The organism is Rhodanobacter sp. FW510-R10, assembly GCF_058781105.1.
This window is the reverse complement of the sequence record NZ_JBYSWL010000001.1, coordinates 1,322,059-1,379,581: the sequence shown is the minus strand read 5'-3', so window position 1 is coordinate 1,379,581 and position 57,523 is coordinate 1,322,059. Positions and strand designations below refer to the sequence as shown.

Sequence of the window (57,523 nt, the reverse complement as noted above, 5' to 3'; positions counted from 1 at the left end):
TCCAGCTGCTTTGCATTTCTGTTGCTGGCGACAAAGGCACTGGATTCCCGCTTTCGCGGGAATGACGACGAAGTAGCGTGACGGATACGCTCCGAAAGCGCTCCGGACAGCAGTGCCCTCTCGTGGCTTGTTCGCGCTGGCAGGCGTGCGCCGTTTGCCGACACACACCCGTCACCGGCTATCGCGGCAGGGCCACCTCGGGTTGGCCGGCGGCCTTGCGCTTGGCATTGAAAGCCGCAAGCGTGGTGGTCTTCAAGGTGTTCCACTTGGGCAACACTTCCTGCAATTGCGCCTTGGCGTGCTCGCAAGCGGCGACCTGGGTCTCGGTCGGCGCCGTGTCCGCCTCCTGGAGCGCCATCATGGCCTCATTCAGCGAATTGGTGACGCCGGTCAGGGTCGGCGGCCCCGGCGGCGCGCCGAAGTAGCGCGCCATCATCGCTGCCATGCCGGTCAGCGGTGGTGGCGCCAGCGCCGTCACTTGCGCTTTCAGTGCGTCCACGTCCTTGCCCTGCAGCTTGTCCAGCGCGGTCACCAGCGCCCGCGCCTGCACGAACTCCGTATGCGCGGACTGCGTGGCCGCGTACATCTGCCGGGTCAGGGCCGCCAGCGCGGCCAACGTCGTCGGCGCAGTCTGCACCCGCGGATCCATGCGCAGGTCCAAGGGCTGCGTATAGCTCTTGCCGCCCACGGTCAGCCGCACCGTGTACTGCCCTGGCGCCGCCCACGGCGCATTGGCCTTGGGATAGGTGCGATGCGGTACCGCGCGGTTCTCGTCGTCGCTGGCGCGCTCGTCCAGGATCGGGTCGTAGCGCAGATCCCAGCTCATGCGGTGCATCCCTGCCTGCGTTGAAATCACGGTCGGCGGTGCGGCCCAGTACAGCGGAACCCCACAGTCCGGCGCCGAAGGCGTTGCCTGGCACACCTTGTTGAATGCCATCGGGTCGAGCGCCGGTTCCGGATGGCGCACCGGATCGGTGCTGGCATACGAGCGGATCACCTTGCCTGCACCGTCCAGGATGTCGAGCTTCACCGGGCCGGCCACATCGGCGGGCAGGAAGTAATCAATGATGCCACCGGGAGGCGGATTGTCCCCGTGCGGCACTTCCGGCGGCCAGGGCGTGGGATCGTTCATCGCAAAGCGCACGCGCACGGCCGTCACCGGCTTGTAAAGGTACGCGGCGTTGGCCGCACGCGCCGCTTCCATCTGCGCGTGCTGGCGCAGTGGGGTGACGTCATCCAGGATGTAGAAGCCGCGCCCATGGGTGGCCGCCACGAGGTCCGAACACAGGCAGGAGTCATCATCCTTGACCTGCAGGTCGCGCACCGAGATTGCCGGCATGTCGAGCTTCAGCGACTGCCACTTGTCGCCATCGTCGAAGGAAACCCAGACCTGGGCGTCGGTGCCGGCATATAGCAGGCCGCGGGTCCGTGGATCTTCGCGAATGGTGTTGGTGACCGCGCCCGGCGCGATGCCATGGTCGATCCCGGTCCAGGTCTTGCCGCCGTCGTGGGTGCGCCACAGGTGCGGATTCATGTCGTCCAGGCGCATCGTGTTGACCGCCGCGTACGCCGTCTGCCTGTCGAAATGCCCGGCATCGATGTTGAACACGCGCGACCAGGCCTTGATCTGCGGCGGAGTCACGTTGCTCCAGTTCTTGCCGCCGTCCATCGTGACCTGGATGTTGCCGTCTTCGGTTCCGGCCCAGATGACGTTGACGTCCAGCGGCGAGGGGGAGATCGCGGTGAGCGCACCCTGGCGGGTGTTTTTCACTTCGCTCGCGTATTTCCCGACGTTGGGCGGCGTGGTCCAGGTCTTGCGTGAAAGATCGGGGCTGATGCGGGTCCAGGTGTGCGCCTGGTCCGTGCTCTTCCACACGGCGTTGGAACCGTAATACAGGATGTTGTGGTCGACTGGCGACCACTCAAGCGGCATGGTGCGCACGTTGCGGTTGAACATCTCGCCGGTCTTCGGATCCTTGGCCTTCGTGTCCGGGCCGACATAGGTGGTCTGGCCGGTCTTGAAGTTGTACAGCGAGATGTTGCTGCGCATGCTGCCAAACACCAGGTCCGGATCCTTCGGATCGGACGAGGCCATGCCGTATTCCTGGATGTTGACCGGACGCCAGTCGCGGAACGTGATCATGCCGTCGTTCGAGCGGCTGTCGACGCACGCCGAGCCGGAATCCTGCTGGCCGCCGCAGACCTTGTACGGGAACGAGTTGTCCGTCGAGGCGTGGTACATCGCCGCCGTCGGCTGCGTATACCAGTTGCTCCACGAGTCGCCGCGGTTGCTCGAGACCACGCCGCCCTGGTCGGCCACCACGACCAGGATGTTCGGGTGTTTTGGGTTGATCCAGATCTTCTGGTAGTCGTCGCCACCCGGCGAGCCGCGCACGCCCGTCCAGGTCACGCCGCCATCCTCGCTGCGCCAGAACACCCGCGATGCCACGTAGATGGTGTTCTCGTCCTTGGGATCGATGGCCAGCGTCGGCAGGTCGCCGCCGCCGATGCGCTCCAGCGGACGGCTGTCGGTCTGCTTGGGCCGCGCTGCCGCCGGCACGCTGGGATCATCGATGGCCAGGTGCCAGGTTGCCCCACCGTCGTTGGAACGGAACAGGTCGACCTCGCCGGTCGTGCTCTTCGGCTTGGCCGCCGTCGCGTGCGCCACCATGGCGTACAGCAGGTTGGAATTGCCCGGCGCCATGGCGAGGTTCGCCTGGATCAGCGACGGCAGCCCGTTGGTCAGGTGCTTCCAGGTGGTGCCGCCATCGGTGGACTTGAAGATGCCGTTGCCGGCGCCACCGAATTCGGTCGACTCGCTGTAGCCCTGTTGCTGCTGCCACAGCGCCGCATAGACGATGTTCGGATTGCGCGGGTCGATGATGACGTCGTTGCCACTGGTGTACTCGTCTTTGTACAGCACCTTCTGGAACGTCTTGCCGCCGTCCGTGGAACGGAAGATGCCGCGCTCCGCGTTCGGCCCGTAGGGGTGGCCAAGCGCCGCAACGAATAGGCGCCCGGGGTTGCCCGGATCCACCGCGACCGCGGCAATCATCTGGCTGTCGCGCAAGCCCAGGTGGGTCCAGGTCTTGCCGGCGTCGGTCGACTTGTACATGCCATCGCCCGTGGCCAGGTCCGGGCGGATGATGCCCGCGCCGGTACCGACGTAGATGATGTTCGGGTCGGATGGCGCCACCGCGATCGCACCGATCGAGCCGGTGTCCTGGCCATCGAACAGCGGTTGCCAGTTGGAACCGTAATCCGTCGAGCGCCACACGCCGCCGTTGTCGAAGCCAATGTAGGCAACATTGGGCTGGTCGGCCACGCCGGAGACGGCGCGCGCGCGGCCGCCGCGGGTGGGACCAATCATGCGCCAGTGCATGGCCGCGTAGAAATTGCCGGCGTCGGTCGACGCCACCGGGTCAAAGCCGGGCGGCGGGGTGGACGTTTGCGCCACGGCCGCCGTGGCCGCGTAGCCCATGACGGCCAAGCCGATCAACGCGGAACGGAACATCGTTGTTGACTTCAAGGCGGTGCCCCCGGAGATGCCCATGGTTGGTCGCGGAAGGTAACACGCGCGGCAAACACGCATCCAGGTGCCAAATGGACTAGAAAAAAGTGGGCTGGAAACGGCGCTGCAGTCGAATCGCCCATACGTGCCCGGTGCGCGGTCCCTCGCGTGGGCGCGGCCGGGTCGACGGCACTCCATGGCGGATACGGACACCGTCCCGCTCCCGCGCACACACTTCCAGCGGTGCACCGGCATGCGGCACTCGGTCCCAGCCAACGGAGCCCACGCTGGAAATAAGCTAAAATTGCGCGCTTGTCCGGCTGGTTCAGGTACAACGCCATGGGTAGGGGGCCGACCGTCGAAGGTCGCAAGAATGCCGAAGACGCGAAACGCGCCAAGGTCTTCACCAAGCTGATCCGCGACATCACCATAGCCACGCGTGCCGGCGTGGCCGATCCGGCGGTCAACGCCAAGTTGCGCACGGCCGTGGACAAGGCCTTGGCCGCGAACATGACGCGCGAGACGATCGACCGCGCGATCAAGCGCGGCTCCGGCGCCGATGGCGGCGCGGATATGCAGGAGCTGCGCTACGAGGGCTACGGCCCCGCCGGCGTGGCGCTGCTTATTGACTGCGTCACCGACAACCCCTTGCGTACGGTGGCCGATGTACGCCACGCCCTGACCCGGCATGGTGGCAATCTCGGTACCAGCGGTTCGGTGGCGTACCAGTTCCAGCGACGCGGCGAGCTGGGCATCACGACCGATGGCGACCCTGCGCGCGAGGAGCAAGTACTGGAAGCGGCGCTGGAGGCCGGCGCCGAAGACGTGGTCAACGCCGACGGGGAAAGCTGCGTGGTGTGCGGCGCGGACGACCTGGAACAAGTGCAGGCCGCGCTGGAAGCCGCCGGCCTGACCCTGGAGCGCGCGCAGGTGGTCATGCACCCGGCCAACCGCGTCGAGATCCCGGCCGAGGCGCAAGAGACACTGCTGGAGTTGATCGACGCGCTGGAGGCGCTCGATGACGTCCACGAGATTTACCACAATGCCGTGCTGCCGCGTGCCTGACACCGCCGCCAGCATGGCTTGCGGCAGGCAAGCGTCGGAGAATCCGTCCCGCCTCCTGCTGACGCGCACGGACGCGGCGTGGACGCAGCCACTTCCGGCAGGCTCCCTTTGACTGCGATGGCATCGCCCGCTGCCGGGCCAGGCGTGATCCGTATCCTTGGCATCGACCCCGGCAGCCAACGCACCGGCGTCGGTATCATCGACATGGCGCCGAACGGACAGCTCATCCACGTCTGCCACAGCGCGCTGGCGGTGGCCGGCGAGGCCAGCTTCGCGCTGCGCCTGAAGCGCATCTTCGACGAGTTGGGCGCCCTACTGGAGCAGCACCACCCCAACGAATGCGGCATCGAGCAGGTTTTCATGGCACGCAACCCCGACTCCGCGCTCAAGCTTGGCCAGGCACGGGGCGCGGCAATCTGCGCAGCCGTCAGCCATGGTCTCGAAGTGCACGAGTACGCCGCCACCGAGGTGAAGCGGGCCGTGGTGGGCAGCGGACGTGGGGACAAGACCCAGGTGCAGCACATGGTCGGCATCCTGCTCGGCCTGAAGGGTCCGCTGCAGCCGGATGCCGCCGACGCGCTGGCTATCGCCATTGCCCATGCGCATACGCGCGCTGGCCTGGCGCGGGCCGGCATTCCACGCACGGCGTGGCGGCGGCGGCGCTGATGGCCGCAAAGGAACCAAGGCCATGATTGGACGCCTGCGCGGTACGCTCGTGAGCAAGGCCCCGCCCTGGCTGTTGATCGAGGTCGGCGGCGTCGGCTACGAGGTGGAGGCACCAATGTCGACGATCTACGACCTGCCGCCCGTCGGCAACGAAGTCACCTTGCTTACCCACTATGCGGTCAAGGAAGACAGCGCCGCGCTGTACGCGTTTGCACACGAGCGCGAGCGTGCCCTGTTCCGCCAGCTGCAGAAGGTCAGCGGCATCGGCGCGAAGACGGCGCTGGTGGTGCTCTCCAGCGTGTCCACCGAACACTTTGCCCGCCTCGTACACGCCGCCGACCTCGCCGCGCTGACCAAGATTCCCGGCATTGGCAAGAAGACCGCCGAGCGCATCGTGGTGGAACTGCGTGACCGGCTGGCGGCTGGTGCCGGTGCCGTGGACGCTACCGGCGCGCGCGGCAACGTCCCGCTGGATGCGACCGGCGAAGCCACGGTCGCCTTGGCCCAGCTCGGCTACAAGCCGGCCGAGGTCTCCCGCCTGGTGCAAAAGGTCGCGGCCCAGGGCGACAGCGCCGAAGACATCATCCGCAAGGCCTTGCGCGCGGCGCTCGGCAGCTAGGACCCGGTACTGATGGCAGCGTCCACGACAGAACAGGCCACCCTGACGCACGACCCCGCCGCCGATGGCGATCGCGGCACGCGCTCCAAACTGCTGCTCGGCGCCATTGGCGTGGTGTTTGGCGACATCGGCACCAGCCCGCTATACACCATGCACGAGACCTTCCTGCCGGTGCACGGGCTGCGTCCGCATGCGAGCACGGTCCTGGGCGTGCTCTCGCTGGTGACCTGGTCGCTGATCATGGTGGTGGCGGTCAAGTACGTCAGCCTGGTCATGCGCGCCGACAACAAGGGCGAAGGCGGGATCATGGCGTTGATGACCCTGGCGCAGCGGGCCAGCGGCAAATCGCCGGGCGTGCGCCGCCTCATCATGCTGATGGGCCTGCTCGGTGCCGCGCTGTTCTTCGGCGACGGCGTGATCACGCCCTCGATTTCCGTGCTCTCGGCGATCGAGGGCCTGAACGTGGCCGCGCCCACGCTCTCGCACTGGGTGGTGCCGATCACGGTGCTGGTGCTGCTGGGCCTGTTCTGGCTGCAGCGGCGCGGCAGCGCCCGGGTCGGATCCATTTTTGGCCCGGTCATGGTGGTGTGGTTCCTGGCGCTGGCGGTCATCGGGGCCTGGAACATCTACCAGGCGCCGGGTGTGCTGTTCGCGCTCAACCCGTGGTACGCGGTGCAGTTTTTCATGAACCACGGCAGCGTCTCGTTCCTCGCGCTGGGTTCAGTGGTGCTGTGCGTCACCGGCGCGGAGGCGCTGTATGCGGACATGGGCCACTTCGGTCGCGTCCCCATCCGCACCGCGTGGTTCGCGTTCGTGCTGCCAGCCCTGCTGCTCAACTATTACGGGCAAGGCGGCCTGCTGCTGCAGAACCCGCGGGCCATCGGCAACCCGTTCTACCACGCCGTGCCGGATTGGGCCTTGTACCCGATGATCGGCCTCGCCACCCTGGCCACGGTGATCGCCTCCCAGGCGGTGATCTCCGGCGCGTTCACCGTCACCCGCCAGGCGATCCAACTCGGCTTCCTGCCACGCATGCAGGTGGTGCACACCTCGCGCGAAGCCATCGGACAAATCTTCCTGCCCTGGGTCAATCGGGCACTGATGGTGCTGGTGATCGCCACCGTGATCGGCTTCGGCTCGTCAAACGCGCTGGCCGGTGCCTACGGCATCGCGGTGACGGGCACCATGGCGATCGACACCTTGCTGGTGATGACCGTGGCGTGGCGCATGTGGCATTGGAGCCGCATGCTGGTGACCGCCCTGGGCCTGGTGCTGCTGGTCATCGACTTGAGCTACTTCGGCGCCAACACACTGAAGATTCCCGATGGCGGCTGGTTCCCGCTCGTGCTTGGCCTGATGGTATTCGTGATGATGACCACCTGGCGTCGCGGCCGCGACCTGGTGGTGCGCGAGATCAAGCAAAGCGGCCTGGCGCTGGCGCCGTTCATCGAGAACATGACCGAGCATCCGCCGCTGCGGGTCCCGGGCACCGCGGTATTCCTCACCGCCAATCTCAATGCCGTGCCGCATGCCTTGCTGCACAACCTCAAGCACAACAAGGTGCTGCACGCGCGCAACGTGCTGCTCACGGTCACCATCCTGGAGACCCCGGTGGCGGAGCGGGAGGAACGCATCCAGCTCACCCAACTGTCGCCGACGACCAAGGATTTCTACGCCCTGGAGCTGCATTTCGGCTTTGCCGAGGATCCGAATATCCCACTGGCCCTGGCCCGCTGTTCCAAGGAAGGCGTGGTGTTCGACATGATGGACACCACGTTCTTCCTCTCGCGTGAGAGCATCGTCGCCGATGCGCGGCGCCCAGGCATGGCGCTGTGGCGCGACAAGTTGTTCGCCTTCATGTCGCGCAACGCGCTGCCGGCCACGGCCTTCTTCCAGATCCCCGGCAACCGGCTGATCGAGCTGGGCGCACCAGTAGAGATCTGAGCCCGTCGCCTGAGCCCTTCGTCATCCATCAAGCTTCACGAGCCGAAGTCAGCTCAGCCATTGGCGGCTTTCGACCCGGGCCTAGCGACCTTCCTCGTGGACCTGGAGGTCCGCGCGCAATGCGTCGACCAGGGCCTGCTGGTCGGCGGGGCGCTCGGCGCTGAACTGCAGGTGCTCACCGCTGATGGGATGGACGAAACCGAGCTTGCGCGCATGCAGGGCCTGGCGGCGAAAACCACGCAGCGCGGCGATGAGGTCGGCCGACGCGCCCTTGGGCAGCTTGAGCCCGCCGCCGTACAGCGGATCACCCAGCAGCGGGTGGTGGATGTGCGCCATGTGCACGCGGATCTGGTGCGTGCGTCCGGTCTCCAGCCGACAGTGGACCAGGCTGTGGCCGCGATAGCGCTCGACGACGCGGTAATGGGTCACCGCCGGCTTGCCCCCGCTGACGGCGTACACGGCCTGGCGCACGCGATCGCCGCGGCTGCGCCCAAGCGGCGCATCCACTGTGCCGCCGGCCACCAGCACGCCGAGCACCACGGCCTCGTATTCGCGTTCCACCGCGTGCCGCGACAGCAACTCGACCAAGGCCGTGTATGCCGGCAGCGATTTGGCGACGACGAGCAGGCCGGAAGTGTCCTTGTCCAGCCGATGCACGATACCGGCACGCGGCAGCTCGGCGAGCTGGGCATCGTGGTGCAGCAAGGCGTTCAGCAAGGTACCCGCCGGATTACCGGCGCCCGGATGCACCACCAGGCCCGCGGGCTTGTTCAGCACCAGCAGGTCGGCATCCTCATGCACGATGTCCAGCGCGATGGCCTCGGCCCGGTCGCCGGTTTCGGCAACCAGCTCGGCATCCAGGCGCAACTGCTCGCCGCCAAGCAGCAACCGCCTGGGCGTGGCCTGCCGGCCATCCAGGGTCAATTCGCCGGATTTGATCCAGCGACTGAGCCGCGAGCGCGAGTAATCCGGGAACAACTCGGCCGCCCCCTGGTCGAAGCGTTGCCCAGCCAGGTCCGGCGGCACCACCGCCGTGCGCTGCAAGGCCGTCATGCCAGTCGCCAGGGAGCGCAGGCAGTTTCCGTTATCATGGCCGTTCCGCTGGTGTCATCCATCGTCCCCATTCGAATCCTTGCATATGCATGTAACAAAGCAGTCGATGTGTCCGTCGCGTGCCGCGAAATACCTGCTCATCGTGGCCCTGGTCGCCCTGGTCGGCGGATGCTCCATCTTCGGCACCAGGCAGCGCGACGACAACCTGCCGGTGGACGCGCTGTACAACAAGGCACATGCCGCGCTGGTGGAGGGCCGTTACAGCACCGCCGCCGCGAGCTATCAGCGCCTGATCGCGCGCTTTCCCTCGGGCCAATACAACGAGCACGCGCAACTCGAACTGGCCTACGCGCAATACAAGGACAACAAGCCCGATGACGCCTTGTCCACCATCAACCGCTTCATCAAGACCTACCCGGCCAACGAGCACGTCGACTACGCCTACTACCTGCGCGGCCTGATCGATTTCGACCGCGACAGCGGCGGCATCCTGACCACCCTGCGCGGTGGTGAAAGCGGGACGGCGCGGCGCGACCCGGCACCGTTCCTGCAATCGTTCGACGACTTTTCCGAACTGTCGCGCCGCTTTCCCAATAGCGCGTACGCGGCCGATGCACGCCAGCGCATGATCTACCTGCGCAACATGCTGGCCCAGTACGAAATCAACATCGCCGAATTCTACCTGCACCAGCGCGCCTACATCGCCGCCGCCAACCGCGCGCAGTACGTGGTCGAACACTACCAGCAGGCGCCGCAAGTGGCCGACGCGCTGGCCCTGCTTACCCGTTGCTACCTTGCGCTCAAGCAGGACAAGCTGGCCGATCAAAGTCGCCAGGTCCTGGCCCTCAACTACCCGAACCACCCGTATCTGAGCGACCCGAAGTGGCCACGCGCGCCATCCACGCTGCGCAAGCTGATTCCGTTCTCCGGCCACCAGTAGGCCGTTTGCACCGGGACGGCGCAGCCGACGGCGCGCGCGGCGCCGCCAGGCTCAACGCCAACCCGAAGTGATTGGATAGCGCCGCTCGCGACCGAAAGCCCGCGAGGTCACCCGCGGGCCAGGCGCGGACTGCCGACGCTTGAACTCGTTTTGCAACACCAGGCGGGTGACCCGGCGCACGGTCTCGGCGGCAAAGCCCGCCGCCACGATTTGCGCCTGTGACTCCTCGCCCTCGATGAAGCGGGCCAGGATCGCATCGAGCTCCGCGTACGGCGGCAACGAATCCTGATCGGTCTGGTTTTCACGCAACTCGGCGGAGGGTGGCCGCTCGATCACGGCCGGTGGGATCGGCGGCAGGTGGGCGGGGCTTTCCGCCGCGTCCCCGCTGCTGATTACCCACGGCAGCCTCCCTGCCGCATTACGCCAGCGCGCCAGGCGGAACACCGCAGTCTTGTAGACGTCCTTGAGCGGCGCATAGGCACCACACATGTCCCCATACAAGGTCGCGTATCCGACCGCCATCTCGCTCTTGTTGCCGGTGGCCAGCAGGAAGCGTCCAAACTTGTTGGACAAGCCCATCAGCAGCACGCCACGTGCCCGCGCCTGCAGGTTTTCCTCGGTGATGTCCGGCTCGCGGCCGGCAAACGCCGGCGCCAGGCCTGCAAGCAGGGCCTGCACGGTCGGCTCGATGTCGATGATCCGGTAATCCACGCCCAGGGCCTCGGCCTGCTCGCGCGCGCCGCGCAGCGACAACTCCGAGGTATAGCGACTGGGCAGCATCACCGCGCTGACCCGTCCGCTGCCCAGGGCATCGACGGCCAGCGCCAGGGTCAGCGCCGAATCGATGCCGCCGGAGAGCCCGAGCAGAACCCCCGCAGCCGCGTTCTTGTCGACGTAGTCGCGCGTACCACGCACCAGCGCGGCGTACAGCGTGGCCTCGGCCGAGGTATCGGCGGCCTGCGGCCAGTGCCTGGCGCGAAAGCGGCGCGTGTCCGGGTCGAACTCAGCCCACAACAACGCGTCCGCAAACGCCGGCGCTCGCGCCACCACGACGCCATCGGCGTCGACCAGCAGCGAGGCGCCGTCGTAGACCACCTCGTCCTGGCCACCCACGAGGTTGACATAGGCGATCGCGCAACCGGTCTCCCGTGCGCGCGCCACCAGCACGGCTTCGCGTTCGGCCTGCTTGACGGTATCCCAGGGCGAGGCGTTGACCACCAGCAACAGCTGCGCACCGGCTGCCGCAGCCTGTCTGGCCGGCTCGACCTGCCATACGTCTTCGCAGATCAGCAGGCCAACGCGCACGCCCTCGACCAGGAACGTGGCACTGCGATCGCCAGGGCGGAAATATCGCTTGTCGTCGAATACGCCGTAGTTGGGCAAGGCCTGCTTGTACGCCGTGGCTTCGACCCGCCCGCCATGGAGCACGCTGGCGGCGTTGTACAACGCCCCGGCGACACGGTGCGGATGGCCGACCACGCTGGTGATCTCCTGCGCGGCGGTTGCCAGCCCGGCCAGTTCCTCGGCACAGGCACTGACGAAACTGGGCCGTAACAGCAGGTCGTCCGGCGGGTAGCCGCTCAAGGCCATCTCGGGGAACGCGACCAGCGCAGCACCGCCGGCGCGCGCCTGGCCGATCAAGGCGCGCATCTTCGCGGCATTGGCCGCAACTGCGCCCACGGCAAAATCGCATTGCGCCAGCGCAAGCCGTAGCGGTGCCATGTGCGGTTCCTCGGGAAGCCTGACGAGGCCTATCGTAGCGACCCAACCGGACCGTGCCATGCACGGCCCGTGAAGGGTCGACGGATCACTTCAGCAGCGTGGCCATGGCCTTGCCCAGGTCGGCCGGCGACTTCACCGTGGTGACGCCAGCCTTCTCCAGCGCCGCGAACTTCGCTGCCGCGGTGCCCTTGCCGCCGGAGATGATCGCGCCGGCATGGCCCATGCGCTTGCCGGCCGGGGCCGAGGCGCCGGCAATGAACGAGACCACGGGCTTGGTCACATGCGCGGCAATGAACTCGGCGGCGTCCTCTTCGGCGCTGCCGCCAATCTCGCCGACCATGATGATGCCTTCGGTCTGCGCGTCGTCCTGGAACAACTCGAGGCAGTCAATGAAGGACAGGCCATTGATCGGATCGCCGCCGATGCCGATCACCGTGCTCTGGCCCAGGCCCTCGTTCGTGGTCTGGAACACCGCCTCGTAAGTCAACGTGCCCGAGCGCGAGACCACGCCAATCTTGCCCGGCTTGTGGATGTGGCCCGGCATGATGCCGATCTTGCACTCGCCCGGAGTGATGACGCCCGGGCAGTTCGGCCCGATCAGCACGGTACCCGGATGCTGCTTCAGCACGTTCTTCACGCGCAACATGTCCAGCACCGGGATGCCTTCGGTGATTGCCACCACCACGCGGATGCCGGCGTCGATCGCCTCGAGGATGGAATCGGCGGCATACGGCGGCGGCACGAAGATCACCGTGGCGTCGGCGCCCGTGGCAGCCACCGCCTCGTTCACCGAGTTGAACACCGGCAAGCCGATGTGCTGCTGGCCGCCCTTGCCGGGGACCACGCCGCCGACCACCTTGGTGCCGTAATCGAGTGCCTGCTGCGCGTGAAAGGTGCCTTGCTGGCCGGTGAAGCCCTGCACGATCACCTTGGTGTTCTTGTTGACCAAAACGCTCATGACAATGTCCTGTGGGTGATCAGTGGGCCGCAGCGGCAACGGCCTTGCGCGCCGCGTCGTTGAGGTCGTCCGCCGGCGTGATTGCAAGGCCGGACCCGGCCAGCAGCTCGCGGCCCTTCTTGACGTTGGTGCCCTGCAGGCGCACCACCACGGGAATCTTCAAGCCCACGTCCTTGACCGCCGCGATGATGCCCTCGGCAATCATGTCGCAACGCACGATGCCGCCGAAGATGTTCACCAGGATTGCCTTCACCTTGTCCGAATGGGTGATGAGCTTGAACGCCTCGGTCACCCGCTCCTTCGTCGCGCCGCCGCCGACGTCGAGAAAGTTGGCCGGCTCGCCGCCGGCCAGCTTGATCACGTCCATGGTGGCCATGGCCAGGCCGGCACCATTGACCATGCAGCCGATCGAGCCGCCCATGGTCACGTAGTTGAGGTTGTATTGCACCGCCGTGGCTTCGGCCTGGTCTTCCTGGGTGAGGTCGCGCATGGCGGCCAGGTCCGGATGCCGGTACTCGGCGTTGTCGTCGGAATTGACCTTGCCGTCCAGCGCCGCCAGGTTGCCATCCTCGAGCACCGCGAGCGGGTTCAGTTCAACCAGGGACAGGTCCTTCTCGTTGAACAGCTTGTACAAGCCAAGCATGATCCTGGTCAGCTGGCCGACCTGCTTCGGGTTCAATTCGAGCGCAAACCCGAGCTGGCGGCACTGGTAGGGCTGCAGCCCCTCGATGAAATCCACCACGATGGTATGGATGTCCTGCGGCGTGTCCCGGGCCACCTGTTCGATATCCACGCCGCCGTGCTTGGAGGCAATGAACGAGACAGCCTTGCGGTCGCGGTCGACCAGGACCGACAGGTACAGTTCGCGGGCAATGTCGGTGGCGTCGGTCACCAGCACCAGGTTGACCGGCAGCTCACGGCCGGCCGACTGGTAGGTCGACATGCGCGTACCGAGCATGCCTTTGGCCGCCGCACGCACCTCGTCGAAGCTCCGGCAGAATTTCACTCCGCCGGACTTGCCGCGACCACCGGCGTGAATCTGTGCCTTCACCATCCACTGCTTGCCGCCCAGGGACTTGGCGACGTCGACGGCGGCGTCCGGGGAATTGGCGATCTTGCCCGGCGGCACGGCAATGCCGTACTGGGCGAACAGCGCCTTGGCCTGATACTCGTGGAAATTCATTCGATACCTCGAGCGAACGGGAAAACAAAAGGCCGCACGCCCGAGGCGCGGGTCGAAGATTGAGCCATGTGGCGAGCGCAGGCAGCCTCGTGGCCGTCCGCAGCGTCCATGATACAACCTGCCATTTTCGCGGAAGCCGCCGGCAATGGAAAGGGCGGCCGGTCCCGCGGGTGGATCGGCGCCACTCGGGAAGGCTGCCGTCAAGAGTCCGACGCCGCGACGCTGGCGTGGCGCCAGTCCCAGCCTATACTTGCGCCAGCCTGTCCTCGAGTATCCGCCTCGTGTCAAGCCCCTCATTCGTCGCCAAAGCTTCAACCGGCCCGGGCACCATCCGCTACGAGCTGACGTTCCTTAATGTGTTCCGGGTGATCCAGGCGGTGGTCTATACCGGCCTGGCGTTCGGCATGACCCAGGTCGACGGCCTGGACCTGGGCAGCCGCGACTTCGCGCGCGACGTGGCAATCAGCTACATGTTGTTTGCCTTGTTGATGCTGCTGTTGAACCGGGCGAGCATGCCGCACGCCAAATCCGCGGTGTCGGCCATGCTGGTGGCGGATGTATTGGCCGCGGTACTGGCCATCGTCACCATGCACGATGCGCGCATCGGCATCGCCATGATGCTCGCGGTCAACTTGAGCGTCGGCGCCCTGATGTTGCCGCTGCGCCTGTCACTGTTCTTTGCGGCGCTGGCCACGCTGGGCATGCTCGGCCATACCTTCTTCGCCTCCATGCTCGGGCGCCTGCCCGGCACCAACGACATGCTCGAGGCGGCACTGTTCGGCCTGGCTTACTTCGCCAGCACGTCGCTGTGCAACACGCTCGGCCGGCAGTTGCGGGCCACCGAGGCGCTGGCCGAACAACGCAGCTCGGACCTGGTCAACCTGTCCCAGGTCAACGAGCTGATCATCCGCCGCATGAAAACCGGGGTGTTGCTGGTGGACGACGCCAACCACATCCACCAGATCAACGAATCGGCGTGGATGCTGCTGGGCAGCCCGAGCGCCGACCAGCGCGACCTGGGCCAGCTGGCGCCCGAGCTGTCGCGGCGGCTGTACCACTGGACCAGCCAGGGCAAGCTGGACGAATCGGCCACCCAGCTCGCCGACGGCATGCCCGAAGTGGTGCCGCGCTTCACCCGCCTGGCGCCGAACGACGACTCGCATGTGCTGATCTTCCTCGATGACACCTCGCTGCTTTCGCGCCGCGCCGAGGAACTCACGCTGACCTCGCTGGGGCGCCTGTCGGCCTCGATTGCCCACGAGATCCGCAACCCGCTGGCTGCCATCCGCTACTCGGCGCAGTTGCTCGCCGAGTCCACCAGCATGGACAGCACCGACCAACGCATGGTGGAGATCATCAACAACCACTGCATCCGCTTGAACGAGATCATCGAGAACATCCTGCAGCTCTCGCGCCGCGAACGCTCGCGGCCGGAAACCCTGGATCTTGGGCGCTGGGCGCAGAACTTCGTCGAGGAATACTGCCAGGGCAACGACATTGGCACCGACTCGCTGCGGGTGGTGTCCAACAGCCCGCTGCCGGTCGCCGCCGTCGCCGATCCGCAACAGTTGCAGCAGGTGGTCTGGAATCTGGTGCAAAACGCGTTGCGCTACGGCCGCCTGCCCGGAGAGCCCGCCCGCGTGCTGGTGGTGACGCGGCAGGGCGAGCACGGCGTGCCCATCCTGGAGGTCATCGACCGCGGACCGGGCATCGCCCCCAAGGTGGCCGCGCAGATCTTCCAGCCGTTCTACACCACGCACGAATACGGCACCGGACTGGGCTTGTATCTGGCGCGGCAAATGAGCGAGGCCAACCAGGCCGCGCTGCAGTACGTGCGTGTCGCCGGCGGTGGCAGCTGCTTCCGCCTGGTGCTGACTCCGCCGGCGCATCGGCTAGTCGGCGGCGACATACCGACGCCGAGCCTGGGGGCGGCGTGGCAGACGCCCGAGCGGCCTTGTCCGAGCGCAGCTATGACCTGTGTTTCACGGACATGCGCCTGCCCGATGGCAACGGCCAGGAAATCATCGAGCTGATTGCCGAGACCCGCCCGGACATGCCGGTGGCGATGATCACCGCTTACGGCAACGTGGATGCCGCGGTCAATGCGCTGAAGGCAGGGGCATTCGATTTCGTCTCCAAGCCGGTGGACATCCAGATGTTGCGCGGCCTCGTGCGCACCGCGCTGCGCCTGGCCGAGGAGCGCCACAACGGCAGCGCCACGGCCAAGCCCGGCGAGGTCAGCAGCCGCCTGGTCGGCGATTCGGCCGCGATGCAGCAGGTACGCGCCACGGTGGGCAAGCTGGCGCGCAACCAGGCGCCGGTCTACATCGCCGGCGAATCCGGCGTCGGCAAGGAGCTGGTGGCGCGGCTGATCCACGAACAAGGGCCGCGCGCCAGCGGCCCGTTCGTTCCGGTCAACTGCGGCGCGATCCCCTCCGAGCTGATGGAGAGCGAGTTCTTCGGCCACCGCAAGGGCAGCTTCACCGGCGCGGCAACGGACAAGGAGGGCCTGTTCCAGGCCGCACAGGGCGGCACGCTGTTCCTCGATGAGGTGGCCGAACTGCCGCTGCACATGCAGGTGAAGCTGCTGCGCGCGATCCAGGAAAAGGCCGTACGTCCCATTGGCGGTCGGGACGAAATCCCGGTGGACGTGCGCATCTTGTCGGCCACGCACAAAAACCTGGCCGAGCTGGTGGAGCTGGGCCAGTTCCGCCAGGACCTGTTCTACCGCATCAACGTCATCGAGCTGCGCGTGCCGCCGTTGCGCGAGCGCCGTGACGATGTCCCGCTGCTGGCCAAATTCATCCTGGAAGGGCTTGCCGCCAAGAGCGGCGGCGGCCCCGGCGTGCTCTCGCTCGGCGCCCAGCAGGCGCTGGCAGGCTACGACTTCCCGGGCAACGTACGCGAGCTGGAAAACATCCTCGAGCGCGCGATGGCCATGTGCGAAGGCACCAACATCGATGCCGAGGACCTGATGCTGCCGCAGCGCAGCGCACATCTGGGCAGCGACGTCGGCGCTGTCCGCCACCCCGATCCGGTCCGCGAAGCGACCAGCGACGGCGGTCTCGATGACTACATCACCAACCTGGAGCGCACCGCGATCGTCAAGGCGCTCGAGGAATCGCGCTACAACAAGACGGCTGCGGCGCGCAAGCTCGGCATCACGTTCCGCGCGCTCCGCTACAAGCTGAAAAAACTCGGCATCGACTGATGCCTGGGGAAACCTGGTCAGACCACCGGATTCCAGCTTGACCAGTGCTCCCTTGTCGCAACCGTGGGGTTGCTTGGCGTGAATGCCGTCATCCCCGCGAAAGCGGGGATCCAGTGGTCTTGGGGTCCGTAGAGGCTAAGGCACTGGATTCCCGCTTTCGCGGGAATGACGCCGGGGTGTTTCGCCGCCACGCGAACCGGGTACCGGCAGCCACGCGCGGGATCAGCCTTTCGGCGCGTCGGGCTCGTCCAGGGCCTTGCGTACCGTCCGCAGCAGAGCGCGGGTGCTGACCGGCTTGTTGAGCACATAGAGCTTGGCCAACGGCGGCAATCCGTGCAGGTCCGGCGGCGCCTCGGGGTGCGCGAGCAGGATCACTGCTCCGGCATAGGCCCGCTCCAGCAGGGAAGCCAGCGTACGCACCCCAGTCAGCAGGTTCATGTCCGCGTCCATGACCACCAGCTCGGGCAAGCCACAGGCCTCGATCCACTGCAAGGCCGCGGTACCGCTCTGGCACGGGCTCGGCTGATAGCCGTAGGCATCGAAGGTATCGGTCAGCAGGCGCAGCGGGCCGGCCGCCTCGACCACCACCAGGACGCGCTCGGCGGCTCCCTCCAGGCTCTCTTGCTGCATGTCCACTTCATCGCCCGCCACCGCATCGACCGGCAGGTACAGGTCGAAGCGGGTACCGCGGCCCGGTGCGCTGTCGACGCGCATCACCCCGCCGTGGTTGCCGACGATGCGCTTGCATGACATCAGGCCCAGGCCCGTGCCGGTCTCCTTGGTGGTGAAGAACGGCTCGAACAGATGCTTGAGCACTTCGGGCGGCATGCCTGGGCCGTCGTCGGTCACGCTGATGCGCAGGTAGTTGCCGGCGCGCGACGGTTCAGGTGGCAGGAAAAAATCCTTGGGCAAGCCAACGCATGAGGTTTCCAGGCGCATGTGGCCCCCGTCGGGCATGGCCTGGATCGCATTGAGGCAGAGGTTCAGCAGGCATTGCTGCAACTCCGTCTGGTTGCCCTCGAAGCTCAGCTCCGGGTCGTCGACCACCAATTCCAGTGCCACCGACCGCGGCACGCTGCCCTGCATCAGCAGGTCCAGGGCATTGACCAGCGCACCCAGCCGCACCTGTTCGGCGCGCCGCGCGCCGCGGGCAAAGGACAGCATCGAGTGCACCATGTCCAGGCCGCGCTTGCCACAATCGCGGACCAGGGTGGCAAGGCGCAAGAGGCGGGGATCGTCGTAGTCGCGCAGGCTGTCCGCGACCAGCAGCAGTGGTTGCAGCAGGTTGCGCAAGTCGTGGCTCAGGCCGCCGGCCAGCATGGCGAGGCTCTCGAAGCGCTGGGAGCGCAGCAGCTCGGCCTCGGTCCGCCGCCGCTGGCGGCGCGCCTCCGCCTCGCGCAGCGCGCGGCGCACGGCGCTGGCCAGGCGCACGGGGTTTTGTTTCAGGATGTAGTCGGTGGCGCCGTCGCGCAGGGCGGCGACGGCTGCCTCTTCACCCAGCGTTGCCGAGACGAAAATGAACGGCAAATCCTCGTCGCGCTCACGCAACAGGGCCAGCGCCCGCTTGCCGGAAAACTTTGGCATGCTCAGGTCGGAAAGTACGATGTCGGGTGCAAACTCATCGAGCGCGGCAATGAATTGGCTTTCGTCGTCGACCAGCCGTGCCTCGTAGCGCAGGCCATCATGCTCGAGCTCGCCCAGGATCAGTTCGGCGTCGGGCGCGCTGTCCTCGACCTGCAGGACGCGTATCGTGTCGAATCGGTTTTCCCCATCTTCCGACATCGCGGTCATCCGTCCCAATCCGTCAGCACCAGTGCTCGCACTGCGCCCAGCCAACACGACTCAATCTGAGTCGACCGGCTGGTTGAACACGGCCCAAAACCGGCCCAGCGCACGTACCGCAGCGAAAAACTGCTCCACATCCACCGGTTTGATGACGTACGCGTTGACACCCAGATCCCAGCCCCGCGCCAGGTCGCTCTCTTCGCGCGACGAAGACAGGATGACCACTGGAATATGGTGCAGGTGCTCATCCTGACGCATGCGCTTCAGCACCTCAAGCCCATCCATGCGCGGCATCTTGATGTCCAGCAGCACCACCACCGGGTCGGCGCGCACGCTTCCGATCCAGGTACCGCTCCCCTGCAGGTAATCCATGCAGTCCACGCCATCCTCGACGTGCACGATCGGGTTGGCCAGATGCGCCTCGGCCAGCGCGTCCATGATCATCTCGGCGTCCTCCCGGCTGTCTTCGACGAGCAGGATGGGGCGGAGGTCACGCTTGTTCATGTCGGGCCTCAGACAGATGCGCCCGCCACATCCGTGGCCGGCAAGGAAAAGTGGAAACGTGCGCCTTGGCCCAACTCGCCCTCGGCCCAGACGCGGCCACCGTGCCGGGCGATGATGCGCCGCACGTTCGCCAAACCGATGCCGTTGCCGGGGAATTCGGTTGCGCGGTGCAGGCGCTGGAACACGCCAAACAACTTGTCCGCGTATTGCATATCGAAACCGGCGCCATTGTCCGAGACGGTGAATTCGTAGCCATTGTCCACACTGTGCTTCACGCTGACGTCAATGTGCGCGACCTCGCGCTTGCCGGTGTACTTCACCGCGTTGCCAATCAGGTTCTGCCACACCGTGCGCAGCATGTTCTCGTCTCCGATCACCATGGGCAGGGGCGCAATGCTCCATACGATGCGCCGATCGGGCACATCGGCACTGGCCAGATCGCGGGCTTCCTCCGCCAACGATTGCATGTCCACGCCCTGCAGGCGCAAGGCACCGCGGCCAAGTCGCGAAAACACCAGCAGGTCGTCGATCAGCCGGGCCATGCGCTGCGCCGCGTCGGAGACGACCTCGATGTAATGGCGCGACTTCTCGTCGGCGCTATCGCCTAGATGCTGCTGCAGCTTCTGTGAAAAGCCCGCGATGTGCCGCAAAGGCGCGCGCAGGTCATGCGACACCGAATAGCTGAACGCCTCCAGCTCGCGATTGACGTCCGACACCTGCGCAACCTTGCCCTCCAGTTGGCGGTTGAGCTCGTTCATCTGCCGCTCCGTCATCGCCCGCGCGGTGATATCGCTGATCGTGAGCACCAGCGACGGCTTCTCCCCGGCCTCCTGCTGCAGGCGCTGGGCATTGAGCATGACCCGCCGGGTCATGCCGTCGGCCGTGGATTGGGTCATCTCGTAGTCCCACAGCTCGCGTCCTTGCAGCAATACCTCGCGCAGCCGCTGTAGCAGCACATCGTTGTCCCATGCCCCGCCGCCCATCGTGGCCAGTTCCTGCCGGTGCCGGTCGGCATCGACGCCATACATTCTGGCAAAGGCTGGATTCACCAGCAGGCTGCGCAATTCCGCATCGAACAGCCCAATCGGTTCGCGGACCGCCTGCAGGATCAGGCGCGAGCGCAGCACGGCGTGGCTCTCGCGACTCTCGGCCCGCCGCCGCCGGCCAATCTGGCGCTCGGTCATGATGATGATCAGGCCAAGCAGCACCAGCTGGGCCAAGGCGGTGAGCGCCGACACCGCGCGCCCAACCACGGTCGAACGTGCTGCTACAAGCTGCCGCCGGGCGAGCAACGCATCCTCATTGCGCACGATGGCACTGATCGTCCCGTCGATCGGAAACAAGTCCTCGGCATCGCGCAGCGAACGGCGCGCACCTGCCGCATCGCCGGCTTCGAGTTTTGCCGCTGCCTGGTTCAGCAAGACCACGCGGCCATTGATGCTCTTTTCCAATGCGCCCACCAGGATCCGCTGGTCGGGATTGTCCCGTGTCATGGCGCCCAGCTGCGCCGTCATCTCGAGGCCTTCGCGCGTGTAGCGCTGAATGCGCTCGCGGGTATACGCATCGCCATCGCCCACCAGCGTGCGATACAGCGCCGACTCGCTGTCATGCACCACATAGGCTGCGCGATAGACCATCGACTTGACCAGCATCGAATGGTTGACCCAGGCGGTGGCACGCCGCGTGTCGTGCGCGTTGAGGGTGATGACCAGATAAGGCAGGCCCACGATGACGACCACCGCAAAGAGCAGCCCTGCGATCCGCCACCGCATCAACCCGGCCCAATTCATGAGTCCTGCACCCGCGGCAACCTCGACTGTGTTCCGTCCGCTGCATTCCATTCTGGCATGATTTCGCGCCCCGCTCGGCATGGCGCCATCTGTCTGCCCGGACGCGAACGGAGAAATGAACGACGCGGCTCGGCAGTCCAGTGGATTGACGAAACTCGGTCAACACCAGGCCGGTAGAGGGCACCTTGACGGCCGCTTCACCCGCGATAGTGCACTGCTGTCCGCCGACGCAACGCCGTTGCACCGTCACCGGCGACTTGGAAGGCCTGGAACGCTCGGAAACCACCCATCCCCGTTGGCACAGGGATATCCCATGAACGCACGCCTTGACCCGCTGTACCAGGCCGCCCTGCTGGTCGTTGACATGATCAGCGACTTTGGCTTCCCCGATGGCGAAAAGCTGGCCATCGAGGCGGAAAAGGCGGTCGGCCCCATGGTTCTGGCGCGGAATCTATTCCGCAGCCGCAGGCTTCCAGTCATCTATGTCAACGACAATTTTGGCCAGTGGAACCTCGGCTTTTCCGAGCTCGTCGACTGGGCGCGGCGAGGCGAGAGCCGTGGCCGCGCGATCGTCGAGCGCCTGTTGCCGGCGGACGACGACTATTTCATTCTCAAACCCAGGCACTCGGCGTTCTACGAGACCGCCCTACCGAGCCTGCTGGACCAGCTCGAGGTGCACCGGCTCGCGATCGTGGGCGTCGCTGGCGACGCCTGCGTGCTGTCGTCGGCGCTCGATGCGTATATCCGGCACTTCCCGGTGTGGGTCCCCGCAAATGCATCCGCCGCCCTCACCTCGCAGCGCAACACCCGCGCCATGGAATTCCTGGCCGAATCGCTGGGCTGCGACATCCATCCGATGGGCTCGCGCGAGGATGGCCGATGAACCGCCGCGCTTGCCTGCGAGCGGAAACCCGTGGACAGCCAGGCCATGAACACCGACTTCCTGCAGTTCAGCATGTCGCCACTGGAAATCATGGTCCGCGGCAGTCTGATGTACTGGTTCCTGTTCGCGATCTTCCGCTTCATCCTGCGGCGCAACGCGGGCACGGCAGGCATCACAGACATCCTCTTCGTCGTGCTGCTTGGGGATGCGGCGCAGAACGCGATGATCGGCGACGGCCAGACGGTCGCCGACGGCGTGACCCTGATCGGCACCCTGGTCGCCTTGAATTACCTGCTGGATTACCTCGGCTGCCGTTCCCCGCGGGTCTCCAAGCTGACCGACGCACCACCGATCCTCATGGTCCGCAACGGCCGCCTGCAGGCCCGCAACATGCGCCGCGAGCACATCACCGAAAAGGAACTGCGGGCAAAACCGCGCAGCTCCGACGTGGAGCGGCTGGACGAGGTCAAGGCGATGTACCTGGAAGGCGACGGCTCCTTCAGTGTGCTGAAGATGAAGATCGGCCACTCCTAAGGGAGCTCTGGACAATTCGCTCTTGATCGTCATTCCCGCTTTCGCGCACTGCTGTCCGGAATGTTTTCGGAACCGCCTTTGCTTCATCTACGGTATCGTGCCAGGACGCCGAAACCCTACCTGGCGTCATTCCCGCTTGCGCGCACTGCTGTCCGGAACGTTTTCGGAACCGCCTTTGCTTCATCTACGGTATTGTGCCAGGACGCCGAAACCCTACCTGGCGTCATTCCCGCGAAAGCGGGAATCCAGTGCTTTGGCCTTTGCAGACACCTAAAAGCACTGGATCCCCGCTTTCGCGGGGATGACGATGGAGGTTCGAGGGTCTGGGTAAGACAACGGGGTGACCACCTTTTTTTGAGTCCAGGGTGCGCGTGACAGCCGTCCAGCCTTGCGTCGCCACGTCTTCGGTGTCGCGGCACGAATTTATTCCGGACAGCAGTGCGCTTGCGCGGGGATGACGGCAATTATTCAGACCTTCCCTAAGGGAGGTGGGCTGGTACCGCCCACCCGTGGAATCCACCCTCGATTGTTGGCGAGACAGGCGACGCGGCGTTCACTGCCTATGCGATTTCATGGCCGCATCGCCACGGGAGTTCCCATGCGACTGTCACAACTGGTCGTGGCCGTGCGCAAGTCCATCGGCGGCGTGGGCAACGACGCGTTGCTGACCCGCGCGGCGGCCATCGCCTTTTATTCCGCCCTGTCCTTTGCACCGCTGATCGTGCTGCTGCTGTGGCTGCTCGCCGCGTTGCGTCCCGAATGGCAACAGCAGCTGATTGAAGGCCTGGCCGGGATTCTTGGCGAAAAAGCCGCTGGCGCCATCGACCTGGTGATGCAGAACGCGAAATCGACGCCGGAGCTGGGCAACCTGGCGGGCATCATCGGCGCGCTGATCACGCTGTTCAGCGTCTCCGTGGTCTTCGCCCAGTTGCAACGGGCGCTCAACGTCATCTGGGACGTGCGGGCAAAACCCGGCAAGGCGGTGACCGCGTGGCTGTGGGCGCGCGCGCGCGCCATCGGCCTGCTGGTGGGCATCCTGTTCCTGCTCATCGTGTCGTTCGTGGTGAGTACGCTGATCCGCATTTTCGTGCCAGTCGACACCGTGGCCTGGAACATCGCCGAGCAGCTCATCTCCCTGCTCGTGTTCATCGTCGCGTTCGGCGCCATGTACCACCTGCTGCCGGACGCGCGCATTGCCTGGTCGGACGCCTGGCACGGCGCAGTGCTGACCACGGTGTTGTTCGTCGCCGGCAAATACGCGCGGCAAGGAAATGGCCAAGGCTGCAGGACGTCACCGGTGGCTTCGTGTACATGCGGCTGCATGGCGACAAGGTGCTCTATGCCAGCGGCTATACGGATGCGGCGCTGGATGATTGGGCCGCCCGCATCCGCGCCTGGATGGGCGGCGGGCAGCCCGGCGATGCCAAGGACCGGGTCAGCGCTGATGCGCCGCCGCCGCGCAAGTCGCGTGACGTGTATTGCTACTTCGACAACGACATCAAGGTGAAGGCGCCATTTGACGCCATGAAGCTGTGCGCCCGGTTTCGGCGCTGAGTGCCCCACTCCGATGTGCGCCACTGACCTGACCCCCGTGTCCTGCGCGGCCTCGGTCACCGCACATGCGGCCACGGCGTGTACGGGCTTTTCACCGTGGCATCAGCATGCTGCCTCCCGTTCACCGCTGCCGCCAGTACGACGCTGCTGTTTGCAAGCTGGCCCCTGTCGCCATTTCAAAAGGATTGGCAATGAGCGATGACGCTACCGAGCCGCTGGCGAAACGTATCGCGGCGATCCTGGAGGACGAACACCCCGACTCCGCCGCCCTGGCCGCGGTGCTGCGCGACGAGGACGTCGGCGACATCGCCGTGGTGATGGACAAGCTCGAGCCGGAGCAATGCAAACTGGTGTTGCGCGCATTGGGCGAGGACCAGGCCGCGGAGCTCTTGACGCAGCTCGAGCCGGAGCTCACCAAGGCGCTCATTGGCTGCTACGACCCGCCACAGTTCGAGCACCTGCTGGAGCGGCTATCGCCGCGCGAGGCGGCCCGCGTGGCGGCGGACGCGCCGCGAGCCTACCTCGATACTGCCGGTGCCAAGGAGCCGACGGTCGCCCGCGACGCGAAAAAGCGTGCCGAATATCCCGAAGGCAGCGCGGGCCGACTGATGACCGACCAGTTCATCCGCCTGCGCCCCGACATGAGCGTCGCCGAAGCATTGGAGGCGCTGCGCCGTACCGACCCCGACGTCGATACGCCAGACAACCTGTACGTGGTCGGCGCCGGCGGGAAATCCGGCCAGACCGGCGAACGCCTCAAGGGTGCGGTCTCCATCCGCTCGCTGGTCATGGCCGACCCTGGACAGCCGGTGCGCGAGGTCATGGCCACGGAAATCGTCTCCGTGGAAGCCAGCGCGAAGGAGGACGCCGCGGCGAACCTGCTCTCGCAATACAAGTTCTCTACGCTGCCGGTCATGGACAAGGAGGGCCTGCTGGTCGGCGTCATTCCCGCCGAAGACCTGATGCGCGTGGTGGTCTCCCGCCTGCGGCGGCGCTATGCGAGGGCCGTCGGTACCGATGCCGAAGCCATGGAAAAGGCCACTCCTTTGCGGGAGGCGAAGCTGCGCGTGCCCTGGCTGCTGGGCACCATGGTGCTGGAGCTTGGCGCCGGGCTGGTGATCGCGCGCTTCAACCAGGTCCTGGAGAAAATCATCCTGCTTGCCTCGTTTATGCCGGTGATTTCGGCGGTCGCCGGCAACGTTGGCCTGCAGGCGGCAGCGATCACCGTGCGCGGCCTGGATACCGGCCAGACCAGCCTGAAACACAGCGGCAAGACGCTGCTCAAGGAAGTCATGGTCACCATGCTCATGGGTGCGGCCTGCGCCCTGGTCCTGGGGACGATCGGCCTGATCTGGTCCAAGCAGCTGATGTTCGCCATCGTGATCGCCGTCGCGCTGGGTTGCTCGATGCTGACCGCCTGCCTGATGGGAACGATCATCCCCATGGTCTCGAAGAAGTTGGGTTTCGATCCGGCGACCACGGCCGGACCGTTCGAGACCGCTTTCCAGGACATCGTCGGTTTCGGCGTATTCCTTGCCCTGGCAACCCTGCTGCTGCAATAAGCCGGTTCGTCTTTGGAACGGGCAGCACCCGGCATTTCACCTCGCGTGCTCGTTCCGCGCCCCACAGTAGGCACCCCGTTGGAGATGCGGGATCGAGCCATGCCAGCGTCCGGTTCGCACAAAGTGGTTTACGCCGCGCTGGGCGGCAACCTGATGATCGCCGTCGCCAAGTTCGTGGCGGCCGGCGTCTCGGGCAGCTCGGCCATGCTCAGCGAAGGCGTGCATTCGCTGGTCGACACGGTGAACGAGCTGCTGCTCCTGTACGGGCTGCGTCGCGCCGGCATGCCACCCGACCGCACCCATCCGTTTGGCCACGGGCGCGAGCTGTACTTCTGGAGTTTCATCGTGGCGTTGCTCGTGCTGGCCATGGGGGCCGGGGTGTCGTTTTACGAAGGCGTGATGCACGTCCGCCACCCCGAAGCGATCGAGCATCCGTTGGTGAATTACCTGGTGTTGCTGGTGTCGTTCGTCTTCGAAGGTGCGTCGTGGAGCGTGGCGCTGCACGAATTTCGCGCACAGAAGGGACCCCTGGGATATTTCGAGGCGTTTCGCTTGAGCAAGGATCCCAGCACCTTCACCGTCCTGCTGGAAGACAGTGCGGCTTTGCTCGGCCTGCTGCTGGCGCTGGCTGGCCTGGTCGGCACGCAACTGCTGGCGCTGCCCATGCTGGACGGCGTGGCATCCATCGGCATCGCGGGCCTCCTGGCCGTGTCCGCCACGCTGCTGGCGCGGGAAACCAAGGGACTGCTGATCGGCGAGACCGCCCATCCGGCAGTGAGCGAGGCGATCCTGGCGATCGCGAGCACTGATGAGGGCGTGCGCTGCGCGAATGGCGTCTTGACCGTGCAGATGGGGCCGAATCAGGTCGTCGCCACGCTGAGCGCCGAATTCGAGGACGCACTGACCACGCCGCAAATCGAGGCTTGCGTCAATCGCATCGAGAAGCAGGCCAAGGTGGCGCATCCTGAAATTGTCTCGCTGTTCGTCAAGCCACAGACGGCCGAAGTCTGGCGCGCAAGGCGCAAGCAGCTTGAGGAGAATGCGCAGGCATTGAGCTCATGAAACCGCTCCAGCGGCGCTCCCCCTCCTGCACTGTGGCGCTGGCCCCCGCCCTTTGCGCGGACCTGTGCAGTGGACACTCGCGTGGCCACAGGCACGGGCGCGGCTGCCCTGGCGTTGCGCGGCCATGGTCCAGTTGAGCCTGTTCGGCAACGGTCCGCAGCGGCTGCTGGACGATGCCAGCGGGCGCATCGTCCTGGTGCCCGACCTGGTGGATGAGGTCACCGCGCGACGTTGGTTCAGCGAGCTGCAAGCTGGCGTGGCCTGGCGCGCCGGGACGCGGCAGATGTACGAGCGCGAGGTCGAAGTCCCGCGTTTGCGCGCGCACTAGCCTGGCGTTTCGCGTGCACGGTGGGGCGTGGACCCATGCCCGGCCTGCGCCAATCGACTCAGGAAAGTAGCCAGCCTCACTCATGCGCGTAGCCTGCCACTCTCGGCTTCACTGCTGCATGACGAAGCGCGGCCTAGGCTGCCCATTCCCACCGCCCAGGCCAGCATCATGGCAAAGTCCACCCGTCCCGCGCTGTCCACGTTCGGGCAGCCGAGCCGAGGTGCGCTGTGAAACTGAAAAGCGGCTATCCGTACTGGGCGGTCAAGAACGGCTTGATGCACGCGTTTCCGCGGCTTGAGCGCGACGCGGCTTGTGAGGTCGCCGTTGTTGGCGGCGGCATCAGCGGCGCGCTCATTGCCAACGAGTTGGCGACCCATGGCCACGACGTGTGCGTGCTCGAGGCGCGCGATATCGGCTGGGGCAGCACAGTCGCCAGCACCGCCCTGTCGCAATACGAAACCGACACGCACATGACAGAGCTGGCGCAGCGCCTGGGTGAGGCAGACGCAGCGCTGCTCTACCACGCCTGCGCCGACGCCATCGGCACGCTGCGCCAGGTGGCGACGGAGGTGGGCGATGTCGGCTTCGCCGACATGCGCAGCTTGTACTGGGCCAGCCGCAGGCGCGACCTGAATCCCTTGCAGCAGGAGATGGCGCTGCGGGCCAAACATGGCCTCGCCGTGTCCTGGGTCGGCTCCGGCGTGTTGCGCGAAGCCTGGGGGCTCATTGCCCCGGGCGCGATCCTGAGCAGCCCGGCCGCGCGGATCGACCCGTACCGATCGACCTTCCCCGGCGCCGCGACATGCGGGTTGGCTTCAAGGCGCGACAGCTGGTGCGCCAGGCCGCGCGCGTGTTGCCGCGCATGGAGCTGACACCCACGTTTGCCTGGGGCGGTACTTTTGCCGAAACGGGTGATGGGCTGCCGTTCTTCGGTCGGCACGCACAGTATGGTGGACGCGTGCACTTCGCCATGGCTTATGGCGGAAACGGCATCACCTACAGCATGCTCGGCGCCCGACTGGTCCGCGCGCTCCTGGAGCGGCGGCGTCATCGATTGCTGCCGCTGTTTTCCTTCGGGCGCCTGGTGGAGCGCGCCAAGGCGGGCTAGGACCGCACTAACTGGAGCCCCAGTTGCTGCGGCGGCCAATGCTTCAAGCGGCCGGGGCTGACGCGTGGCACTCGGCGTGGCCGCAATGACAGGGTTCATCTGCCCCACGGGACGATTCACCTTCCTCGGCGGCGCGGCACTGGTCGCTGCAATACCGGTGGCCGTTGGCTACGGTGCAAGTGCAGCCTTGGTGGTGGCATTGCTCTTGCGCATGATCGATCTGCATGCTTGCCTCCTGACGAAGAAAGCGGTTGCGCGGTTCGCAACGTGCCGGCGCGCCGAATGGACGTGTCGTACTGTGCGACGCCCTGGTCGCTGCCGGCGGCCCTGGCGCGCGCGACGAAAGGGCATTCTGGGCAGCACCCGGTGACCGCGGCGTGATGGCGATGCGTTCCGTTATTGAACGAAACCAAGCCGCGCTCGTCACGCGCGCTGCGCTCTACTGCCACCACAGGACGGCCTTCCAAACCAGGAGCAGACATGCGCAACGACCATGACATCAACGTCCTCAACGGACTCATCGCCACCACGCTGGACAGTGCCGATGGCTATGCCGAGGCGGCCAAGAATGCCAAGAGCGAATCACTGACCAGCCTGTTCCGCAGCCGCGCAAACGAACGCCGCAAGATCGCCACGACGTTGCAGGATTGCGTACGTTCCCTGGGGGGAAAAGCAGAAGACGACGGCACCGTTCTGGCCTCCGCCCACCGCATGTTCGTCAACCTGCGCACCAGCCTCACCAAGGACGACAACAAGGCGGTGCTCAACGAAGTGGAACCCGGCGAGGACCACATCAAGCACAAATTCGAGGACGCGCTGAATGACCGGGATCTTTCACAGCACACGCATGGCGTGGTGAGCGAGGCTTACATCTCGGTTCGCAGCGGCCACGACCAGATGCATAACCTGCAACAGGCGATGGACGCCACCTGAGTCCCAGGTGCTTGCCGCCTGGGACGGGCCGGCCGTGGGTCAGCCGGCCTTCTTTCTGGCGCCTTTGGACGCCGGCTTGCCCGCCTGCGCCTTGCGCGTCGACTTGGACCCCGGCTCGGCCTTCGCGGTGGTTTTGGTCACCCCGGATTTGCCGGCTGCCTTGCCGCCGGTCTTGCCTTCGCTCCCGCGCGCCGGCGTACGCTTGTTGCTGGCCAGGCTCTTTTGCAGCAGCGCCATGAAATCGACGACGTTCGTCGCGGCGTTCTCCGGCACCTCGGTCTCGTCGGCCGCCTCGGGCGACACCGCGCCCTGGGACTTCATGCGTTGCTCGATGACCTTGCGCAGGCGTTCACGAAACTCATCGCGGTAGTCGGCCGGATTCCACTCGTCGCTCATGGACTCGACCAATTGTTCGGCCATCTGGATTTCCTTGCCCGAAATCCGGTATTGCGCCGCGTCCCCCGCGGGAATCCTGTAGTCTTCCACGTCGACCAGTTCTTGTGGATAGCGCATCATCATCAGCAGCAGCGCGTCGCCGCGTGGCATCACCGCAGACAGGTATTCGCGCGTGCGGATCACCACCCGGGCAATGCCGATGCGGCCAGTGCGCTTGAGCGTCTCGCGCAACAGCACATAGCCCTTTTCCGCCTTCTTGCCCGGCACCAGGATATACGGCTTCTCGAAGTACTCCGGGCCGATCGCATCGGCTGCGACGAAGGTTTTCACGTCGACCACCTCATGCCCTTCCGCAGCGGCGGACTTGATGTCCTCCGGCTCCAGCACGACGTAGCTGCCCTTGGCGTATTCGAACGCCTTGACGATTTCCTTCCAGGGGACTTCCTCGCCGGTTTCGGCATTGACCCGCTCATAACGCACCGGCGTGTTGCTGCGGCTGTCCAGCATGCGGAAATGCAGGTCGACGCTGCGTTCGCCCGACATCAGCGAGACCGGCACGTTGAGCAAGCCGAATGAGAGGGTTCCGCTCCAGATGGGACGTGCCATGGCTTGCGTGCTCCGGCCGGTCTGTTGTGCTCAGGATGCCTTTTGCCTGTTCTTCGCGCGGGTGGCGGCCGCCTTCTTCGCTGCTTCCGAGCGACCCTTGGCGCCCTTGGTACGCGCCGCCTTCTTTGCGGCTTCCGAACGCGAGCTCGCCGTCCGTTTCGAGGCACTCTTCTTGGCGTGCGAGGACAGTGCCGATTTCGATGCGGCCTTGTGGCCTTCCTTCTTCAATGCCTCGCTCGTGGCCTTCGAGCGCTTGGCCGAGGTCTTGTGGTGCGAATGCGCGGCGGCGGTGTCCTGCGCGGCTTTCTTCTTGGTCACCTTGCTGACGTTCCTGCCGGGCTTGGCCTTCACCCCGGCGCGGCGCGCCTTGGACAGGCCAATCGCAATGGCCTGCTTGGTCGAGCGGGCGCCATGCTTGCCCTCGCGCACGTGCTCGATCTCCTCGCGCACATACTCCCCGGCCTGGGTACTGGGGGCCTTCCCTTCTTTCTTGTCTTTGGCCACGGCGCGGCGCGTACGGGCTTCGGGCATGACCATCTCCGGCAGCGGACGAGTATCACCGGTGAAGTGTTTCGGCTGGCGTGTGCAGGCCTCGTCAAATGCGTCATGACCCTCGCTTCACCTGTGCGGTACGCCGACCCCGCTAACGTGCCACATACCACTCCACGGAGCGCGGCATCATGGCCACCCACAGACACATCAGGACGTCCCAGGCCACCGCCGAGCGCCAGCGCACGATCCAAGCCAAGACCGGGCGCAAGTCCAGGCCGAGAGCAGTCACCTCGAAAGAGCAGCCGACAGCCCGCGAAGAGCATTTCGACGAAACCTTGCGCAAGAACCTCTACGGCCATTTCCACATGGCCAGGGCCGATTCACCGCACCTGGGCAGCGGCTGCTCGATCATCAACACCGGCTCGGAGACCGGACTGTTCGGCAGCGGCAAGCTGCTCGACTACTCGATGGCCAAGGGCGGCATCCACGCCTTCACCAAGGCGCTGGCCTTGAACATGGTCTCGCGCGGCATCCGCGTGAACGCGGTCGCGCCCGGTCCCGTATGGACGCCGCTGAACCCCTCCGACCAGCCGGCAAACCAGGTCAAGGATTTCGGCAAGTCCAGCGTCATGGGCCGCCCCGCGCAACCGGAAGAGCTGGCGCCAGCCTATGTCTTCCTGGCCGCACCCGCCTGCGCGAGCTACATTTCCGGCGTGGTACTGCCGGTAATGGGCGGCCCGACCCCCTGATCATGGCCAGCCTCCGCGACTACCGGCGCAAGCGTGATTTTTTCCGGACCCGCGAACCGGCCGGGGACGAACCTGGCCCCAGCGGACAACGGGCAATCTTCGTGGTGCAGCTGCACCACGCCAGCCGCCGGCACTTCGACTTCCGCCTGCAGGTGGGCGACGTGCTCAAGAGCTGGGCGGTGCCGAAGGAGCCGAGCTACGATCCGGCAGTGAAGCGCCTGGCGGTCGAGGTGGAGGACCATCCTGTGTCCTATGCCGGATTCGAGGGTGACATCGAGCACGGCTACGGTAAGGGCCACGTCGACCAGTTCGATCTTGGCACCTGGGCCACCGAGGGCGACGCCGAAGCGCAGTTGCAGAAGGGCCACCTGCGCTTTGAGCTGTTCGGCAAGCGGCTCAAGGGTGGCTGGCACCTGGTGCGCAGCGGCCGCAAGAAGCGCCAACCGACCTGGTTCCTGATCAAGGCCAAGGACGCCTATGCCGGCGACGTGGAAGCAGACGACGTGCTCGACGCAAAGATGGTAGCCAGCACCCGCGCCGCCGCAAAGACGCCGGCAACCAAGGCGGCCGCAAAGCGTTCCACCGCGCGCAAAAGGCCTGTGCCGAAGGCCCGCAAGGCGCCCCGGCAGCGCCTGGCGAAGGCCGCGGCCACGTTGTCAGGCGCCCGGCCTGCGGCACCCAGCAACGACTTCTTCAAACCCGAGCTGGCCCGCCTGCGCGAATCCCCGCCAGAGGGCGGGCAATGGTTGCACGAGGTGAAGTGGGATGGCTACCGCATTCTCGCCGCGATTGCCGAAGGCGAGGTGAAGCTGTGGTCGCGCAACGCGCTGCCCTGGAACGACCGCCTGCCCGACATCCTGCAGTCATTGGAATCGCTGGCCCTGCAATCCGCGCGGCTCGACGGCGAGCTGGTCGCCCTGGATAACCGGGGGCGCAGCGACTTCAACGGCCTGCAGCAGACCTTGTCCGGCGAAGCCCAACTGCCGCTGGTTTACATGCTGTTTGACCTGCCCTATCTCGAAGGCAGCGACCTCTCGCGGGTGGAGCTGCTGGAGCGCAAGGAACTGCTGGGCGAGCTGCTTGCCCATGCGCCGAAACACCTGGCACTGAGTACGCACGCCGTCGGCAATGGCGGGGAGGCATTCCGCATGGCCACCGAGCAGAAGTTGGAAGGCATCATCTCCAAGCGCGTCGATTCGCCCTACCACGCCGGGCGCGGCGACGACTGGCTGAAGATCAAGCGACTGCAAAGCGATGAGTTTGCCGTAGTCGGCTATACGCTTCCCAAGGGCGGCCGCAGCGGCTTCGGCTCGCTGCTCCTGGCCAAGCCCGATCCCGCAGTGCCAGCCGGTTGGATCTACGTTGGCCGCGTCGGCAGCGGCTTCTCGGACGAGCGACTGCGGCAATTGGGCAAGACTATCGCCGACCAGGGCAGCAAAAAACCTGCCGTGAAGCTCGGCGGGATCGATCCCCTGCTGCGCGACGCCCGCTGGATCGAGCCTTCGGCCGTGGCCGAGGTGTACTACCGCGGCATCGGCAACCAACACCTGCTGCGCCAACCGAGCCTGAAGACCATGCGTACCGACAAGACTGCCGCCGACCTGGCCGATTCCGACCGGGACCGGGGCCAGAGCCGACTTTCGCCATCCGCCCGGACGGCATCGCGCACCCGATCGCGAAAGTCGACCCTGCCCCCGGTTCCGGACATCGCCATCACCCATCCCGACCGCGTGGTGTATCCGGATGACGGCATCACCAAGCAGGACGTGGCCGACTACTACGCCCGCGTGATGGACTGGTTCCTGCCCGGCGTCGTGGACCGCCCCACCTCGGTGATCCGCTGCCCGGAGGGCACCGCGCAGGCCTGCTTCTTCCAGAAGCACATGATTCCGGGGCTGAAGCACGTCGGCAGCGCCAAACTCAAGGAAGAGTCGGGCGCGCAGGCCACCTACATCTATCCGCGCGACGCCGCCTCGGTGCTCGAGCTGGTGCAGTTCGGTGTACTGGAATTCCATCCCTGGGGCGCGACCGTCGCGCAGTCCGACCGCGCCGACCGCGTGGTGTTCGACCTCGACCCGGGCAGCGACGTGGCCTGGGAGCGCGTGACGGCCGCGGCCCGGCTGGTGCACAAGCTGCTGGCGCAGTCGGGCCTGGAGTCCTTCCTGCGCACCACGGGCGGCAAGGGCCTGCACGTGGTGGTACCGCTCAATCCCGGCTGCCCCTGGCCGCAGGTGAAGGATTTTTCGCGCGCCTTCGCCGGCACGCTGGCCCAGGCGCACCCGCTGGAGTTCATCGCCACCGCCAGCAAGGCACGGCGCAACGGGCTGATCTACGTGGACTACCTGCGCAACAGCCGCGGCGCGACCAGCGTCGCCTCGTACTCGCTGCGCTCGCGCGCCGGCGCGCCGGTCGCCATGCCGCTGCGCTGGAACGAGCTCGGCAAGCTGAAGAGCGGCCACGATTTCGACATTCGCTCCGCGCCGCAGCGGCTGGCGCGGCTGCGCAGCGATCCGTGGGCTGGCATCGGCGAGCTGCGCCAGGACCTCGATGACATCATGGACAAACTTGGCTAAGCAGCACCGCGCCAGGACGCCGCCCCCCCCCGCGTCATTCCCGCGAGGCGCTCTTCAACAGCCGAAGGCTGGTCAAGCGGGAATCCGGTGCCGTGGCCTTTGCGGACATCCAAAAGCACTGGATGACCAGACCTTCGTCTGTTGAAAAGCTCTTCCCGCTTTCGCGGGGATGACGCCGGGGGATGACGATGGAGAGTTGAGGTCCAGGCTGAGACAACAGACCGGTTCCCGGTCAGGACTGGGGCGTGGATCCTTCCGCCTCCAGCATCGCCTGCGCCATCGCCAGGTGCTCACGCAAGGCCGGCAATTCCTTGCGCGCAAAATTCCGCAGTCCCTTGTCGTAGCCGCTCTTGGCCTCATGCTCAAACAGTGCCACGGCAAGATGATGCTCATGGATGCTGACATCAATGAACGCCTTGCGGAACGCATCGCCCTGCAGCGGCGCCAAATGGTTGCGCAGTTGCAGCGCCTTGTCCGCCGGCAGCGCCGGTGAGGTCTGGTCGGCCGCGCCAGACCCGGCGATCGATGCCAGCTCCTTGCTCATGCGCGTGTGGTCGTCGACCAGCCGCTGAGCCAGGTCATGCATCTGCTCGGTCGAGGATTTCTCCAGGGCCATGCGCCCCAGCGCGATCTGGAACGCATCGTCATTCGTCGCTTCGGCAACGAAGGCCCGATCCGTGTCGCCCAGCCTGGCGAAGCTCGCCGCGGTTGCCGCCGCCGCAACCGCGACCGTGCCCGGCGCAGCGGCGCTCGGCACACGTTGCTCGGACTTGCCGCAACCGGCAAGCGTCAGGGCCAGCATGCAGGCCGTAACGGTGGACAGGACATGCTGCATGGACTCTCCGGTTTCGTGATGACAGCCGCAGCATGGCCCGCGGCCATGCAACGTTCCATGAAGACCACGCCAGGCGCGCCGCCTCCGCCCGCACTGCCGCGGGCTTCGCCCAGTTTGGGCACGCCGACCACTACCCCTTCGTCACTTCCGCGCAAGCGGGAGTCCAGTGCGACCACGCATGCTGGCCATTTGAAGGCAATGGATCCCCGCTTGCGCGGAAATGACGACGGAGGTCAGCGCAGCAATGCTTGCTGGCGAACTCGTCACCGACCTGCACCGGGCCGCGCTCGGGAAGGCCCAATGACCTTGGCTTCACGTCGCTTGGCTATGGTGCGGATGCCTGCGCCAGCGTTCGGCGCGTTCTGGAGCATGCCGGCATGACCCTACTGGACAAGCCCTTGCGGCGGGAGCTGGAGATCGCCGACCGCCGCTACACGCTGACCATCGACCCCGTCGGTCTGAAGCTCGTGCCAAAAGGTCATCGCAAGGGCGTGACCATGAGCTGGAAGGATCTGCTCAACGGCGATGCCGCGCTCGCAGCCGCGCTGCGCGCCTCGTTGTCGTAGCCTGGGAAGCAGGCCCGTGCTCACTCCTGGCGCCCGCTCCGCAGGAGCGGGCGGCGCAATGACCGATGGGTTCACTTCGCCGCTTGGCCGGGACGCTGAGAAGTTGTGATCGGAGCCGGCGATCCGCTGTCTCGCCCCCACGCCCCGGTCCTTCTCCCTGCAGGAGAGGAGAACAGCGCGTTCCCCACCTCCCCCTGGACCTGGTCGGGAGCAGGACGGTTCAACCTTGTTGGTCGTTGAAATGCCGGGCGGATGATCCCGTCCACGAGGATTCGTCAAATGGATTTGAGCAGCATTGTCTCGGACGCGGCACCAATCCAGGTATCAATCGGTTGCGCCTCGCCGTACAGGAAGCCCTGCATGTAGCGGCAGCCCAGCTTGTGTAGCAGATCGCACTGTTCCCGGGTTTCCACGCCTTCCGCGATGACTTGCAGAGACAGTGTCGTGGCCATCGCGAGAACGGCGCGGATTACGGCGTCGTTTCTGTCGTTGGTGTCTCCGCTCAGGTTGGTTATGAAGGACTTGTCGATCTTGAGGGTTTGTATCGGGTATTGGGTCAGATAAGACAGTGAGGAGTAACCGGTGCCGAAGTCGTCCAGGGAAATGCGGATGCCGGCGCGGCGCAATGCCTGCAGGGCATGTCTGACTGAAGCGGTGTTTTCCAGCAGGGTGCGCTCTGTCACTTCCACCCAGAGATGCGATGCAGGCACATGGTATTCGTCGAGCAGCCTGAGCAGCCGCTCTTCAAACTGAGGATTGCCGAAGTGGCGCGGCGAGAGATTGATGGCGACGAAGAGGCCGTTGTCGACGGCCAGCGCGTTGGCATCGCGACACACTTGGGTGAATATCTGCCAGTCAATGGTCTCGGAAGTGCCGGTGTCCTCGGCCACATTCTGGAATGCACTCGGTAGCAGTATTCCGCGTTCCGGATGGCGCCAGCGCATCAGGGCTTCGTAACCGATTATCCTGCCGTTCTCGATATCCATGATCGGCTGGTAATAAGGCATGAGTTCGCCGCGGGGCAGCCCTCGCCTCAGGTCGTTTTCAACTTGCAGCAGCGACACAGCCTCGTGTCGAAAGTTGTCGTCGAAGGCCACGCAACGGTGGCGGCCATCGGCCTTCGCACGATACATGGCTGAGTCCGCGTCACGCAGGAGTTCTTCGGGAGTCTGGTAGTGCGGTGCGACCAAGGTGACGCCGATTGAAACGGACGTGAACAGCTCCTTGGCCGCCAGCCGGAAGGGTGCGTTGAGGGCGCCGATGATCCGCTCCGCGATCTGACACGCACTCTGCGTATCGTGGCGCCCCCCCAGCAAAACACCGAATTCATCGCCCCCCAGGCGCGCCACGACGTCCTCGGCCTTGAGGCAGGCGCGGATTCTGACACCGGCGTGAATCAGCAGATCATCGCCGACCAGGTGCCCTTCCGAATCATTGATGACCTTGAACCGGTCGAGGTCCATAAACAGCACTGCGAACCCTTCGAGGGGGTCGAGGCGGTATCGAGCCAGTGCATGGGTCAGCCGCTGCAGGAACAACGCGCGGTTGGGCAGGTTGGTCAGCGAATCGTGTAGCGCCTCATGCTGCAGACGGGCTCCGATCCGCTCGCGTTCGTTGATCTCCAAACGCAGCTCCCGGTTGGCTCTGGCGAGTTCGCGGGTGCGGACTTCGACGCTGGCTTCGAGCTGACTCAAGGTGCGGTGCAGTGATTCCTTGGCGCGTATCCGTGCCAGCGCGTTGGCGATGTGATACGAGACGAAGGTCAGCAGTTCCTGGTCGTGCACAGTGTAGTGATGCTCACGGGAATAGCTCTGCACCACCAGCACCCCGACCGTACGCTCATTCCACACCAGCGGCACGCCCAACCAACACACCGCGCCATTGCTGGGCAACTTGACTTGGCCGTTCGCGCGCAGGCGCTCGATTTCTTGTTCATCCGCCAGCAAAGCGGAACCCCTGCGGAGGACATATTCGGTCATACCGCGAACGTGAGTGAGTTTGCGCGTCGCGAATTCGGTGTTGCGTTCGTCTACCCAATACGGAAACATGACTTGCGCGCCGTCGTCGGATAACAGCGCGATGTATAGGTTGGACGCATACAGAAGCTCGCCTATCACGCGATGCGCGGACGCGTAGAAAGTCTCGATGCTGTCTGTGGTGCTGGCCAGCTCGGCAATGTGGAACAGGGCGGCCTGGAGGCGCTCGGCGCGCTGGCGTTCAACCACTTCCTGTTGCAGCACACGATTGGTCTGGCTCAGGGCCAGCGTGCGTTCCTGGACACGACGTTCGAGTTCCGCGTGCGCCATACGGCGCCCCAGTGCGATCTGGATGTGTTGGGCCACGAAGGTCAGCAGGGATTGATCTTCCTCGCTATAGCGGTGTATCTCGTCGTAGCTTTGCACGACCACACAACCAGTCACCTGCCCGTCGCGGAGCAGGGGTACGCCAAGCCAATCCTTAGGTGGGGGTCCAACACAGCACAGCGGTTCCTCGATCTGCTCGCCGATCGCCTCCATCGAACCCTGCAACGGTTTGCCGCCGCGGATTACGTGCCAAGTGGGGCCGTTGGCGATTTCGGTGAGCGGAAGCTTGTGATCGGGCCTTGGCAGGTCCGTATCGATCGTGTCCACGTAGTAGGCAAAGCGCACAAATTCGTGGTCGCTGTCGTACAGCGCAATGTAGAAATTCTCAGCAAACATCAAGGTACCGACGATTCGATGCAGTGTCTGGAACATCGGCGTGAGGTCGGTACCCGCAGCACTAGCCTGGTCGGCGATGGCGTACAACGCTCCCTGCAAACGCTCGGAGCGGCCGAGCCGTTCGATGGATTCCTTGAGCGTGACTTTCTCGGCGCGGGCATCGACCCACTGCTCGATCAATCCCGCTATCGCCTTCAACACGGGATATCCGTCATCGCCTTTGGGCGCGACGACGACTAGAATCTGGCGCTCAGGCAGTGCTATGTGAAGTGTGCGTTCCCGGACCAGGGCGGCCGTTCGCGAGCTCACCCGCAGGTCGCGACGGTCCACCACCGTCCCTGGCACGAGTTCTTTCATGAGCTCGGTGGCAGCTGTTATCAGCCCGTCTACATCTCGAGCGGCCCAGAGCGTTTCACTGCTCCGCAATGCGGACGCGACTGCGGTCGGCAGGTGACGCCCGAGGCGCTTCGGCGCGCGCGGCCGTCGAACACTAAAGGTCATCAATGTTCTGCCCCAGGCGGCGCGCGGGGCGTCGTTCCGCGAGAACCCAATGCACAAGTTGTGCCGGCGCCTTGTATCAGTTGGGCGTTCTGTGAAGCAGTTCCGTTTGTAAACATGGCGGTTTCGTCGCCCCTGCGAAGACCTGCAGGTCCTCCATCATTCCCGCAGCTATGAGGCAGTCGCGACCGGCCGGAAAGCGTCGGACACTGCCCATTTGAGGCACGGGTACCCCCGGCTCCGCCCTCCTCTTGAGCCGCCAGTTCTCGTCCTCCAGCGCCTTCATGCAGGCGACTATGGAAACCTCCATGCCGCCCAACTTGCTGCGCCACTGCTAGATCGTCGCCGAGCCGATGCCGTGCTCCCGGCACAACCCAGGAACAGACACGCCTCCCAAGCGCGGTTCGCACACAACATCAGCCTTTCAGCAGCATGCCTGCGGACCCTTGACGCAACGGATCCCAAGGTACGCCGTAGGTCGTCACCCGACCTCAAAACGCACCAAGGGTAAAAAGCGGAAAGACAAACAAAAGCCCCTGATTGCTCAGGGGCTTATGAAGCAAAACTAACAGGAATGGTCGCAGGTATTCCCTAGGGAAGCTCTGAACAATTCGCTCTTGATCGTCATTCCCGTTTGACCAGCCTTCGGCTGTTGAAGAGCGCCTCGCGGGGATGACGGCAATTATTCAGACCTTCCCTAGAACGGGATTTCGTCGTCGGTGAAGCCGTCGTCGGCAGGCGGTGGGCTGCTGGCGCCGCTGCCGGGATCGCCGCCACGCGGAGCGCTCCGGGAACCACCCGGAGCCTGGCGCTGGCCGCCACCGGCGCCGCCCTGGCTGCGCTGATAGCCACCACCGCCACCGCCGCCCTCGCCACTGCTGCCGAGCAGTTGCATGTTGTTGGCAATGATATCGGTGAAGTATTTCTCCACCCCGTCCTTGCCGGTGAACTTGTCGGTGCGGATGGAACCTTCGATGTACACCTGGCGCCCCTTTTTCAGGTACTCGTTGGCGATTTCCGCCAGGCGCCCGAAGATCTTCACGCGGTGCCACTCGGTCCGTTCCTGCTTCTCGTTGGTCTGCTTGTCAGTCCACGACTCGGTGGTGGCCAGGTTGAACGTGCAGATTGCCGAACCACTGGTCGTGTAGCGCATTTCCGGGTCGGCACCGAGGTTGCCGATAAGGATGACTTTGTTGACGCCGCGTGCCATGGGATGTCCTCGTCGTGCCAGCCGTGGGTAGTGCCGGTGGCCAGGGTGATTGAGCTGGTTGTCCATGATAACTGCCGGCGGCTGCGAGTCCACCGCATCGCGCCGACGTCACCGTGGGGCTGCGCCATCCGCCGCTGCCGGCGATCGCGCATGAGTGTTGCCGTGCACCGATGCCTCACCGTGCTCAGGCGTGTGCCGCAGGCATCGCGGCAGCCTCCGCAGCTGGCCGCTCCGGCAGCCGCTCGATGGCATACCCCGCCGCCGCCCAGGCATCCAGCCCGCCGGCCAACGGCCTCACGTGCCGGTAACCGCGGGCCTGGAGCGCCTTGGCCGCCTTGGCCGCGGTCGCCTCGTGCGGGCAGTTGCAATACAGCACCAGCTCCCGGTCGGGGGCGATGCCGTGCAGGAGCTTGCCCATATCCTGATCCTGTTCATCTGCGAACAACGCCCCAGGGACCGCGCGCCGGTCGAGCGCGCGTGCCGGCGCCGAGCGCACGTCCAGGACCAGCGGTGCGCGGCCTGCGGTCAAGGCCTGATTCAACTCCGCCGGCGCAATGCGCGGCATACGCAATGCCACGAGCAAACGGTGGCGCTGCCACCAGCGCAGCAGGATGTACAAGACCAGCAGGCCGACCAGCAGCTCGAGCGCAAGCGAGCCGGCGTCGGCGAGCCGGCCGAGCAGCACGTCGAGCTCGGTCGCGAATGCCCTGCCGAGCACCACCGCGGCGCCGGCCCAGAGCAGGGAGCCTACGCCGTCAAAAACGATGAAGGAAACGAAGCCCAGGCCCATCGCCCCCACGAGCGGCGGAGCCACGGTGGCAAGCCCGGGCACGAACTTGGCGATCAGGAGCACCCGGCCGCGCCAGCGCTGAAAGTGCAGCTCGGAGCGGTGCACACACGAGTCCGGCGAGAGCGAGATCCGGCACAAGGCACGCATGACGTGTCCGCCGTAGCGGCGGCCGGCGCCGTACCACAAGGTGTCGCCAATCAAGGATGCCGCCAGTGCCACCAGCACCACTGCCGGCAAGGCGAGTTGCCCGCTGGCCGTCAGCGCGCCCGCAACCACCAGGGTGGGAACGGCCGGCAGCGGCATGCCGAGCTGGGTCACCAGCACGTTCAGGAACACCAGCAACAGGCCATATTCGCCAAGCAGGACAAAAATCTCGTGCGCCATGCGGACTGCCTCAGCTCGAACGGGTGCCCGGCTTGCCGATCGCACCCCTTTCCCGGCCCCAACCCGGTCAGGCCGAAGCGTCTGCCGCCAGGCTACCATCCACGATGCGCCGCGAGCCGCTCACCAGAAGCGGCAACCACAACAAGGTGAGCACGGCGGCGCCGACGAAGATTCCGTGTGGACCGAAGCGCCCCAACGCAAGCCCGCCCAACGCTCCGCCGACGAACGCGCCGGCAAACTGGCTGGTCGAGTATGCCCCGAGCGCCGCGCCGCGCAAGTGCACCGGCGCCAGGCGTGACACCAGGCTGGGCAAGGCCGCCTCCAGCAGGTTGAAGCCGGAAAAGAACACGGCCGCCAGCAGCCCGAACACCAGCAGATGCGCACCGGACAGCGCGAAGCCCAGCAACGCCAGGCCCATCGCCACCACGCAGGCCATGACCACGCGCAGGCTTTGCGCCACCTCGCGCATGTGCCGCAAGCTGCCGCCCATCACCACTGCTGCCACGATCATCACCGGCAAATACAGTTCCCAGTGGCGATTGACCGGCAGGTGCATGCTCCCAGCCAGCAGCAGCGGCAACCCGACGAAACTCGCGGTCAGCATGGCGTGCAGGAAGAACACCGAGCCGTTCAGCACCAGGAGGCGCCGGTCGGCCAGCATGTCCAGCACCTGGGCCACGCCGGCTGCCGCCGGCGCGCGCGCCTGCCCCGGGGTCGGGACGATCAGCCACAGCAGCAGCAGCGACAGCAGCGCCAGGATCGAAGTGGCCGCAAACAGGCCGGGCAAGCCGCGGACGGCCTCCAGCGGCGGGCCGAGGATCAGCGCCAGCAGGAACGCGGCCCCGATCGATATGCCGATGATGCCCATCACCTTGCCCCGGTTCTCGTCCGCGGTGAGGTCGGCGGCCAGGGCGATGCCAGCGCCGGCCACCGCACCCATGCCCTGCACCGCCCGGCCAATGGCGATGCCGGTCAGGGTGTCCGCCATCGCGGCGATGACACCGCCAATCGCAAACAACACCAGGCCGAGCGTGATTGCCGGCTTGCGGCCGATGCGGTCGGACAACAGGCCGAGCGGAATCTGCAGCAGGATCTGGCCCAGGCCGTAGACGCCGAGCGCAAAGCCGATCATGAACGCGGTGGCGCCCGGCAAGGTTTTCGCGTACAGCGAAAACACCGGCATGATCAGGAACAAGCCAAACAATCGCAGGCTGATCACGCAGGCCAGGGTCAGCGCACTGCGCAATTCCAGGGGCGTGAGTTTGCTCACCGAAGGCGGCGGTTGGAGGAATGCATCGCGGCAAATTATACGGCGCGCATCCGCGGCCAGGCCGCGGCACTGCGGCGGAGGTACGCGGCGCAATGCCGCGCACCCCTTATAATCGCCCCCACGCCGCCCCTGGAAACCCCTCGATCGTGATGCCTGCCGACACTCTGTGCCCAGCCGATTTTTCCCAGGTGCGCGAGCTTGCCGCCGGCGATATGCGGCGTGTCGACCAGCTGATTGGCGAGCGCCTCAGTTCCGATGTCGTGCTCATCAACGAGATCGCCAACCACATCGTCGGCAGCGGCGGCAAACGGTTGCGCCCGATACTGCACCTGCTGGCCGCGGGCGCGGCAGGCTACGTCGGCGAACAGCACATCAAGCTGGCGGCCATCATCGAGTTCATCCACACCTCCACGCTGCTGCACGACGACGTGGTGGACGATTCGGACTTGCGCCGCGGGCGCAAGACTGCCAATGCCCTGTGGGGCAACGCAGCCAGCGTGCTGGTCGGCGACTTCCTGTATTCGCGCTCGTTCCAGCTGATGGTGGAACTGGATGACATGCGCATCATGCGTATCCTGGCCGACACCACCAACACCATTGCCGCCGGGGAAGTGCTGCAGCTGCTGAATATCGGCAATGCCGACGTATCCGAGGCGGCCTACCTGTCGGTCATCGAGCGCAAGACCGCCGTGCTGTTTGCCGCCGCCACCGAGCTGGGCGGGGTGCTGGGCCAGGTCCCGGAGGCGCAGGTCGCCGCACTCAGGCGCTACGGCATGGAACTGGGCTACGCCTTCCAGATCTCCGACGACCTCCTCGACTACGTCAGCGACGCCGGCACGCTGGGCAAGAACATTGGCGAAGACTTGTTCGAGGGCAAGCCCACCTTGCCGTTGATCTACGCCATGGAAACCGTCGATGCAGCCCAGGCCGGGCGCATCCGCGCCGTCGTGCAGCATGGCGGCGGCGAAGGGCTGGGGCCGATCGTGGCGATGATCCGCGCGTCCAATGCCCTGGAGCGCACGCGGGCCTGCGCCGAACGCCACGCCCAGGCCGCGCACGAGGCCCTGGCTACGCTCCCGGCCTCGCCCCAGCGTACGGCGCTGGCCCAGCTCGCCGACTACTCGGTCCAGCGCGACCACTGAACCCACGGCCGGGATGGCCGGCCTCTCTCGGTCCCTCCCGTTTGCTGCAACCCTTGTGGATCCCTTGTGGGAGCCCTTGTGAGAGCCCTTGTGAGAGCCCGCTTGCGGGCATGCTCTCTGCTGTATCGGCGTGCGCCTGAGCCTAGATCAAGAGCGTTTCGTGCGCCTTCGGCGCGCGAGTCACTTCTCTTTTGCTTGTCCAAAAGAGAAGTAACCAAGAGAAAACGACACCCCGCTTGGCGCTTGCCGCCCACTCCATGGGCGACAAGTCCGTGAGGCTGGGCCGGGTTTCTCGGCGCTACATCCATGTACCGTCGAGAAATGCTCGGCCTCCTGCCGAGCACCCTGCGGGCCTGGTCGTCCCAGCCTCACCGCCGCACAGGGGGCCCGAAGAGCGGGCGGGCCCTCCCTGGCCCGCACTCGGTGCGCGCCGGCTTCGCCGTCGCGAGGGCAGGAAAAGCGAAAGCCGCCAACTCGCCGGTTGTTCCAGGAGTGCGCGCAGGCGAGGGCATGGATGCCCGAGTTGAGGCAACGCAGGAGCAGTTGCCCGATGCCCGGAAAGCGCCAAGCGGGGTGGCCTTTCTCTTGGGTTACTTTCTCTTTACTCTGGGCATCCTGCCCTCCGCCTTTCGGGCCAGTTTCGCTGTTCGCATGCGCATCCTGCGCATGCGTGGCCACTCAAAGAGAAAGTGACTCGCGCGCCGCAGGCGCACGAAACGCTATTGACTTAGGGAAGCTCTGAACAATTCGCTCTTGATCGTCATTCCCGCGAAAGCGGGAATCCAGTGTCTTTGATTTCAACAGCTTAACCTCACTGGATCCCTGCTTTCGCGGGGATGACGGCAATTATTCAGACCTTCCTTAGAGAGAAGCCCGTCGCAGCCCGGAACGAGAGAGCGACGGTCAGGGGGTGCCGGCGAAGGCGCCGCGGAGCCAGTCGTGCATCAGGCGATAGCTGCGCGCCGCGGCACGGGCGTCATAGCGACAACCCGGCGAATCCTCGCCGACCTCGGTGAAGCAGTGCACGGCGTGGCCGAGCACCACGAACTGCCAGTCGGCTGGACTGCCGCGCATCTCGTCCATGAACTTGTCGGCTTGGCCCATCGTGCCCTTGTCGTCGGCGCCGTTCATGGCCAACACGCGCGCCTTGATGTTTTTGGCCAAGGCCGGATCGTCGGTGGACAGGTCGCCGTGGAACGTCACCACGGCGGCCAGGTCCGCGCCGCTGCGCGCCAGGTCGAGTACGGCCGAGCCGCCAAAGCAGAAGCCGATGGCCGCCAGCCGGGTCGTATCGATAGGCGCGTTGCGCGCTTGCGCCCGCAATTGCTCGAGCGCCACGTTCATGCGCGAGCGCATCAACACGCGGTCGGCATACAGCGGCTTCACCGCCGCCTGCGCCTCAGCATTGTTCGTGGGCCGGATCTTTTCGCCATAGAGGTCAGTGACCAAAATGACGTAATCCTTGCCGGCGATCATCTGCGCCTTCTTCACTGCGGCTGCATTGACGCCGTACCAGTTCGGCACCATCACCAGCCCCGGCCGCGGCGTGCTCGCCGCGTCGTCATACACCAGCACGCTGTGGAAGGTGGTGCCGTCCTGGCTCCACGTCACCGGCCGCTGCACCATGCTGGCCGGGGCGGCAAACGGCAGCGCGGCCAGCAGCAGCAACCCACCCATTCGATTCATGCCCATGGCTTACTCCCCGTGCTCGTTCAAAGTCCGGCAGCGTGCCTGGAAAGCTGCCGTTTCACCGGTGCCAGGCGCTCGATCAAATGCATGCCCAAGCCGCGCGCGGCGACCAGCGGCGGTGCTGTCCAGCTGTAGACCCGGGCCAGCCCATCGAAGCTGACCGCATCCAGCGTGTCGGCGCTGCGCCGGCGGCGCGCATAGCGCCGCAACACGTGCGGCGCGCCGAGGTCGCGCCCTGCCTGCTGGGCCGCAAGCAGGCAGTCGCGCAACTCGGCCACATCGCGCAGGCCCAGGTTCACGCCCTGGCCGGCCAGCGGGTGCACGGCATGTGCCGCATCCCCAAGCAGCACCATGCGCGGCGCTTGGTAGCTCTTGGCCAGGCCCAGGCGCAGGGGAAACGCCGCGCGCGGCGTGGTGGCAGTGATACGCCCGAGCCGGAAATCGCTGGCGGCGCCCAAGGCGTCCATGAAGTCCTGGTCGTCCAGCGCGAGCACGTGCTGCGCCTCGGCCTCAGGCAGCGACCACACGATTGAACTGCGGCCATCGGCCAGCGGCAGCAGCGCCAGTGGCCCGCCGGGCAGGAAGCGCTGCCAGGCCGTGGCCTGGTGCGGCCGCTCGGTGGCCACATGGGCCACGACGGCGCGCTGGGCATAGTCGCGGCCGCCAGTGTCGATGCCGGCGAGTTCGCGCAGCGGCGAGGCGCCGCCATCGGCGGCCACCACCACGCGTGCCGCCAGCCGGTGGCCGTCGGCCAACTCCAGCTCGATGCGCTCGGCGCCGGGATGCAGCCGCTCGACCTTCGCGGGGCAACACACGCGCACGCCGGCCGCGGGCAGCGCCGCCCACAGCACGGACTGCACCAGCCGGTTCTCGACGATGCAGCCCAACTCGGCCCGGCCGTCGGCTGCCGCGTCAAAGCGCAGCGTCGCACCGCTTTGTGCATCCCAAACCTGCATGTGCGCGAAGCCGCTGCAACGGGTCTCGCGTATGGACGTCCAGACGCCCAGCTCCGAGAACAGGGCCATGGACGAGGGCGCCAGGCTGACCACGCGCAGGTCCACGTCGTCCCGGGCGTCCCAGGCCGGGGGCTGGCGGGCCTCCAGCAAGGCGACAGCGAAGCCGGCGCGCGCGAGGGCCAGGGCAGCGGCAGCCCCCGCCATGCCGCCGCCGACCACCGCGGCATCCAGCGCCGGAGCCCGCGCACGCACGGCGTTGCGCCCACTGGCGACGATCACGGCACGCGCTCCAGGGCCGCGTGCGGCGGCTCACCGCGCCAGCCCATGCCGCGCCTGGCCAGGGCCTGCTGCAGCGGCCACAGCCGGTCGAAGGCCAGCAGTCCCAGCGAACGCAGCGGCGAGAGCGGCGGCTGGCGCAAGCAGGCCAACTCGATCAAGCCGTGGCTCATGGCCATGGTGCCGGCGCGATCGGGCGCACGGCGCGCCGCATACGTGCGCAACACATCCGCAGCGCCCGGATCGGGCGCGTCAACGATCAGCTCGGCCAGGGTCAGCGCGTCGCGCAGGCCGAGGTTGAAACCCTGTGCGCCAATCGGGTGGATGGTCTGTGCCGCGTTGCCGACCACCACCGCGCGCCGTGCCTGTACCGTCGAGGCGACGACCCGTTGCACCCGATACGCAAAGCGCCTGCCGGGCCGCGTCAGCTTGCCCAGGCGCCAGCCGAAGCGCCGTTGCGCCAGGGCAAGGAAGGTTTCGTCGTCCGCGCCGGCAAGCGCCTCGGCCTCGGCCGTGGCGGCCGTGAGCACCAGCCCGCAGCGTCGCTCGGCCAATGGCAGCAAGGCGACCGGGCCGGCGTCGCCGAAGCGCTCGAACGCGCGGCCGGCATGTTCGCGTTCGGGCGTCACCGTGCACACGAACAAGGTCTGCCGGTAATCGTGGCGTTCGGTGGCGAGGCCCACGGCACCGCGCACGAACGATTCGGTCCCGTCGGCGCCGACCACCAGCGCCGCCTCGATCGTGCGTTCGTCATCGCCGCACCGCAGATGCGCACGCCAACCCTGCGCCACCGGCTCAAGCGCAGTCAGGCTTGCCGGGGCCAGGCGCCCCAGCTGCGTGCAGGTGTCGAGGCGATGCAGCAGGGCAGCGCCGAGCTCCCGTGCCGGCAAGGTCCAGCCGAGCGCGTCCACGCCGTGCCGCGCGGCATCGATTCGCGTACTGCCAAAGTCGCCGGCGCGGCTGACGCGGATGTGGCGGATTGGCGTCGCCGCCGGGGCGGCATGTTGCCACACGCCGATCGCGCCGAGGCCGTTAACGCTGGCCCGCGCCAGCGCCAGGTTGCGCTCGTCGTAGCTCGGCTGTGCTCCGGCCCGCGGCACGGCCGATTCCACCAGCGTGGCGGCGACGCCCGCCGCATCGAGCGCAATGGCCAGGCTGGCTCCCACCAGGCCGCCACCCACTACCAGCACATTCGCTGCATCCACTGTCGTCTACCGGGCTTCACGCATGCGTTGATCATACCCAAGCTGCCGCCGGGGAAGTGGCCGTTGCGATAGACTAAGTGCCTATTCGACGCATTGCGGGATCACGATGGCCAAGACGACTACTGCGCGGTTCGGTATTTTCCTGGCCCTGGTCTTAGTGATGGGCATCACCCGCTTCCACCCCTCCTTGCCGCACCACGCGCTGTGGGACGCGTCCTGGGGCGTGTTCTTCCTCGCCGGCTTCTGGCTCCGCGGCCACGGTCGCTGGGCGTTCCCTCTGCTGATGGCCGAGGCGGTGCTGGTGGATTACCTGGTCATCAGCGGCCAAGGCCTGGATTTCTGGAGCCACTACTGCGTCTCGCCGGCCTACTGGTTCCTCGCGCCGGCCTACGGCGCGTTGTGGGCGGGCGGCAGCTGGTTGGCGAGGCGCGAGCGGGGCAACGGCCTGGCGACGCTGGGTCTCGCGGTCGCCGCGCTGTTGGTGGCCGAGGGCGCGTGTTACGCCATCTCCAACGGCAGCTTCTACTGGCTGAGCGACATGGTGCCAGCGCCGCGCAGTCTCGACGCCTGGCTTGCCAACCTCGGTGACTGGTACCTGCCCTTCCTCGCCGGCACGGTCACCTACGTGGCGCTGGGCGCGGTGCTGCACGTGCTGGCCACCCTGCTCGCCCGCACGGCGCAGCGTGGCGGCCGCACCCAGTACTGACGTGGGCAACCGTCTTTCCCGCATCTATACCCGGACCGGCGACGACGGCACGACCGGACTCGGCGACGGCTCGCGGGTGGGCAAGGATTCCCTGCGGGTCAACGCCTACGGCACGGTGGACGAGCTCAACGCCACCATCGGCATGGTCCTGGCCGCCGACAAGGTACCGGATGCGGTCCGCGAGACGCTGACCCAGGTGCAACATGACCTGTTCGATCTCGGCGGCGAGTTGTGCATCCCCGGCATGGAGACGATCAAGGACGCGGATGTCACGCGCCTCGAGTCGGCACTCGACGAATTGAACGACGACCTGCCGCCACTGAAGGAATTCATCCTGCCCGGCGGCGGCATGGCGGCGGCCTGTTGCCACTTGGCGCGCACGGTGTGCCGGCGCGCGGAACGCGCGGTGGTCGCCCTGGCGCGCACAGAGGAAGTCCGCCCGCAACCGCGTCATTACCTCAACCGCCTGTCCGACCTGTTGTTTGTGATGTCCAGGGTACTGGCCCGCGCCAGCGGTTTCGGCGAAGTCCTCTGGCAACACCAGCGCCGGCCCAAGCCGAAACCGGCACCCTGAGCCGCGGCATGTTGCGGCTGTACACCCACCGTGCCTGCCTGCGACACGTGCCGCCGAGCCAGCATGCCGAATGCCCCGCGCGGCTGCACGCGGTACTCGCAGCGCTGGACGCCGACCGCTATGCGACCCTTGACTGTGTCGAGGCGCCACGTGCGAGCCGTGAACAACTGTTGCGCATGCATGACGCCGCACATATCGACGCGATCCTGTCGGGGCCGCCCAGCGGGAGTCCGTACATGCTGGACGCCGATACGTATTGGTGCGCCGACTCCGCCGAAGCAGCCTTGCGCGCGGCGGGCGCTGTCATCGCCGCGGTCGATGCGGTCATGACGGGGACCTGCCGCCACGCCTTTTGCGCGGTACGGCCACCAGGGCATCACGCCACGGCCACGCACGCCATGGGTTTTTGCCTGTTCAACAATGTCGCCCTGGGCGCCGCCCATGCACTGGCGGTCCATGGGCTGGAGCGCATTGCCATCGCCGATTTCGACGTGCATCACGGCAACGGCACGCAGGAACTCTGTGCCGGCGAGGCACGCGTGCTGTTTGCATCCAGCCACCAGCTGCCGCTGTACCCCGGCACCGGCGATCCCGATGCCGCGAACCCGGAGAACTGCATCAACGGGGCACTGGCCCCGGGTGCGGGTTCGACCGCGTTCCGCGCGCTGTGGAGCACGCTGTTGCTGCCGCGCCTGCACGCGTTCCGGCCGCAGCTGGTGCTGGTCAGCGCCGGCTTCGATGCGCATCGCCGCGATCCACTCGCCGAGCTGCAGCTGGAGGTCGATGACTACACCTGGATCACTGCCCAGCTGGTGGAGTTGGCGCATGCATACGCCGCCGATCGCCTGGTGTCCACGCTGGAAGGCGGCTATGACCTTCCTGCGCTCGCCGCCAGCACCAGCGCCCACGTCGACGCCCTCATGGCATGACATGCGCGATCGCCTTTCTCCCAGCGTAGGCCCCCGCCCCGACCCCGCGCATCCGGCAGTGGCTTCGACGCCGCTACCGCGCCACGTGCTGGCCATGGCGACCGCCCTGGCCCTGCTCGGCACACCCGCGGCAGCCGGGGCGCAAGGCGCCGCCGTCGCCCCGGCCATCGCCAAGCCTTCACCACCTGCCTGCGCCCTGGGCACGTTCCGCTGCGCGCCCCGCCCGGTTGACTACGCCATGTGCCGCCCGAATGCGCTGCTGGAGTTCTATGACCCGACGCTGTCCACCGATGCCAGCCTGCGTCCCACCAGTCCCACCCGGATCGAGGCGCGCAAGGTCGACAGCTCCAACCGGTCCGTCTATCGCCTGTCCGGTGACGTGAAGCTGACCCGCGCCGACCAGCAGCTGCAGGCCGACCGTGCCGAGTACGACGACCAGAGCACCGACTACGCTGCCAGTGGCGATGTGCGCTACCAGGAAGCCGGGCAACTGCTGGCGGCCGCCAGCATGCGCGGCAACAGCGCCACCAGCCGCGGGGTGGCGGACGAGGTGCGTTACCAGATGCTGAAATCGCACGGCAACGGCACGGCCCGCCAGGCCGTCTTGCTCGACGCCTCGCGCTCGCGCTATGCGTTTGCCACCTACTCGACCTGCGACGTCGGCCACCATGTGTGGGAATTCCGTGCGCGCAACATCAGCATCGACCAGGCCAGTGGTGTCGGCGTGGCGCGCAACGCCACCTTGCGCGTGGGCAAGGTGCCCATCCTGTATCTGCCTTATTTCAGCTTCCCCACTGACGACCGGCGCAAGAGCGGTTTCCTGTATCCGACCCTGGCGCACACCAGCCGGTCGGGTTTCGAGCTGGCCGCACCGTATTACTTGAACCTGGCGCCAAACTACGACGCCACGCTCGACCCGCGCATCTACAGCGACCGTGGGTTGATGCTGGGCGGCGAATTCCGCTATCTGCTGGGCGGCAGCAATGGGCAACTGAACGTGCAATACGTGCCGCGCGACCACGGCACTCCGAGCGCGTTGGCCGACACCACCGGTACGCACCGCTACCTGCTGAATTTTTCCGACCGCACGCCGTTGTGGAAGTCCTGGTCCCTGAGCACCTCGATCAACCGCACCTCCGACAGCAGCTACCTGTACGACTTCGCCAACAAGGGCCAGGGTCGCACGGTCTATTCGCTCGCCTCGAGCGCAGCCCTGGTCGGCGGCGGCACCTGGTGGAACGCGGCGTTCGGTGGCACCTCGTACCAGAACACCAACCCCTTCCTGACCGACAGCTCGCTCCCGTACCGGCAGTTGCCCTACGCCACGTTCAACCTGGACATTCCGGTATCGCGTTGGCTGGAGGCCGGCATGGACAGCGCGGCGGTGGCATTCCGCAAGCCCGGCTACATCAGTGGCCAGCGCGAAGACCTGGCGCCCTATGTGGCCGCCACGTTCGGTGGCGCGGCCTGGTTCGTGCGCCCGCGGCTCGCCTACCGCTACACCGTCTATCAGCTCGACGCCGACCGCGACCGGTATGGCTATTTCGGCCGGCTCGACAGCGGCGTGAGTTCTCCCTTCGTGCGGGACTCGCCCAGCCGCGCGCTGCCCATCGCCAGCATCGACAGTGGGCTGATTTTCGAGCGCGACGCGCACCTCTTCGGGCAGGCCTATACGCAGACGCTCGAACCGCGCCTGTATTACCTCTACGTGCCCTACCGCAACCAGGACGCGCTGCCGCTGTTCGACACCAACCTCATGACGTTCAACTACTGGCAACTGTTCTCGACCAACCAGTATTCGGGTGCGGACCGGCAGATGAACGCGAACAACCTGACCGGCGCGGTCACCACGCGGCTGCTCGACGCCGGGGGTGCCCAGCGCCTGGCGGCCAGCTTTGGCCAGATCCGCTATTTCACCCCGCAACGCGTGCAGTCGCCGAACGGCCAGAACAGCGTCGTGCCGGCCACCGACTGGTCGGGTTCGGATTACGTGGCCCAGCTCGATCTGCAACTCAGCAGCCGCTGGCGCCTCAACAGCTCGTATCAATGGAATCCGAACACCCGCCGACGCGACGTCACCATGCTGGGGCTGCAGCGACGCCTCGGCGCTGACGGCATCGTCAACTTCTCCTACCACTTCCGGCGCGGGCTGTTGGAACAATACAGCGCGTCGATGGTCTACCCGCTATCCGAGCGCTGGCGCCTGCTTGGCGCGCTCGGCTGGTCGGTGCCGGACCATCGGATGGTCGAGGCGTTGGGCGGCGTGCAATATGAGAGCTGCTGCGTCGCCTTGCGGCTGGTCGTGCGCAGCTACGTCAACCAGGGCTATTACGGCTACGGACCGGCGTCGGCGCCAACCAATCTCGACAAGCGCGACAACGCGGTGCTGTTCGAGTTCGAATTCAAGGGCCTGGGTTCCACCGGTGGCCAGCTCGAGCCCTTGCTGCAGCGTGATATTCTCGGCTACCAATAACCGCCCTGCCTACACCAAACAGGCGTTCCTTGATGAAGTTTTCCGTTGTATTCCTTATGGCCGCAGTCGCGTTCGTCGCGCCGCTGCACGCCCAACTGCTGCCCGGGGCGCCTGCGGCGACCACCACGCACTCGCTGGACCGCATCGTCGCCGTGGCCAACGACGACATCATCCTGCAAAGCGAGCTCGACGAAGCGGTGCAGTCGGTGCAGCAGCAATATGCCGCCCATCCCGACCAGTTGCCGCCAGCCGACATCCTGCGCAAACAGGTGCTGCAGCGCCTGATCATGATGCGCCTGCAGGTGCAGAAGGCGCTGGACCAGGGCATCCACGTGTCCGAAGCGGACGTCGACGCCGCGGTAGGCGGCGTGGCCAAGCAAAACAATATCAGCGCCGACCAGTTGCGCGCCGAGATCGAGCGCACCGGGAGCTTCGCGCAATTCCGCCAGCAACTGGCCGACCAGCTCATGGTGCAGCGCCTGCATACCAGCGTGGTGCACGACTCGGTGTCGGTCACCGACAGCGAAGTGGACAACCTGCTGAACAGCCCGACCTACAAGGCCGGCGAGGTCCACATCGGACACATCCAGATCAGCATCCCCAGCGGCGCCGACGCGGCGGCCATCCGTGCCAGCCAGCAGAAGGCCGAGCAGGCCGAGGCCGCGATCAAGGGTGGGATGGACTTCAATGCCGCCGCAATCCGCTATTCGGACGCGACCGACGCCCTGGACGGCGGCGACCTCGGCTGGACCCGCTTGGACGAGTTGCCCGCGGCGTTCGCCGATGCAGTCGCCAACATGCAGCCCGGGCAGGTGAGCCCGCCCATGCGTGGTCCCACTGGCTTCCACATCATCAAGTTGTTCGGCCAACGCCAGCCCGGCAAGCAGGTGGTGACCGAGTTCCACGCCCGGCAAATCCTGATCGCGCCCAGTGAGCTGGTCAGTTCGGCCCAGGCCGAGCAAAAGGCCCAGGGCCTGTACCAGCGCATCGTCGACAAGCACGAGGATTTCGCCAAGCTGGCCAAGGCCGATTCCACCGACTACACCACCGCCAACCTCGGCGGCGACATGGGCTGGTTCCAGCCCCAGGCGGTGGATCCGGCCATCACCCAGCAACTGCAGGCGATGAAGGACGGCGACGTGTCCAAGCCGTTCCAGACCAGCGCCGGCTGGCACGTGGTACAGCGACTCGGCACCCGCGAGAGCGATGTCACCGAAGAGGTGTCACGCAACCAGGCCCGCCAGTCCATCGGCAACCGCAAGGCCGAGGAAGCCTACGAGGACTACCTGCGCGAGCTGCGCGCGAACGCCTACATCAAGATCCTGGTGCCCAGCCTGTCCGACACCACGGCAGAGGCGCCCAACACCGCCTCCCGCGGGGAGTGACCGGGCAGCCGCTGCCGCGGCTGGCCATCACCACCGGCGAGCCGGCCGGGGTCGGCGCCGAGCTGGTGGTGCGCCTTGCGCAACTGCCGTTGCCGGCGACCCTGGTCGCGCTGAGTGACCGTGGTCTGTTGCGGCGTGCGGCGCAGCGCTGCGGCGTCGCGCTGGATCTGGTTGACGATGACGGCACCGCGGCCGACAGCCGCGTCCCCGGGATACTGCGCGTGCAGCACGTCGCACTGGGCGCACACGAGGTCCCCGGCCAGCCCGATCCACGCAATGCCCAGCATGTACTGGCCACCCTGGCCACGGCCGCGGACGGCTGCATGGCTGGGCGCTACGCGGCGGTGGTTACCGCGCCGCTGCAGAAGGCGACGATCAACGAGGCCGGCGTGCCGTTCCGCGGGCACACCGAGTTCTTCGCCGAGCGCGCACACGCCGAGGTGGTGATGATGCTCGCCAGCCCGACCCTGCGCGTGGCCCTGGCCACCACGCATTTGCCGCTTGCGGCAGTGCCGGCGGCGATCACCGCGCCGCTATTGACCTGCACACTGCGCATCGTGCATGCCGAGTTGCGGCACAAGTTCGGCCTGGACGCGCCGCGCATTGCCGTGCTTGGGCTCAATCCGCACGCCGGGGAAGGCGGCCACATTGGCCGCGAAGAACTCGACACGCTCATCCCCGTGCTCACGGCGCTGCGCGGCGAAGGCATGCAACTGCTGGGCCCGCTGCCAGCCGACACCGCCTTCATCCCGGCGCAGCGCGCCCGCTACGACGCGGTGCTGGCCATGTATCACGACCAGGCCTTGCCGGTGCTGAAGAGCGAGGCCTTCGACTGCACGGTCAACCTGACCCTGGGCCTGCCCTTCATCCGCACCTCGGTGGACCATGGCACGGCGCTCGATCTTGCCGGCAGCGGCACGGCCAGCGTGGCCAGCCTGGTTGCCGCGACCCGCATGGCCATCGAGCTGGCCGCCCGCGCGCGCACGTCGTGAGCGCGCCGAAGAAGGGCTACGGGCAGCACTTCCTCGAGGATCGCGCCGTTATCGCGCGCATCCTCGCGGCGCTGGCACCGGGTCCGGCCGACACCCTGCTGGAGATTGGCCCCGGTGAGGGCGCCCTCACCTTGCCGCTGCTGGCTGCCGCCGGTGCGCTCACCGCAATCGAGCTCGACGCCGAGCTGCTCCCCGCGCTGCAGCGACGCGCAGCGGACGTCGGCAAGCTCGAGATCATCCCGGCAGACATCCTGCAGGTCGACCTTACCGCTCTGGCGCAACGCCTGGGGACGTCCAGGCTGCGCGTGGTCGGCAACCTGCCGTACTACATCTCCAGCCCGATCCTGTTCCATTGCCTGGATCACCTGCCGGTGATCCAGGACCTGCACTTCATGCTGCAGAAGGAAGTGGTCGAGCGGATGGCCGCGGCACCGGGCAGCAAGATCTATGGCCGCCTGTCAGTGATGCTGCAACTCGCCTGCCGGGTGGAGCTGTTGTTCGAGGTGCCGGCGCGCGCGTTCCGCCCGCCGCCGAAAGTGGATTCGGCGGTGGTGCGCATGCGGCCGCTGGCGGCCAATGAACGCCCCGCTGCCTCCGCGCAGGATCTGCAGCTCGTGGTCAAGGCCGCGTTTGCGCAGCGGCGCAAGACCCTGGGGAACGCGCTGGCCCAGGTGCTCGACCGCGACGCCATCCGCCACGCCGGGGTCGATCCCGGCGCACGCGCCGAAACCCTGGAGCCCGCCGCGTTTGTGCGCCTGGCGCAGGCCTTTGCGGCGCGCCGCCACGATGCCGGCACCAGGTGAGTCGCGCCACGCGCAACCGCGGCACGCGCCCCGCTGGCAGGTGCAAGCCGTACAATCGACGCATGACTGAAGATTCGGCCTACACCATTGAAGTGCAGGTTCAAGCACGTTTCATCGCCGACCAATCGGAGCCACAGGCCAACCGCTACGTCTTCGCCTATACGGTGCAGCTGCGCAACGCCGGGAGGGTTCCGGCGCGCCTGCTCACGCGGCACTGGATGATCACCGACGCCAATGGCCGGGTGCAGGAAGTGCGCGGCGACGGCGTCATCGGCGAACAACCGTGGATGCGGCCGGGGGACCGCTTCGAATACACCTCCGGCGCGGTGCTGGAAACGCCGGTGGGCACCATGGCCGGCAGCTACCAGATGCTGGCCGACGACGGCATCTGCTTTGACGCGCCGATACCCACGTTCACCTTGTCCATCCCGCGCACGCTGCACTGATGGCGGCGCACTGACATGGCGACCTATGCGATTGGCGACGTACAAGGCTGTTACCCGGAGCTGCAACGCATGCTGGACAAGTTGCGCTTCGACCCAGCACACGACCGCCTGTGGTTTTGCGGCGACCTGGTGAACCGGGGCGGCCAATCACTGGCCACGCTGCGCCTGATCCATGGCCTGCGCGAGAACGCCGTCATCACCCTGGGCAACCACGACCTCAGCCTGCTGTCCATCGCGCAGCGCCGCCCCGAAGCGCAGGCCCGGGTCAACCCCGAGCTGCGCGAGGTACTGTTTGCCGAGGACGCGCCCGTGCTGTGCGAATGGCTGCGCTCGCAAAAGCTGCTGCACCACGACCCCGACCTGGGCTGGACCATGGTGCATGCCGGGCTGGCCCCGACGTGGACGCTACGCCAGGCCCAGGTCGTGGCCCAGGAAGTCGAGCGTGAGTTGTCCAGTCCGCGGCACGGCAAACTGCTGCGCAACCTGTTCGGCAACCAGCCTGCAGCCTGGTCCAACAGCCTCAAGGGGCTGGACCGCTATCGTGCCGCCATCAACATCTTTACCCGCATGCGCTACTGCGACGTGAACGGGCACATTGACTTCGACGCCAAGGGCATGCCGGGCACGCAGAGGCCAGGGCTGTACCCCTGGTTCGCCGTGCCGGGGATGCGACAGCGCGGCTTGCGCATGGTCTCCGGCCACTGGTCGGCCCTGGGACGCTTCATCGGCTGCGGCGTGCACGCCATCGATACCGGCTGTGTCTGGGGCGGCCAGCTCACCGCGCTGCGGCTCGACGTGCCCGACCCACAGTACATCACCGTCGAGGCCGAACCCTACCGCTCGCGGCGTTGAACCGCAGAAACGGGAGTCCTGGCCGGCTCAGCTCAGCCGGCCGTGGCAGTGCTTGTACTTCTTGCCCGAACCGCATGGGCAGGGATCGTTGCGGCCGATCTTCGGGCCGGCCAGCTGCACTGGCCGCATTGGCCCAGCCGCCGGCGCCGCATCCTCCTGCCCCGGCGCGCCCTCGCCAAAGGCGCCACCCGCAGGCGCGCCGCCGCCGGTCGCCAGCATCTGTTGCTGCAGGCGCGCGGCAATGCGGCGCTGCTCGGCTTCCATCTCAGCCACTTCCTCTTCGCTGCGCACGCGGATCCGGGCCAGCATCTGCACCACCTCGGCCTTGATCCGGTCGAGCATTTCCGAGAACAGCCGGAACGCCTCGCGCTTGAACGCCTGCTTTGGATCCTGCTGCGCGTAGCCCACCAGGTAGATGCCCTGGCGCAGGTAGTCCATGTTCGCCAGGTGATCCTTCCAGGCGTTGTCGACCACGGTCAGCATCACATGCTTTTCGAGCTGGCGCATGGTCTCGGCGCCAATCTGCTGCTCCTTCGCGGCAAACATGCTGTTCACGCCCTCGAGGACGTGCTCGAGGATGCCTTCGGCGTCCACTTCGGCGCGACCTTCGAACCAATGCACCAAGTCGAGCTGCAGGCCAAACTCGCTCTGCAGTTCGGTATCCAGGCCGGGGATGTCCCACTGCTCGTCAATGCTGTCGGCCGGAACGTGGGCACGCACCATGCTGCGCACGACGTCCTCGCGGATGTCGGTCACGGTGGCGGACACGTCCTCGCCCTCGAGCAGCTCGTCGCGCTGGGAATAGATCACCTTGCGCTGGTCGTTGGCGACGTCGTCGAACTCCAAAAGGTGCTTGCGGATGTCGAAGTTGTGCTGCTCGACCTTGCGCTGTGCCTTCTCGATCTGTCGGCTGACCAGGCGGTCCTCCAGCGCGTCGTCGTCCTTCATGCCGAAGCGCTTCATCCAGCGGATCAGGCCCTCGCCGCCGAAGATGCGCAGCAGGTTGTCGTCCAAGGACAGGTAGAAGCGCGATGAGCCGGGGTCGCCCTGGCGTCCGGAACGGCCGCGCAGCTGGTTGTCGATGCGGCGCGATTCATGCCGTTCGGTGCCGA

45 protein-coding genes and 5 pseudogenes (1 of these 50 cut by a window edge) are annotated in these 57,523 nt (G+C 66.3%); 30 read left to right on the top strand and 20 right to left on the bottom strand.

What is annotated here, in order from left to right; all coding sequences use genetic code 11:
• Window positions 1-178: 178 nt before the first annotated feature.
• Window positions 179-3,514 carry a WD40/YVTN/BNR-like repeat-containing protein gene (locus AC3WJB_RS05795; protein ID WP_492679596.1) on the bottom strand — a complete coding sequence of 1,112 codons (3,336 nt, stop codon included), beginning with the start codon at window positions 3,512-3,514 and terminating at the stop codon, window positions 179-181.
• A 336-nt stretch (window positions 3,515-3,850) separates the two neighbouring features.
• Between AC3WJB_RS05795 and AC3WJB_RS05790 the strand changes: the two genes are divergently transcribed.
• The 4 genes from AC3WJB_RS05790 to AC3WJB_RS05775 all read left to right on the top strand — a co-directional run bounded on the left by AC3WJB_RS05790 (window position 3,851) and on the right by AC3WJB_RS05775 (window position 7,805).
• Window positions 3,851-4,576, top strand: a complete 726-nt coding sequence (locus tag AC3WJB_RS05790) for a YebC/PmpR family DNA-binding transcriptional regulator (protein ID WP_492679594.1) — start codon at window positions 3,851-3,853, stop codon at window positions 4,574-4,576.
• 117 nt (window positions 4,577-4,693) lie between these two features.
• Window positions 4,694-5,242 (top strand): crossover junction endodeoxyribonuclease RuvC, encoded by a 549-nt coding sequence (gene ruvC / locus AC3WJB_RS05785; protein ID WP_492679592.1) that lies wholly within the window; start codon window positions 4,694-4,696, stop codon window positions 5,240-5,242.
• Window positions 5,243-5,264: 22 nt separating this feature from the next.
• On the top strand, window positions 5,265-5,861 hold the full coding sequence (ruvA, locus tag AC3WJB_RS05780) for a Holliday junction branch migration protein RuvA (RefSeq protein WP_492679590.1): 597 nt from the start codon (window positions 5,265-5,267) through the stop codon (window positions 5,859-5,861).
• Window positions 5,862-5,873: 12 nt separating this feature from the next.
• A complete protein-coding gene (locus AC3WJB_RS05775; protein ID WP_492679588.1) occupies window positions 5,874-7,805 on the top strand; it encodes a potassium transporter Kup in 1,932 nt (643 codons plus the stop codon).
• Window positions 7,806-7,886: 81 nt separating this feature from the next.
• Here the strand turns inward: AC3WJB_RS05775 and rluD are convergent, their stop codons facing one another.
• A complete protein-coding gene (rluD, locus tag AC3WJB_RS05770; RefSeq protein ID WP_492679586.1) occupies window positions 7,887-8,858 on the bottom strand; it encodes a 23S rRNA pseudouridine(1911/1915/1917) synthase RluD in 972 nt (323 codons plus the stop codon).
• A 106-nt stretch (window positions 8,859-8,964) separates the two neighbouring features.
• Between rluD and AC3WJB_RS05765 the strand changes: the two genes are divergently transcribed.
• Window positions 8,965-9,798, top strand: coding sequence for an outer membrane protein assembly factor BamD (locus AC3WJB_RS05765; RefSeq protein WP_492679584.1), 834 nt, complete (start codon window positions 8,965-8,967; stop codon window positions 9,796-9,798).
• Window positions 9,799-9,849: 51 nt separating this feature from the next.
• Here AC3WJB_RS05765 and AC3WJB_RS05760 read toward each other — a convergent pair whose 3' ends face one another.
• From AC3WJB_RS05760 to sucC, 3 genes are all read right to left on the bottom strand, one after another.
• The gene (locus AC3WJB_RS05760) at window positions 9,850-11,520 is read right to left on the bottom strand and encodes an NAD+ synthase (protein WP_492679582.1); all 1,671 of its coding nucleotides are present in this window, start codon (window positions 11,518-11,520) and stop codon (window positions 9,850-9,852) included.
• Window positions 11,521-11,605: 85 nt separating this feature from the next.
• Window positions 11,606-12,478 (bottom strand): succinate--CoA ligase subunit alpha, encoded by an 873-nt coding sequence (sucD, locus tag AC3WJB_RS05755; protein ID WP_492679580.1) that lies wholly within the window; start codon window positions 12,476-12,478, stop codon window positions 11,606-11,608.
• 19 nt (window positions 12,479-12,497) lie between these two features.
• Window positions 12,498-13,661, bottom strand: a complete 1,164-nt coding sequence (gene sucC / locus AC3WJB_RS05750) for an ADP-forming succinate--CoA ligase subunit beta (protein ID WP_492679578.1) — start codon at window positions 13,659-13,661, stop codon at window positions 12,498-12,500.
• Between the two features lie 281 nt (window positions 13,662-13,942).
• Here sucC and AC3WJB_RS05745 point away from each other — a divergent pair, with 281 nt between their 5' ends.
• On the top strand, window positions 13,943-15,694 hold the full coding sequence (locus tag AC3WJB_RS05745; RefSeq protein ID WP_492679576.1) for a sensor histidine kinase: 1,752 nt from the start codon (window positions 13,943-13,945) through the stop codon (window positions 15,692-15,694).
• Window positions 15,589-16,872, top strand: a pseudogene (locus AC3WJB_RS05740) (sigma-54-dependent transcriptional regulator); the annotation flags it as partial. The gene AC3WJB_RS05745 and the pseudogene AC3WJB_RS05740, both read left to right, overlap by 106 nt.
• A gap of 222 nt (window positions 16,873-17,094) precedes the next feature.
• Here AC3WJB_RS05740 and AC3WJB_RS05735 read toward each other — a convergent pair.
• Genes AC3WJB_RS05735 through AC3WJB_RS05725 form a run of 3 tightly spaced genes read right to left on the bottom strand, consistent with a single transcriptional unit; the run spans window position 17,095 to window position 20,951 of the window.
• Complete coding sequence (locus AC3WJB_RS05735; RefSeq protein ID WP_492679574.1) at window positions 17,095-18,663, bottom strand: ATP-binding protein; 1,569 nt, start codon at window positions 18,661-18,663, stop codon at window positions 17,095-17,097.
• 51 nt (window positions 18,664-18,714) lie between these two features.
• Window positions 18,715-19,161 carry a response regulator gene (locus tag AC3WJB_RS05730; RefSeq protein ID WP_492679572.1) on the bottom strand — a complete coding sequence of 149 codons (447 nt, stop codon included), beginning with the start codon at window positions 19,159-19,161 and terminating at the stop codon, window positions 18,715-18,717.
• Between the two features lie 8 nt (window positions 19,162-19,169).
• Complete coding sequence (locus AC3WJB_RS05725) at window positions 19,170-20,951, bottom strand: sensor histidine kinase (RefSeq protein WP_492679570.1); 1,782 nt, start codon at window positions 20,949-20,951, stop codon at window positions 19,170-19,172.
• Window positions 20,952-21,264: 313 nt separating this feature from the next.
• Between AC3WJB_RS05725 and AC3WJB_RS05720 the strand changes: the two genes are divergently transcribed.
• From AC3WJB_RS05720 to AC3WJB_RS05675, 10 genes and pseudogenes are all read left to right on the top strand, one after another.
• Window positions 21,265-21,834, top strand: coding sequence for a cysteine hydrolase family protein (locus AC3WJB_RS05720; protein WP_492679568.1), 570 nt, complete (start codon window positions 21,265-21,267; stop codon window positions 21,832-21,834).
• Window positions 21,835-21,879: 45 nt separating this feature from the next.
• The gene (locus tag AC3WJB_RS05715; RefSeq protein WP_492679566.1) at window positions 21,880-22,368 is read left to right on the top strand and encodes a DUF421 domain-containing protein; all 489 of its coding nucleotides are present in this window, start codon (window positions 21,880-21,882) and stop codon (window positions 22,366-22,368) included.
• Window positions 22,369-22,822: 454 nt separating this feature from the next.
• Window positions 22,823-23,569 (top strand): annotated as a pseudogene (locus tag AC3WJB_RS05710) (YihY/virulence factor BrkB family protein); the annotation flags it as partial.
• Window positions 23,476-23,922: a DUF72 domain-containing protein gene (locus AC3WJB_RS05705; protein WP_492683091.1), complete on the top strand. Its 447-nt coding sequence runs from the start codon at window positions 23,476-23,478 to the stop codon at window positions 23,920-23,922. The pseudogene AC3WJB_RS05710 and the gene AC3WJB_RS05705, both read left to right, overlap by 94 nt.
• A 191-nt stretch (window positions 23,923-24,113) precedes the next feature.
• Window positions 24,114-25,484: a magnesium transporter gene (gene mgtE, locus AC3WJB_RS05700; RefSeq protein ID WP_492679564.1), complete on the top strand. Its 1,371-nt coding sequence runs from the start codon at window positions 24,114-24,116 to the stop codon at window positions 25,482-25,484.
• An 84-nt stretch (window positions 25,485-25,568) separates the two neighbouring features.
• A complete protein-coding gene (locus AC3WJB_RS05695; RefSeq protein ID WP_492679562.1) occupies window positions 25,569-26,546 on the top strand; it encodes a cation diffusion facilitator family transporter in 978 nt (325 codons plus the stop codon).
• Between the two features lie 124 nt (window positions 26,547-26,670).
• Entirely contained in the window at window positions 26,671-26,874 is a 204-nt protein-coding gene (locus AC3WJB_RS05690) for a hypothetical protein (RefSeq protein ID WP_492679560.1), read from the top strand.
• A gap of 227 nt (window positions 26,875-27,101) precedes the next feature.
• Window positions 27,102-27,982: pseudogene (locus AC3WJB_RS05685) on the top strand (NAD(P)/FAD-dependent oxidoreductase).
• 85 nt (window positions 27,983-28,067) lie between these two features.
• Complete coding sequence (locus tag AC3WJB_RS05680) at window positions 28,068-28,352, top strand: hypothetical protein (RefSeq protein ID WP_492679558.1); 285 nt, start codon at window positions 28,068-28,070, stop codon at window positions 28,350-28,352.
• A 29-nt stretch (window positions 28,353-28,381) separates the two neighbouring features.
• Window positions 28,382-28,915, top strand: coding sequence for a PA2169 family four-helix-bundle protein (locus AC3WJB_RS05675; protein ID WP_492679556.1), 534 nt, complete (start codon window positions 28,382-28,384; stop codon window positions 28,913-28,915).
• 39 nt (window positions 28,916-28,954) lie between these two features.
• Here AC3WJB_RS05675 and ku read toward each other — a convergent pair whose 3' ends face one another.
• Complete coding sequence (gene ku / locus AC3WJB_RS05670; protein WP_492679554.1) at window positions 28,955-29,917, bottom strand: non-homologous end joining protein Ku; 963 nt, start codon at window positions 29,915-29,917, stop codon at window positions 28,955-28,957.
• A gap of 30 nt (window positions 29,918-29,947) precedes the next feature.
• Window positions 29,948-30,448, bottom strand: coding sequence for a DUF6496 domain-containing protein (locus AC3WJB_RS05665; RefSeq protein ID WP_492679552.1), 501 nt, complete (start codon window positions 30,446-30,448; stop codon window positions 29,948-29,950).
• Window positions 30,449-30,723: 275 nt separating this feature from the next.
• Here AC3WJB_RS05665 and AC3WJB_RS05660 point away from each other — a divergent pair.
• Together AC3WJB_RS05660 and ligD are read left to right on the top strand one after the other, a co-directional pair.
• Window positions 30,724-31,158 (top strand): annotated as a pseudogene (locus tag AC3WJB_RS05660) (SDR family oxidoreductase); the annotation flags it as partial.
• A 2-nt stretch (window positions 31,159-31,160) separates the two neighbouring features.
• Complete coding sequence (gene ligD / locus AC3WJB_RS05655) at window positions 31,161-33,731, top strand: DNA ligase D (protein ID WP_492679550.1); 2,571 nt, start codon at window positions 31,161-31,163, stop codon at window positions 33,729-33,731.
• A 232-nt stretch (window positions 33,732-33,963) separates the two neighbouring features.
• Here ligD and AC3WJB_RS05650 read toward each other — a convergent pair whose 3' ends face one another.
• The gene (locus tag AC3WJB_RS05650) at window positions 33,964-34,566 is read right to left on the bottom strand and encodes a DUF4142 domain-containing protein (RefSeq protein WP_492679548.1); all 603 of its coding nucleotides are present in this window, start codon (window positions 34,564-34,566) and stop codon (window positions 33,964-33,966) included.
• A 377-nt stretch (window positions 34,567-34,943) separates the two neighbouring features.
• On the opposite strand from AC3WJB_RS05650, the gene AC3WJB_RS05645 reads away from it, so the two are divergent.
• A complete protein-coding gene (locus AC3WJB_RS05645; RefSeq protein WP_492679546.1) occupies window positions 34,944-35,132 on the top strand; it encodes a hypothetical protein in 189 nt (62 codons plus the stop codon).
• A 275-nt stretch (window positions 35,133-35,407) separates the two neighbouring features.
• Here the strand turns inward: AC3WJB_RS05645 and AC3WJB_RS05640 are convergent, their stop codons facing one another.
• From AC3WJB_RS05640 to AC3WJB_RS05620, 5 genes and pseudogenes are all read right to left on the bottom strand, one after another.
• A complete protein-coding gene (locus AC3WJB_RS05640; RefSeq protein WP_492679544.1) occupies window positions 35,408-38,188 on the bottom strand; it encodes a bifunctional diguanylate cyclase/phosphodiesterase in 2,781 nt (926 codons plus the stop codon).
• Window positions 38,189-38,576: 388 nt separating this feature from the next.
• Window positions 38,577-38,741, bottom strand: a pseudogene (locus AC3WJB_RS05635) (transposase); the annotation flags it as partial.
• A gap of 285 nt (window positions 38,742-39,026) precedes the next feature.
• On the bottom strand, window positions 39,027-39,539 hold the full coding sequence (gene ssb, locus AC3WJB_RS05630; protein WP_492683089.1) for a single-stranded DNA-binding protein: 513 nt from the start codon (window positions 39,537-39,539) through the stop codon (window positions 39,027-39,029).
• Window positions 39,540-39,723: 184 nt separating this feature from the next.
• Window positions 39,724-40,713, bottom strand: coding sequence for a VTT domain-containing protein (locus AC3WJB_RS05625; protein WP_492679542.1), 990 nt, complete (start codon window positions 40,711-40,713; stop codon window positions 39,724-39,726).
• Between the two features lie 67 nt (window positions 40,714-40,780).
• Window positions 40,781-41,983, bottom strand: coding sequence for an MFS transporter (locus tag AC3WJB_RS05620; RefSeq protein WP_492679540.1), 1,203 nt, complete (start codon window positions 41,981-41,983; stop codon window positions 40,781-40,783).
• A 149-nt stretch (window positions 41,984-42,132) separates the two neighbouring features.
• Between AC3WJB_RS05620 and AC3WJB_RS05615 the strand changes: the two genes are divergently transcribed.
• Entirely contained in the window at window positions 42,133-43,125 is a 993-nt protein-coding gene (locus tag AC3WJB_RS05615) for a polyprenyl synthetase family protein (RefSeq protein WP_492679538.1), read from the top strand.
• Between the two features lie 903 nt (window positions 43,126-44,028).
• Here the strand turns inward: AC3WJB_RS05615 and AC3WJB_RS05610 are convergent.
• The 3 genes from AC3WJB_RS05610 to ubiH form a co-directional block, all read right to left on the bottom strand.
• The gene (locus tag AC3WJB_RS05610) at window positions 44,029-44,811 is read right to left on the bottom strand and encodes a dienelactone hydrolase family protein (protein ID WP_492683087.1); all 783 of its coding nucleotides are present in this window, start codon (window positions 44,809-44,811) and stop codon (window positions 44,029-44,031) included.
• Between the two features lie 26 nt (window positions 44,812-44,837).
• On the bottom strand, window positions 44,838-45,974 hold the full coding sequence (locus AC3WJB_RS05605; RefSeq protein ID WP_492683085.1) for a UbiH/UbiF/VisC/COQ6 family ubiquinone biosynthesis hydroxylase: 1,137 nt from the start codon (window positions 45,972-45,974) through the stop codon (window positions 44,838-44,840).
• 71 nt (window positions 45,975-46,045) lie between these two features.
• Window positions 46,046-47,251, bottom strand: a complete 1,206-nt coding sequence (gene ubiH / locus AC3WJB_RS05600; protein WP_492679536.1) for a 2-octaprenyl-6-methoxyphenyl hydroxylase — start codon at window positions 47,249-47,251, stop codon at window positions 46,046-46,048.
• Window positions 47,252-47,357: 106 nt separating this feature from the next.
• Between ubiH and AC3WJB_RS05595 the strand changes: the two genes are divergently transcribed.
• The 9 genes from AC3WJB_RS05595 (at window position 47,358) to AC3WJB_RS05555 (ending at window position 56,411) form a co-directional block, all read left to right on the top strand.
• Window positions 47,358-47,957: a hypothetical protein gene (locus AC3WJB_RS05595; protein WP_492679534.1), complete on the top strand. Its 600-nt coding sequence runs from the start codon at window positions 47,358-47,360 to the stop codon at window positions 47,955-47,957.
• Between the two features lies 1 nt (window position 47,958).
• Window positions 47,959-48,531, top strand: a complete 573-nt coding sequence (locus AC3WJB_RS05590; RefSeq protein WP_492679532.1) for a cob(I)yrinic acid a,c-diamide adenosyltransferase — start codon at window positions 47,959-47,961, stop codon at window positions 48,529-48,531.
• A gap of 8 nt (window positions 48,532-48,539) precedes the next feature.
• Window positions 48,540-49,460, top strand: a complete 921-nt coding sequence (locus AC3WJB_RS05585; RefSeq protein WP_492679530.1) for a histone deacetylase family protein — start codon at window positions 48,540-48,542, stop codon at window positions 49,458-49,460.
• Window positions 49,461-49,554: 94 nt separating this feature from the next.
• Window positions 49,555-51,933, top strand: coding sequence for an LPS-assembly protein LptD (locus AC3WJB_RS05580; protein WP_492679528.1), 2,379 nt, complete (start codon window positions 49,555-49,557; stop codon window positions 51,931-51,933).
• A 32-nt stretch (window positions 51,934-51,965) separates the two neighbouring features.
• Entirely contained in the window at window positions 51,966-53,318 is a 1,353-nt protein-coding gene (locus AC3WJB_RS05575; protein WP_492679526.1) for a peptidylprolyl isomerase, read from the top strand.
• A complete protein-coding gene (pdxA, locus tag AC3WJB_RS05570) occupies window positions 53,315-54,310 on the top strand; it encodes a 4-hydroxythreonine-4-phosphate dehydrogenase PdxA (RefSeq protein WP_492679524.1) in 996 nt (331 codons plus the stop codon). The genes AC3WJB_RS05575 and pdxA overlap by 4 nt, the downstream gene beginning before the upstream one ends.
• Window positions 54,307-55,113 (top strand): 16S rRNA (adenine(1518)-N(6)/adenine(1519)-N(6))-dimethyltransferase RsmA, encoded by an 807-nt coding sequence (rsmA, locus tag AC3WJB_RS05565; RefSeq protein ID WP_492679522.1) that lies wholly within the window; start codon window positions 54,307-54,309, stop codon window positions 55,111-55,113. The genes pdxA and rsmA overlap by 4 nt, the downstream gene beginning before the upstream one ends.
• A 62-nt stretch (window positions 55,114-55,175) precedes the next feature.
• A complete protein-coding gene (apaG, locus tag AC3WJB_RS05560) occupies window positions 55,176-55,559 on the top strand; it encodes a Co2+/Mg2+ efflux protein ApaG (RefSeq protein ID WP_492679520.1) in 384 nt (127 codons plus the stop codon).
• A gap of 15 nt (window positions 55,560-55,574) precedes the next feature.
• Complete coding sequence (locus tag AC3WJB_RS05555) at window positions 55,575-56,411, top strand: symmetrical bis(5'-nucleosyl)-tetraphosphatase (protein ID WP_492679518.1); 837 nt, start codon at window positions 55,575-55,577, stop codon at window positions 56,409-56,411.
• A gap of 27 nt (window positions 56,412-56,438) precedes the next feature.
• Here AC3WJB_RS05555 and secA read toward each other — a convergent pair whose 3' ends face one another.
• Window positions 56,439-57,523, bottom strand: the end of a protein-coding gene (secA, locus tag AC3WJB_RS05550) for a preprotein translocase subunit SecA (protein ID WP_492679516.1). It continues 1,657 nt past the right edge of the window; 1,085 of the gene's 2,742 nt are visible here — the last part of the coding sequence; its start codon lies off the right edge, out of view; its stop codon occupies window positions 56,439-56,441.

What these genes read in the sequence shown, in the direction of transcription:
- AC3WJB_RS05605 (WP_492683085.1), bottom strand. Translation starts at nt 45,974, where the DNA reads ATGGCGGGGGCTGCCGCTGCCCTGGCCCTCGCGCGCGCCGGCTTCGCT.
- ssb (WP_492683089.1), bottom strand. Translation starts at nt 39,539, where the DNA reads ATGGCACGCGGCGTCAACAAAGTCATCCTTATCGGCAACCTCGGTGCC.
- ruvA (WP_492679590.1), top strand. Translation starts at nt 5,265, where the DNA reads ATGATTGGACGCCTGCGCGGTACGCTCGTGAGCAAGGCCCCGCCCTGG.
- sucD (WP_492679580.1), bottom strand. Translation starts at nt 12,478, where the DNA reads ATGAGCGTTTTGGTCAACAAGAACACCAAGGTGATCGTGCAGGGCTTC.
- apaG (WP_492679520.1), top strand. Translation starts at nt 55,176, where the DNA reads ATGACTGAAGATTCGGCCTACACCATTGAAGTGCAGGTTCAAGCACGT.
- AC3WJB_RS05680 (WP_492679558.1), top strand. Translation starts at nt 28,068, where the DNA reads ATGACAGGGTTCATCTGCCCCACGGGACGATTCACCTTCCTCGGCGGC.
- AC3WJB_RS05730 (WP_492679572.1), bottom strand. Translation starts at nt 19,161, where the DNA reads ATGAACAAGCGTGACCTCCGCCCCATCCTGCTCGTCGAAGACAGCCGG.
- AC3WJB_RS05775 (WP_492679588.1), top strand. Translation starts at nt 5,874, where the DNA reads ATGGCAGCGTCCACGACAGAACAGGCCACCCTGACGCACGACCCCGCC.
- AC3WJB_RS05765 (WP_492679584.1), top strand. Translation starts at nt 8,965, where the DNA reads ATGTGTCCGTCGCGTGCCGCGAAATACCTGCTCATCGTGGCCCTGGTC.
- AC3WJB_RS05585 (WP_492679530.1), top strand. Translation starts at nt 48,540, where the DNA reads ATGTTGCGGCTGTACACCCACCGTGCCTGCCTGCGACACGTGCCGCCG.
- rluD (WP_492679586.1), bottom strand. Translation starts at nt 8,858, where the DNA reads ATGACGGCCTTGCAGCGCACGGCGGTGGTGCCGCCGGACCTGGCTGGG.
- ku (WP_492679554.1), bottom strand. Translation starts at nt 29,917, where the DNA reads ATGGCACGTCCCATCTGGAGCGGAACCCTCTCATTCGGCTTGCTCAAC.
- mgtE (WP_492679564.1), top strand. Translation starts at nt 24,114, where the DNA reads ATGAGCGATGACGCTACCGAGCCGCTGGCGAAACGTATCGCGGCGATC.
- ligD (WP_492679550.1), top strand. Translation starts at nt 31,161, where the DNA reads ATGGCCAGCCTCCGCGACTACCGGCGCAAGCGTGATTTTTTCCGGACC.
- AC3WJB_RS05640 (WP_492679544.1), bottom strand. Translation starts at nt 38,188, where the DNA reads ATGAAAGAACTCGTGCCAGGGACGGTGGTGGACCGTCGCGACCTGCGG.
- AC3WJB_RS05760 (WP_492679582.1), bottom strand. Translation starts at nt 11,520, where the DNA reads ATGGCACCGCTACGGCTTGCGCTGGCGCAATGCGATTTTGCCGTGGGC.
- AC3WJB_RS05615 (WP_492679538.1), top strand. Translation starts at nt 42,133, where the DNA reads ATGCCTGCCGACACTCTGTGCCCAGCCGATTTTTCCCAGGTGCGCGAG.
- AC3WJB_RS05665 (WP_492679552.1), bottom strand. Translation starts at nt 30,448, where the DNA reads ATGCCCGAAGCCCGTACGCGCCGCGCCGTGGCCAAAGACAAGAAAGAA.
- AC3WJB_RS05575 (WP_492679526.1), top strand. Translation starts at nt 51,966, where the DNA reads ATGAAGTTTTCCGTTGTATTCCTTATGGCCGCAGTCGCGTTCGTCGCG.
- AC3WJB_RS05695 (WP_492679562.1), top strand. Translation starts at nt 25,569, where the DNA reads ATGCGGGATCGAGCCATGCCAGCGTCCGGTTCGCACAAAGTGGTTTAC.
- AC3WJB_RS05715 (WP_492679566.1), top strand. Translation starts at nt 21,880, where the DNA reads ATGAACACCGACTTCCTGCAGTTCAGCATGTCGCCACTGGAAATCATG.
- ruvC (WP_492679592.1), top strand. Translation starts at nt 4,694, where the DNA reads ATGGCATCGCCCGCTGCCGGGCCAGGCGTGATCCGTATCCTTGGCATC.
- AC3WJB_RS05720 (WP_492679568.1), top strand. Translation starts at nt 21,265, where the DNA reads ATGAACGCACGCCTTGACCCGCTGTACCAGGCCGCCCTGCTGGTCGTT.
- AC3WJB_RS05790 (WP_492679594.1), top strand. Translation starts at nt 3,851, where the DNA reads ATGGGTAGGGGGCCGACCGTCGAAGGTCGCAAGAATGCCGAAGACGCG.
- AC3WJB_RS05650 (WP_492679548.1), bottom strand. Translation starts at nt 34,566, where the DNA reads ATGCAGCATGTCCTGTCCACCGTTACGGCCTGCATGCTGGCCCTGACG.
- AC3WJB_RS05645 (WP_492679546.1), top strand. Translation starts at nt 34,944, where the DNA reads ATGACCCTACTGGACAAGCCCTTGCGGCGGGAGCTGGAGATCGCCGAC.
- AC3WJB_RS05795 (WP_492679596.1), bottom strand. Translation starts at nt 3,514, where the DNA reads ATGTTCCGTTCCGCGTTGATCGGCTTGGCCGTCATGGGCTACGCGGCC.
- AC3WJB_RS05595 (WP_492679534.1), top strand. Translation starts at nt 47,358, where the DNA reads ATGGCCAAGACGACTACTGCGCGGTTCGGTATTTTCCTGGCCCTGGTC.
- AC3WJB_RS05735 (WP_492679574.1), bottom strand. Translation starts at nt 18,663, where the DNA reads ATGACCGCGATGTCGGAAGATGGGGAAAACCGATTCGACACGATACGC.
- AC3WJB_RS05610 (WP_492683087.1), bottom strand. Translation starts at nt 44,811, where the DNA reads ATGAATCGAATGGGTGGGTTGCTGCTGCTGGCCGCGCTGCCGTTTGCC.
- sucC (WP_492679578.1), bottom strand. Translation starts at nt 13,661, where the DNA reads ATGAATTTCCACGAGTATCAGGCCAAGGCGCTGTTCGCCCAGTACGGC.
- AC3WJB_RS05690 (WP_492679560.1), top strand. Translation starts at nt 26,671, where the DNA reads ATGGTCCAGTTGAGCCTGTTCGGCAACGGTCCGCAGCGGCTGCTGGAC.
- AC3WJB_RS05580 (WP_492679528.1), top strand. Translation starts at nt 49,555, where the DNA reads ATGGCGACCGCCCTGGCCCTGCTCGGCACACCCGCGGCAGCCGGGGCG.
- AC3WJB_RS05625 (WP_492679542.1), bottom strand. Translation starts at nt 40,713, where the DNA reads ATGGCGCACGAGATTTTTGTCCTGCTTGGCGAATATGGCCTGTTGCTG.
- AC3WJB_RS05555 (WP_492679518.1), top strand. Translation starts at nt 55,575, where the DNA reads ATGGCGACCTATGCGATTGGCGACGTACAAGGCTGTTACCCGGAGCTG.
- AC3WJB_RS05725 (WP_492679570.1), bottom strand. Translation starts at nt 20,951, where the DNA reads ATGAATTGGGCCGGGTTGATGCGGTGGCGGATCGCAGGGCTGCTCTTT.